General features: G+C 64.6%; 56 protein-coding genes (1 of these 56 only partly in view). 45 read left to right on the top strand and 11 right to left on the bottom strand.

What is annotated here, in order from left to right; genetic code table 11:
- The 5 genes from rho to L0B83_RS02580 form a co-directional block, all read left to right on the top strand.
- On the top strand, positions 1-1538 hold the 3' portion of the coding sequence (gene rho / locus L0B83_RS02600) for a transcription termination factor Rho (protein ID WP_234756705.1). It extends 553 nt beyond the left edge of the window; the window shows 1538 of its 2091 coding nt (coding positions 554-2091); its start codon lies off the left edge, out of view; the stop codon is at positions 1536-1538.
- A 180-nt stretch (positions 1539-1718) separates the two neighbouring features.
- Positions 1719-2792, top strand: coding sequence for a peptide chain release factor 1 (gene prfA, locus L0B83_RS02595; RefSeq protein ID WP_234756703.1), 1074 nt, complete (start codon positions 1719-1721; stop codon positions 2790-2792).
- A gap of 18 nt (positions 2793-2810) precedes the next feature.
- A complete protein-coding gene (gene prmC / locus L0B83_RS02590) occupies positions 2811-3683 on the top strand; it encodes a peptide chain release factor N(5)-glutamine methyltransferase (RefSeq protein ID WP_234756701.1) in 873 nt (290 codons plus the stop codon).
- A gap of 12 nt (positions 3684-3695) precedes the next feature.
- Positions 3696-4481, top strand: a complete 786-nt coding sequence (locus tag L0B83_RS02585) for an L-threonylcarbamoyladenylate synthase (protein WP_234756698.1) — start codon at positions 3696-3698, stop codon at positions 4479-4481.
- Positions 4478-5257, top strand: a complete 780-nt coding sequence (locus L0B83_RS02580; protein WP_234756697.1) for a WecB/TagA/CpsF family glycosyltransferase — start codon at positions 4478-4480, stop codon at positions 5255-5257. The genes L0B83_RS02585 and L0B83_RS02580 overlap by 4 nt, the downstream gene beginning before the upstream one ends.
- Before the next feature lie 25 nt (positions 5258-5282).
- Here L0B83_RS02580 and L0B83_RS02575 read toward each other — a convergent pair whose 3' ends face one another.
- On the bottom strand, positions 5283-6179 hold the full coding sequence (locus tag L0B83_RS02575) for a glycosyltransferase (RefSeq protein ID WP_234756695.1): 897 nt from the start codon (positions 6177-6179) through the stop codon (positions 5283-5285).
- Between the two features lie 212 nt (positions 6180-6391).
- Between L0B83_RS02575 and L0B83_RS02570 the strand changes: the two genes are divergently transcribed.
- The 14 genes from L0B83_RS02570 (at position 6392) to L0B83_RS02505 (ending at position 19878) form a co-directional block, all read left to right on the top strand.
- Positions 6392-7501, top strand: coding sequence for an MraY family glycosyltransferase (locus L0B83_RS02570; RefSeq protein ID WP_234756693.1), 1110 nt, complete (start codon positions 6392-6394; stop codon positions 7499-7501).
- 130 nt (positions 7502-7631) lie between these two features.
- Complete coding sequence (locus L0B83_RS02565; protein WP_234756691.1) at positions 7632-8120, top strand: Cg1360 family ATP-synthase-associated protein; 489 nt, start codon at positions 7632-7634, stop codon at positions 8118-8120.
- On the top strand, positions 8107-8445 hold the full coding sequence (locus tag L0B83_RS02560; RefSeq protein WP_234756689.1) for an AtpZ/AtpI family protein: 339 nt from the start codon (positions 8107-8109) through the stop codon (positions 8443-8445). Before L0B83_RS02565 ends, L0B83_RS02560 begins: the two co-directional genes overlap by 14 nt.
- Positions 8446-8526: 81 nt before the next feature.
- Positions 8527-9327 carry a F0F1 ATP synthase subunit A gene (gene atpB / locus L0B83_RS02555; protein WP_234756688.1) on the top strand — a complete coding sequence of 267 codons (801 nt, stop codon included), beginning with the start codon at positions 8527-8529 and terminating at the stop codon, positions 9325-9327.
- Positions 9328-9408: 81 nt separating this feature from the next.
- Entirely contained in the window at positions 9409-9627 is a 219-nt protein-coding gene (atpE, locus tag L0B83_RS02550; protein WP_028264751.1) for an ATP synthase F0 subunit C, read from the top strand.
- A 54-nt stretch (positions 9628-9681) separates the two neighbouring features.
- Positions 9682-10242, top strand: a complete 561-nt coding sequence (locus tag L0B83_RS02545) for a F0F1 ATP synthase subunit B (protein ID WP_234756686.1) — start codon at positions 9682-9684, stop codon at positions 10240-10242.
- Entirely contained in the window at positions 10242-11069 is an 828-nt protein-coding gene (locus tag L0B83_RS02540; RefSeq protein ID WP_234756685.1) for a F0F1 ATP synthase subunit delta, read from the top strand. Before L0B83_RS02545 ends, L0B83_RS02540 begins: the two co-directional genes overlap by 1 nt.
- A gap of 82 nt (positions 11070-11151) precedes the next feature.
- Positions 11152-12789 carry a F0F1 ATP synthase subunit alpha gene (gene atpA / locus L0B83_RS02535; RefSeq protein ID WP_234756981.1) on the top strand — a complete coding sequence of 546 codons (1638 nt, stop codon included), beginning with the start codon at positions 11152-11154 and terminating at the stop codon, positions 12787-12789.
- A gap of 93 nt (positions 12790-12882) precedes the next feature.
- A complete protein-coding gene (locus L0B83_RS02530; protein ID WP_234756684.1) occupies positions 12883-13770 on the top strand; it encodes a F0F1 ATP synthase subunit gamma in 888 nt (295 codons plus the stop codon).
- Positions 13771-13857: 87 nt separating this feature from the next.
- Positions 13858-15309 carry a F0F1 ATP synthase subunit beta gene (atpD, locus tag L0B83_RS02525; protein ID WP_234756683.1) on the top strand — a complete coding sequence of 484 codons (1452 nt, stop codon included), beginning with the start codon at positions 13858-13860 and terminating at the stop codon, positions 15307-15309.
- 1 nt (position 15310) lies between these two features.
- Positions 15311-15595 carry a F0F1 ATP synthase subunit epsilon gene (locus L0B83_RS02520; protein WP_059387616.1) on the top strand — a complete coding sequence of 95 codons (285 nt, stop codon included), beginning with the start codon at positions 15311-15313 and terminating at the stop codon, positions 15593-15595.
- Between the two features lie 10 nt (positions 15596-15605).
- The gene (locus tag L0B83_RS02515) at positions 15606-16037 is read left to right on the top strand and encodes a DUF2550 domain-containing protein (protein ID WP_234756682.1); all 432 of its coding nucleotides are present in this window, start codon (positions 15606-15608) and stop codon (positions 16035-16037) included.
- Positions 16038-16042: 5 nt separating this feature from the next.
- Positions 16043-17314 carry an alpha/beta hydrolase gene (locus L0B83_RS02510; protein WP_234756681.1) on the top strand — a complete coding sequence of 424 codons (1272 nt, stop codon included), beginning with the start codon at positions 16043-16045 and terminating at the stop codon, positions 17312-17314.
- A gap of 71 nt (positions 17315-17385) precedes the next feature.
- Positions 17386-19878 carry a bifunctional lysylphosphatidylglycerol flippase/synthetase MprF gene (locus L0B83_RS02505; RefSeq protein ID WP_234756979.1) on the top strand — a complete coding sequence of 831 codons (2493 nt, stop codon included), beginning with the start codon at positions 17386-17388 and terminating at the stop codon, positions 19876-19878.
- An 82-nt stretch (positions 19879-19960) separates the two neighbouring features.
- On the opposite strand, the gene L0B83_RS02500 is transcribed toward L0B83_RS02505, so the two are convergent.
- From L0B83_RS02500 to nucS, 3 genes are all read right to left on the bottom strand, one after another.
- Positions 19961-20164 carry a cold-shock protein gene (locus tag L0B83_RS02500; RefSeq protein WP_028264741.1) on the bottom strand — a complete coding sequence of 68 codons (204 nt, stop codon included), beginning with the start codon at positions 20162-20164 and terminating at the stop codon, positions 19961-19963.
- A gap of 303 nt (positions 20165-20467) precedes the next feature.
- Positions 20468-21715, bottom strand: a complete 1248-nt coding sequence (nagA, locus tag L0B83_RS02495) for an N-acetylglucosamine-6-phosphate deacetylase (RefSeq protein ID WP_234756680.1) — start codon at positions 21713-21715, stop codon at positions 20468-20470.
- Positions 21716-21780: 65 nt separating this feature from the next.
- Entirely contained in the window at positions 21781-22476 is a 696-nt protein-coding gene (gene nucS / locus L0B83_RS02490; RefSeq protein WP_234756679.1) for an endonuclease NucS, read from the bottom strand.
- A gap of 68 nt (positions 22477-22544) precedes the next feature.
- On the opposite strand from nucS, the gene L0B83_RS02485 reads away from it, so the two are divergent.
- Together L0B83_RS02485 and L0B83_RS02480 are read left to right on the top strand one after the other, a co-directional pair.
- Positions 22545-22877 carry an Rv1322 family protein gene (locus tag L0B83_RS02485; protein WP_234756678.1) on the top strand — a complete coding sequence of 111 codons (333 nt, stop codon included), beginning with the start codon at positions 22545-22547 and terminating at the stop codon, positions 22875-22877.
- Positions 22878-23018: 141 nt separating this feature from the next.
- Entirely contained in the window at positions 23019-23813 is a 795-nt protein-coding gene (locus L0B83_RS02480; RefSeq protein WP_234756676.1) for an alpha/beta hydrolase, read from the top strand.
- Positions 23814-23851: 38 nt separating this feature from the next.
- Here L0B83_RS02480 and L0B83_RS02475 read toward each other — a convergent pair whose 3' ends face one another.
- Positions 23852-25042 carry an AI-2E family transporter gene (locus L0B83_RS02475; protein WP_234756977.1) on the bottom strand — a complete coding sequence of 397 codons (1191 nt, stop codon included), beginning with the start codon at positions 25040-25042 and terminating at the stop codon, positions 23852-23854.
- 299 nt (positions 25043-25341) lie between these two features.
- On the opposite strand from L0B83_RS02475, the gene L0B83_RS02470 reads away from it, so the two are divergent.
- The 8 genes from L0B83_RS02470 (at position 25342) to L0B83_RS02435 (ending at position 34909) form a co-directional block, all read left to right on the top strand.
- Complete coding sequence (locus tag L0B83_RS02470; RefSeq protein ID WP_234756675.1) at positions 25342-27153, top strand: DUF8094 domain-containing protein; 1812 nt, start codon at positions 25342-25344, stop codon at positions 27151-27153.
- Between the two features lie 36 nt (positions 27154-27189).
- Positions 27190-28155: a tetratricopeptide repeat protein gene (locus L0B83_RS02465; RefSeq protein WP_234756673.1), complete on the top strand. Its 966-nt coding sequence runs from the start codon at positions 27190-27192 to the stop codon at positions 28153-28155.
- Complete coding sequence (locus L0B83_RS02460; RefSeq protein ID WP_234756670.1) at positions 28155-29258, top strand: NADH:flavin oxidoreductase/NADH oxidase; 1104 nt, start codon at positions 28155-28157, stop codon at positions 29256-29258. Before L0B83_RS02465 ends, L0B83_RS02460 begins: the two co-directional genes overlap by 1 nt.
- Positions 29259-29354: 96 nt before the next feature.
- Complete coding sequence (locus L0B83_RS02455; protein ID WP_234756668.1) at positions 29355-30146, top strand: ABC transporter ATP-binding protein; 792 nt, start codon at positions 29355-29357, stop codon at positions 30144-30146.
- Positions 30128-31699: a transporter gene (locus tag L0B83_RS02450; protein WP_234756666.1), complete on the top strand. Its 1572-nt coding sequence runs from the start codon at positions 30128-30130 to the stop codon at positions 31697-31699. The genes L0B83_RS02455 and L0B83_RS02450 overlap by 19 nt, the downstream gene beginning before the upstream one ends.
- Before the next feature lie 93 nt (positions 31700-31792).
- A complete protein-coding gene (gene nagB, locus L0B83_RS02445) occupies positions 31793-32575 on the top strand; it encodes a glucosamine-6-phosphate deaminase (RefSeq protein ID WP_234756663.1) in 783 nt (260 codons plus the stop codon).
- A 36-nt stretch (positions 32576-32611) separates the two neighbouring features.
- Positions 32612-32950: a DUF3039 domain-containing protein gene (locus tag L0B83_RS02440; protein ID WP_234756661.1), complete on the top strand. Its 339-nt coding sequence runs from the start codon at positions 32612-32614 to the stop codon at positions 32948-32950.
- A gap of 180 nt (positions 32951-33130) precedes the next feature.
- Entirely contained in the window at positions 33131-34909 is a 1779-nt protein-coding gene (locus L0B83_RS02435; RefSeq protein ID WP_234756660.1) for a DEAD/DEAH box helicase, read from the top strand.
- 24 nt (positions 34910-34933) lie between these two features.
- On the opposite strand, the gene L0B83_RS02430 is transcribed toward L0B83_RS02435, so the two are convergent.
- The gene (locus L0B83_RS02430) at positions 34934-35560 is read right to left on the bottom strand and encodes an isochorismatase family protein (RefSeq protein ID WP_234756658.1); all 627 of its coding nucleotides are present in this window, start codon (positions 35558-35560) and stop codon (positions 34934-34936) included.
- A complete protein-coding gene (locus L0B83_RS02425) occupies positions 35561-36889 on the bottom strand; it encodes a nicotinate phosphoribosyltransferase (RefSeq protein WP_234756655.1) in 1329 nt (442 codons plus the stop codon).
- A gap of 88 nt (positions 36890-36977) precedes the next feature.
- Between L0B83_RS02425 and clpS the strand changes: the two genes are divergently transcribed.
- The 6 genes from clpS (at position 36978) to rdgB (ending at position 41334) form a co-directional block, all read left to right on the top strand.
- Positions 36978-37376, top strand: coding sequence for an ATP-dependent Clp protease adapter ClpS (gene clpS, locus L0B83_RS02420; protein ID WP_234756653.1), 399 nt, complete (start codon positions 36978-36980; stop codon positions 37374-37376).
- A complete protein-coding gene (locus L0B83_RS02415; RefSeq protein ID WP_234756652.1) occupies positions 37369-37935 on the top strand; it encodes a DUF2017 domain-containing protein in 567 nt (188 codons plus the stop codon). The genes clpS and L0B83_RS02415 overlap by 8 nt, the downstream gene beginning before the upstream one ends.
- A gap of 95 nt (positions 37936-38030) precedes the next feature.
- Entirely contained in the window at positions 38031-39062 is a 1032-nt protein-coding gene (gene murI, locus L0B83_RS02410) for a glutamate racemase (protein ID WP_234756651.1), read from the top strand.
- Complete coding sequence (locus L0B83_RS02405) at positions 39059-39856, top strand: MBL fold metallo-hydrolase (protein WP_234756649.1); 798 nt, start codon at positions 39059-39061, stop codon at positions 39854-39856. Before murI ends, L0B83_RS02405 begins: the two co-directional genes overlap by 4 nt.
- 81 nt (positions 39857-39937) lie before the next feature.
- Positions 39938-40696, top strand: a complete 759-nt coding sequence (rph, locus tag L0B83_RS02400; RefSeq protein ID WP_268820535.1) for a ribonuclease PH — start codon at positions 39938-39940, stop codon at positions 40694-40696.
- Entirely contained in the window at positions 40693-41334 is a 642-nt protein-coding gene (rdgB, locus tag L0B83_RS02395; RefSeq protein WP_234756647.1) for an RdgB/HAM1 family non-canonical purine NTP pyrophosphatase, read from the top strand. The genes rph and rdgB overlap by 4 nt, the downstream gene beginning before the upstream one ends.
- 70 nt (positions 41335-41404) lie before the next feature.
- On the opposite strand, the gene L0B83_RS02390 is transcribed toward rdgB, so the two are convergent.
- Genes L0B83_RS02390 through L0B83_RS02380 form a run of 3 tightly spaced genes read right to left on the bottom strand, consistent with a single transcriptional unit; the run spans position 41405 to position 43881 of the window.
- A complete protein-coding gene (locus L0B83_RS02390; protein ID WP_234756973.1) occupies positions 41405-42169 on the bottom strand; it encodes a VTT domain-containing protein in 765 nt (254 codons plus the stop codon).
- A 55-nt stretch (positions 42170-42224) separates the two neighbouring features.
- Complete coding sequence (locus L0B83_RS02385; RefSeq protein ID WP_234756971.1) at positions 42225-43139, bottom strand: NAD(P)H-hydrate dehydratase; 915 nt, start codon at positions 43137-43139, stop codon at positions 42225-42227.
- On the bottom strand, positions 43123-43881 hold the full coding sequence (locus tag L0B83_RS02380; protein ID WP_234756969.1) for a histidine phosphatase family protein: 759 nt from the start codon (positions 43879-43881) through the stop codon (positions 43123-43125). The genes L0B83_RS02385 and L0B83_RS02380 overlap by 17 nt, the downstream gene beginning before the upstream one ends.
- A 195-nt stretch (positions 43882-44076) precedes the next feature.
- Here L0B83_RS02380 and L0B83_RS02375 point away from each other — a divergent pair, with 195 nt between their 5' ends.
- The 4 genes from L0B83_RS02375 to L0B83_RS02360 all read left to right on the top strand — a co-directional run bounded on the left by L0B83_RS02375 (position 44077) and on the right by L0B83_RS02360 (position 47038).
- On the top strand, positions 44077-44979 hold the full coding sequence (locus L0B83_RS02375; protein ID WP_372461117.1) for an SDR family oxidoreductase: 903 nt from the start codon (positions 44077-44079) through the stop codon (positions 44977-44979).
- Positions 44980-45066: 87 nt separating this feature from the next.
- Complete coding sequence (locus tag L0B83_RS02370; protein WP_234756645.1) at positions 45067-45327, top strand: DUF4235 domain-containing protein; 261 nt, start codon at positions 45067-45069, stop codon at positions 45325-45327.
- A 70-nt stretch (positions 45328-45397) separates the two neighbouring features.
- Positions 45398-46423: a 3'-5' exonuclease gene (locus L0B83_RS02365; protein ID WP_234756643.1), complete on the top strand. Its 1026-nt coding sequence runs from the start codon at positions 45398-45400 to the stop codon at positions 46421-46423.
- A 66-nt stretch (positions 46424-46489) separates the two neighbouring features.
- Positions 46490-47038 carry a DUF4395 domain-containing protein gene (locus tag L0B83_RS02360; RefSeq protein WP_234756641.1) on the top strand — a complete coding sequence of 183 codons (549 nt, stop codon included), beginning with the start codon at positions 46490-46492 and terminating at the stop codon, positions 47036-47038.
- A gap of 49 nt (positions 47039-47087) precedes the next feature.
- On the opposite strand, the gene L0B83_RS02355 is transcribed toward L0B83_RS02360, so the two are convergent.
- Positions 47088-48170, bottom strand: coding sequence for an ADP-ribosylglycohydrolase family protein (locus tag L0B83_RS02355; RefSeq protein WP_234756640.1), 1083 nt, complete (start codon positions 48168-48170; stop codon positions 47088-47090).
- Positions 48171-48229: 59 nt separating this feature from the next.
- On the opposite strand from L0B83_RS02355, the gene L0B83_RS02350 reads away from it, so the two are divergent.
- From L0B83_RS02350 to L0B83_RS02325, 6 genes are all read left to right on the top strand, one after another.
- Positions 48230-48604 carry a YidH family protein gene (locus L0B83_RS02350; RefSeq protein WP_234756638.1) on the top strand — a complete coding sequence of 125 codons (375 nt, stop codon included), beginning with the start codon at positions 48230-48232 and terminating at the stop codon, positions 48602-48604.
- Positions 48601-48951 carry a DUF202 domain-containing protein gene (locus L0B83_RS02345; RefSeq protein WP_234756636.1) on the top strand — a complete coding sequence of 117 codons (351 nt, stop codon included), beginning with the start codon at positions 48601-48603 and terminating at the stop codon, positions 48949-48951. The genes L0B83_RS02350 and L0B83_RS02345 overlap by 4 nt, the downstream gene beginning before the upstream one ends.
- A gap of 136 nt (positions 48952-49087) precedes the next feature.
- Entirely contained in the window at positions 49088-50014 is a 927-nt protein-coding gene (locus L0B83_RS02340) for an MIP/aquaporin family protein (RefSeq protein WP_234756634.1), read from the top strand.
- 91 nt (positions 50015-50105) lie between these two features.
- Positions 50106-51308 carry an exonuclease SbcCD subunit D gene (locus tag L0B83_RS02335; RefSeq protein ID WP_234756632.1) on the top strand — a complete coding sequence of 401 codons (1203 nt, stop codon included), beginning with the start codon at positions 50106-50108 and terminating at the stop codon, positions 51306-51308.
- Entirely contained in the window at positions 51305-54325 is a 3021-nt protein-coding gene (locus L0B83_RS02330; RefSeq protein WP_234756630.1) for an AAA family ATPase, read from the top strand. Before L0B83_RS02335 ends, L0B83_RS02330 begins: the two co-directional genes overlap by 4 nt.
- 135 nt (positions 54326-54460) lie before the next feature.
- Positions 54461-55873: an MFS transporter gene (locus L0B83_RS02325; RefSeq protein WP_234756628.1), complete on the top strand. Its 1413-nt coding sequence runs from the start codon at positions 54461-54463 to the stop codon at positions 55871-55873.
- Positions 55874-56406: the final 533 nt, after the last annotated feature.

Raw genomic sequence — 56406 nt, 5'->3', positions numbered from 1 at the left:
AAGCCCGCGCCGCAGAGCAGCCCCAGACTGAGCAACCCCGCGTAGAGCAGCGTCAGGCAGAACAGCGCCAGCCCGATCAGCGCCAGGCACAGCCGCGTCAGGGTGAGCAGTCAACGGTCGAGGCCGGCGAACCCGGCCAGCGTGAACGCCGCGACAACACCCGTACGCGTCGCGAGGACACGAACGAGGGCGAAGAGACCGGCAACCGCCGCAATCGTCGTAACCGCCGTGACCGCAACGATCGTCAGGGTTCGCAGGACAACCGTGACAACCGCGATGGAAACAGCCGAAGCGAGCGCTTCCGCGACCGCAACGAACGCCGCCGTGGCCGCGGCCAGGGCCCGGACGTCGACGACGTCGAGGTCACCGAGGACGACGTCCTGCTGCCGGTCGCCGGCATCCTGGACGTACTGGAGAACTACGCGTTCATTCGCACCTCGGGTTACCTGCCCGGCGCCAACGACGTGTACGTGTCCCTCGCCCAGGTCAAGAAGTACAACCTGCGCAAGGGCGACGCCGTCGTCGGCGCAATCCGTGCACCGCGCGACGGCGAGGACCGGGGACAGCAGAACGCCCGCCAGAAGTTCAACGCGCTCGTCCGCGTCACATCGGTCAACGGCAAGACGCCCGAAGAGCTCAAGGACCGCGTCGAATTCGCCAAGCTTGTCCCGCTGTACCCGTCCGAGCGCCTGCGCCTCGAAACGGACCCCAAGAAGATCGGCCCGCGCGTCATCGACCTCGTGGCCCCGATCGGCAAGGGCCAGCGCGGCCTGATCGTCTCCCCGCCCAAGGCCGGCAAGACGCTCATCCTGCAGTCCATCGCCAACGCGATCACCACCAACAACCCTGAGGTCCACCTCATGATGGTGCTGGTTGACGAACGTCCTGAAGAAGTCACGGACATGCAGCGCACCGTCAAGGGCGAAGTCATTGCCTCCACCTTCGACCGTCCCGCCGATGACCACACCACGGTTGCCGAGCTTTCGATCGAACGCGCCAAGCGCCTCGTGGAGATGGGCATGGACGTGGTGGTCCTCCTGGATTCGATGACCCGCCTGGGCCGCGCCTACAACCTGGCGGCACCGGCGTCCGGCCGTATCCTGTCCGGTGGTGTCGACTCCGCTGCGCTCTACCCGCCGAAGCGCTTCTTCGGTGCTGCGCGCAACATCGAAAACGGTGGATCGCTCACCATCCTGGCCACTGCTCTCGTGGAGACGGGTTCCAAGATGGACGAGGTCATCTTCGAAGAGTTCAAGGGCACGGGCAACATGGAGCTCCGCCTGTCCCGCCAGCTCGCGGACAAGCGCATCTTCCCTGCCGTGGACGTCAACGCTTCGGGTACGCGCCGCGAAGAGAACCTGCTTTCGGCCGAGGAAGTCAAGATCATGTGGAAGCTGCGCCGTGTCCTGTCCGGACTCGAGACCCAGCAGAGCCTTGAACTCCTGACCAACAAGATCCGGGAGACCGGGAGCAACGTCGAGTTCCTCATGCAGGTGCAGAAGACGACTCTTGGAGCCAAGTCGGATAACGACAAGTAGCTGTGCTCTAACCGCTCAAAATTTGCCGGCCCCGCCCCTTCGCCTGGCCGGCAAATTTTGAGCGGTCGTCGTTAAAGAGGCAAGGCGGGGTCACTTACGGCCCATCCGGGGGCGCGGCATGGGCCGTAAGTGACCCCGCGTTGGAGTTATTAGACTTGTAGAAGTCGAAAGAGGTTTGAAATGTTTGAGTCCGTTCAGGGACTGCTTGATGAGCATGCTGCTATCCAGGCGCAGTTGAGTGATCCCGCCGTTTATGCCGACCAGCCGTTGGCCCGCAAACTGGGGCGGCGTTCTGCCCAGTTGCAGGGCATCGTGGAGGCGTACAACCGTTGGCGCGGACTCATGGACGATCTTGACGCTGCCAAGGAAATGGCTGCCGAGGATCCTGATTTCGCCGCCGAAGTGGACGACATCGAGGAGCAGATCCCTGCCGCGCAGGAGAAGCTCCGCCGCTTGCTCATTCCGCGCGATCCTGATGACGCACGCAATGTCATCCTCGAGGTCAAGGGCGGCGAAGGCGGCGACGAAGCCGCGCTCTTCGCCGGCGACCTGCTGCGTATGTACATGCGTTATGCCGAGTCGCGCGGCTGGAAGACCGAAGTCATCTCCGCCACGGAATCGGACCTGGGCGGCTACAAGGATGTCCAGATGGCCGTCAAGGGCAACTCGAACGATCCCGCTGAAGGCGTCTACGCCCGGCTGAAGTTCGAAGGCGGCGTGCACCGCGTCCAGCGCGTACCCGTCACGGAGTCGCAAGGCCGCATCCACACGTCCGCCGCCGGCGTGCTGGTGCTTCCCGAAGTGGATGAACCCGAAGAGCTCGAAATCAACCAGAACGACCTCAAGATCGACGTCTACCGGTCCTCGGGTCCCGGTGGTCAGTCCGTCAACACCACGGACTCGGCCGTCCGCATCACCCACCTTCCCACGGGCATCGTGGTGGCCATGCAGAACGAAAAGTCCCAGCTCCAGAACCGCGAAGCCGGCATGCGCGTCCTCCGTGCCCGTATCCTGGCCCACCAGCAGGAGCAGATCGACGCCGAGAACTCGGCCCAGCGCAAGTCGCAGATCCGCACCATGGACCGTTCCGAGCGCATCAGGACGTACAACTTCCCGGAAAACCGGATCGCCGACCACCGCACCGGCTACAAGGCCTACAACCTCGACGCCGTCATGAACGGTGACTTGGAACCCGTCATCCAATCGGCCATCGAGATGGATGAACAATCACGCCTCGATGCTCTGGGCGAATAACAGCCTGCAAGGACCGTCATGACGCTCTCTCCGGGCCAAAGCCTCGCCGACGCGGTCCGCGAGGCGACAGCCATCCTGTCCGACGCCGGAGTTCCTACTCCGCGCGTGGACGCGGAACTCCTCGCGGAACATCTCATGGGTGTCGGCCTCGGACGCCTGCGCGCGATGCTTCTTGGGGACTCTGCCGCTCCGGAAGGCTATGCGGACCTGGTGGCGGAGCGGGCCCGGCGCGTTCCGCTCCAGCACATCACCGGCGTCGCGCACTTCCGGTACCTCACCCTCGCTGTAGGCCCGGGAGTGTTCATCCCGCGGCCGGAGACTGAGTCCGTGGTCCAGCTTGTCGTCGACCACCTCCAGGGGCTGGAGCACCCCAAGGTGGTTGACCTTGGCACAGGTTCCGGCGCCATCGCAGCCTCGATCGCCCACGAAGTGCCCGGGGCCGAGGTGCACGCCGTCGAATTCAGCACGTTCGCCCATGCCTGGGCTACCAAGAACCTGAAGCCGCTGGGTGTGAAGCTGGTCCAGGGCGACCTCCGCAATGCCTTGCCGGAACACGACGGAACGTTCGACGTCGTCGTATCCAACCCGCCCTATATCCCGGCCGAAGCAATCCCGAACGAACCGGAAGTGGCCCTGCACGATCCGCCCGAGGCCCTGTACGGCGGGGGAGCGGACGGAATGGAGCTTCCGACGGCGGCTGCGGCCTCCGCGGCCCGGCTCCTCAAGGAAGGCGGCTACTTCGTGATGGAGCACGCCGAGGTGCAGGCCGCCTGGATCTCCGAACACCTGAAGGCCTCCGGTTGCTGGACGGAAGTCACCACCCACCTCGATCTCAACGGCAAGGAACGTGCCACGAGCGCAGTGTTGGCAAGCGCTGCCTCCCGGAAATGAAAGAATAGCGGTGTGACCACAAGCTACAACTGCACGTCAGAGGAACAACGCGCCGAAGGCCTGGAGCATGCGCAGCGCGCCATCAACGAGAAAAAGTGCATCGTCATGCCGACGGACACCGTCTACGGCATTGCCGCAGACGCGTTCTCGCCGCAAGCCGTGACCATGCTGCTTGTCTCGAAAGGCCGCGGCCGCCACATGCCGCCCCCGGTGCTGATTCCGCGGCCCAATGCGCTCGACGGGCTGGCAACCGACGTATCGGAAGAAGCCCGCAAGCTTGCCGAAGCCTTCTGGCCCGGCGGCCTGACGCTGATCTTGCATGCCCAGCCGTCCTTGGATTGGGACCTGGGGGAGACCCGCGGAACCGTGGCCCTTCGGATGCCCGACGATGAAATTGCGCTTGAACTGCTGAACCGCACCGGTCCCTTGGCCGTGTCGTCTGCAAACCGGACCGGGCAGCCAGCCGCGCAGACCGCCGCCGAGGCCAGGACCCAGCTTGCCGAATCCGTCGAGGTGTACCTTGAGGGCGGGTTCCGGCCAGTCGCGGGAACCGAATCCGTACCATCCACGATTGTTGACGCCACCGCCCTGCCGCTTCGGGTGGTCCGCGATGGTGCAGTGACCCTGGAACGCCTTCGCGAGATTGTTCCCGAAGTGCTGGGCCTCGGCGAAACCGCGCCCGAAGCGGCAGCTGAAGCCGCCCCGGCGCCGGCGGCCGAAACCACACCAGAAGCCGCGGCTGAGCCCGCGCCGGCGCCGCCGGCTGAAGCAGTCCACACGGAGACCAGGGCCGAATGAGCCTGGTCCGGGATCGTGTTCCCCTTCTGGACGTAGACGTCACCGCCTTGTGCACCGGCGATCTTATCGAGGCCATCAGCGGGTACGTTTCGGACGGCAGCACCAGGGTTGTCCTCGGACACAATCTGCACAGCGTCACACTGTTCCATTCGAGCCCGGATTTCCGCAGCCTCTATGAACGCAGCGATGTGGTGCTCATGGACGGGGCTCCGGTCGCCATGCTCTGGGGACTCGGACGGCGCGGTGCTCCACGGCGCGACGCCGCGGGATTGATGCAATACCGCCTGGGGTCCACTGACTGGGTGCCGGCACTTGGCGGCGTCGATGGACTACGCCGGATCGCCGTCGTCGGTGCCGGTCCCGAAGCCAACAGCAAGACGGTGGAGCGGCTCCGCGGCATCGTTCCGGGCGCCGAGGTCGCAGGGCGGCCCGGCGAGAACTGGGACGATGCCAGCGAAGAGGCAGCAGTCGCCTGGCTCAGGGACTTCCGTCCGCAGCTCGTTCTTCTCGGTCTCGGCATGCCGCTGCAGGAATCGGTCCTGCACCGCCGCCTTCACGAGCTCCCGCCTGCCGTCTACTGCACTGTCGGCGGCGCGATCGAGCAGTTGGCAGGCCTCCAGAAGCTCGCCCCACGCTGGCTTGGCCGCCTCGGGCTCGAATGGGCCTGGCGGCTCGTGCTGCATCCGGGACGCGTCGCGTACCGGGTCTTCGGTGAGCCGTGGGTGCTCCTCGGCCTGCTGGTCCGCCGCCGGCTCGCCGGCAGGAAGAGCGCCTGAACCGGAGCGCGGTCCAGCCGGGCCGCTAGAACTTCTGGTCCTCCAGGGGGCCAAATCCCTTGGCCCGCAATCCGGCGGAGAATGCCCGGAACCATTCGGCGAGCCCGCGGAAGTCGCCGCGGGGGAGGAAGTAGCCCAAATAGCCTCCGACATCGGCCACCATCGACTTGCCACGGCGGTAGCGGCGGATCAAATAGCCCCGGTTGCGGTAGTAAAAATAGCGCTTGAAGGCCGAATCCGGCACGATCACGTGCCAGCGCGCGCCGAAGACGTGTTTTGTCTCGGAAAATGCGTGCGGGTGGCTGATCCAGGCCGTCGCGACCGTACCGAAGCGTATGCCCGCCTTCCTGAGGCGGATCATGAAGTCCACTTCGTCTCCGCGGATGAAAAGCCGGATATCCGGCACTCCCACTTTGAAGAAGACATTGGAACGGATGAGCGCGCCGTTGAAGAAGTGCCCGACGTCGGGCAGGAACCCCGCCTTCTCGACTTCGGCCCGTTCGTGGGTCACCTTGCCGTCAATCCGGAAGAAGAAGGAAAGCTTGTCCGGGTGGCCCGGGGCGACGACGAGCGGCACGACTGCGTCCAGTCCGCGGGCCTCCGCTTCGCGTACCAGGGTTTCGAGGCAGGCAGGGTCACCGGGCTCGGCGTCGTCGTCCATGATCCAGACCCATTCGGCTCCGCTGGCGACCGCCTTGAGGATCGCGAGCGCAAAACCGCCCGCTCCGCCCAGGTTAGCTTCGGAGCGGACGTAATCCACCTTCGGATGGCTTGACGCAAGCTCGCGGGAAGGCGTTTTTCCGCTGTCCACGAGGCAGATCGTGTCCACCGGCAGGGACTGCTTGTTGATGGAGTCGAGCAGGACTGCCAGCTCCCCGGGGCGGTCAAAGGTCACAGCCGCTACGGCAACGGAGACAGTCATGTAAGGTTCCTTCCGGGCGCTTGCGGGGAGGTGATCCCGGCTCGCCCTAGGGGCGCGTGAAACGGAGCAAAGCCGCCGTTGACGCTAGTATCTTGACAGAGTCCAACTGTAGTACAGCAATATTTGGCGGTGCGCAGAGGTGTTGCAGGTGTTGTGCCGGCAGCTAGTCGCCAGGGACAGAATCCACCACCACCGCCAACAGGAGCCGCCACGTGATCATGTATTCGCTCATGATGCTCACGGCTGCCGTCGTGTCTTACCTCGCTACGTGGGTAGCCCGCCGGATGGGTAACAAACTTCGGCTTTTTGCCCCGATCCGCAGCCGGGATATGCACTCGGTGCCGATTTCCAGGCTTGGCGGCCTGGGACTCTTCGCGGGCTTTGCCGTGGCCCTCGCGGTCGCCAGCAATTCGTTCTTCGTGAAGGACATCTTCCACGGGAACGGCGCGCCGTGGGGAATCCTGGCGGGTGCCCTGGTGATCGTCGCGGTCGGTGTTGCCGACGACGTGATGGACATCCGCTGGTGGGTCAAGCTGATCGGCCAATGCACGGCGGCGACGATCGTCGCGGTCTGGGGAGTGCAGATGTCCGTGCTCCCCTTTGTTCCGGAACCCATACGGATCGAGGCGGAACCGCTGCGGGTCGTCCTGACCGCCCTCGCCATTGTGACCACCATGAACGCGGTCAATTTCATCGATGGCCTCGATGGCCTCGCCGCAGGTGTTGCGGCCATCGGCGGGGCTGCCTTCTTCCTCACGGCCTATTGGGTCCACCGCAACGCAACGCTCACGGACCGCTCGGACCTCGCGGCGCTGTTGATGGCCATCACCGTGGGTTGCTGCATCGGATTCCTGCCGCATAACTGGTTCCCGGCCAAAATCTTCATGGGCGACTCCGGCGCCATGCTCCTCGGCCTCGTGATGGCCTCGGCGGGTGTGGTGTCGACCGGCCAAATCAGCTCTGGTTTGTACGACCGCGCGAACGGTATTCCGACCATCGTGCCCATCCTGCTGCCGTTCGCGATTTTGTCGCTGCCGCTGTTGGATCTCGGTTTGGCGGTGTTGCGACGGACAGCACGCGGCCAATCGCCATGGTCCGCTGACCGGGGGCACCTGCACCACAAGCTCATCGAACTCGGCCACACCCACCGCACGGCGGTGCTCATGATGTACGTCTGGACCTGCATCCTGGCGTTTGGAGGCCTGGCGTTTGCCATCTTCCCCTGGCAGATGGTGCTCACCGTTGACATCGTGGCAGCACTGATCATGGCAGGCGTGACGGCCTGGCCCTACTTTGTCCGAAAAGGGCGGGCCGCCCTGTAGGCGATGTGTGACGAAAGCGTTAACATCACAGTTCTATCTCATGTAGAATTCTAGGGCGGACAGTCACTCGCCCGCGCACCCACCCTTTTTGAGAATTTGGCATTTCTTGCCACGACGATTGGCATCTTCCATGACCTCCAACGCCGGCGGACAGCAGTCCGACTCGAGCGGCGTTGCTGACCCCCGCTCCACGTCTTCACTGTGGCTGCGGCTTCTTTTCCTCAGCTCGACGACGGCGGTAGCGGCCCTCGCGGCAACGTCGGCGGTAGCGGCGGTCATGAACGGTGGCGTGGGAGTGCTTTCCGCGGCCCTCGGAGGGGCGATTGTGATGGCATTTTTTGCCATCAGCCTCCTGATCGGCCATTTTGTCGGCCGGAACAACCCTTCCGGCGCGGTCGGCCTTTTCGTGGCCAGCTACTTCGTCAAGGTGGTTGGCTTCGCGGTGGTGCTGTTCGTCTTGGGAGCACCCGCCTGGCTGCACGGCCGCTGGTTCGTCATCGGCGCCGTCGTCACGGTTGTCTCGTGGCAAGCTGCCGAAATCTACGGCTTCAGCAAGGCCCGGCTCCAGATCTACAACGACCCCGCAGCAGGCAAAGGGGGCGGCGATGTTCACTCCTAGGAGCAAGCGAGACTCCGGGACGGGCAATGCCCCGAAATCCGGCAATTCCACCGAACAAGCGGGCGACGGAAACGACGGCGGATACAACGCCGGGATCGCCGTCTTCAGCTACATTGTTGGCGGAATCATAGTCTGGAGTTTGATAGGCTGGGGTCTGGATAATCTGTGGGGGACTCGCTGGATTGTGCTCCTTGGCGCTCTGCTTGGAGCCACGGGAGGGTTCTATCTTTCCCATATGCACGGCCTCACAAGTCATCGCTCGTCTTCCAGCGGAAGCAAAGCAGACAAGGGTCCGTCCCAGGACGGGAACAGTAATGCCAAATAATTTCACACGGGAAATGGCTGCACGAAACGCGGCCGGATCCTCAACAACGCCCAATGATGGACACTGCAGAGAGGAAACGCGTTGATCGCGCTTGCGCTCCCGGCCCAGGATTCAGGGACCTTCACTCCTCCCGGAATCGACCAAATGCACCTGCCGGCTATCCTGCCCTGGGGTGCGAGCGACGGATTCTCCAAGCAGATGCTGCTGGTAATCCTGTCGGTCGTCATTATCGCCAGCTTCTTCGTCGCTGCCGCCCGCAAGCAGCAGCTGGTTCCCGGCAAACTGCAGTTCGCGGGCGAGATGGCTTACGGCTTCGTACGCAACAGCATCGCCAAGGACATCATCGGCGGACGCGACTTCATGAAGTTCGTGCCCCTCCTGTTCTCCTTGTTCTTCTTCATCCTGGTGAACAACATCTACGGCGCCATTCCCGTAATCCAGCTTCCGAGCTTCTCGCACGTCGGCGGGGCCTATGTGCTGGCCGCGGTCGTGTACGTCACGTGGATCGGCATCGGCATCAAGAAGAACGGCCTGAAGTACTTCAAGCTCGCCACGGTTCCTTCCGGCGTTCCCTGGTACATCCTGCCGATCGTCGTGCCGATCGAAATCATCTCCAACTTCCTGGTCCGTCCGGTCACGCACAGCCTCCGTCTCTTCGCCACCATGATGGCAGGGCACCTCATCGTGATGATCGCCGGCTCCGGCATTGAGTTCCTCGTCATGCAGGAGAACGTCCTCCTCAAGGGTGCGTCCGTACTGGTACTCGTTGGCGCTGTCGCCATGTACATGCTCGAAGCCCTGATCATGGTGCTGCAGGCGTACGTCTTCACCCTTCTGACTGCGATCTACATCGAAGGCGCGCTCCACGCCGACAGCCACTAGGCACAACCCTCAATCTTCCCCTTCGGGGGTTGAAGCAAACCAAACAACCTGCCGCGACTGCGGCATCTTGAAAGGAAAACAATGAACGGCGACATCAACGGCTCCCTTAACCTCATTGGCTACGGTCTCTCCGCAATCGGCGGTGGTATCGGTGTGGGTCTCGTCTTTGCTGCTTACATCAACGGTGTTGCACGTCAGCCGGAAGCCCAGCGCGTGCTCCAGCCGATCGCGTTCCTTGGTCTGGCTCTGACGGAAGCCCTCGCCATCCTCGGCCTGGTCTTCGCTTTCGTTCTCAAGTAAACCGCTAAGAACCAAGCGAACATTCAGAACCGAGTAGATAAGGACGGGTGAAACATGAATCAGCAGATCATCTCAGCCGCCGCTCAAGGTGCCGCCGAGTCGGCTAGCCCGCTCGCTCCCAACCTTTGGGAAATGGGCGTCGTCCTCGCTGGCTTTGCGGTCCTCTTTTACATCGTGGTCAAGTTTGTTGTCCCGATGTTCGAGAAGACCTTCGCCGAGCGCGCCGAGGCGATTGAGGGCGGCATTGCCAAGGCTGAAAAGGCCCAGGCCGAAGCTTCTGCAGCTCTCGAAGAGTACAAGCAGCAGCTCCAGGATGCCCGCGCCGAAGCCAACCGCATCCGTGAAGAAGCTCGAGCCGAAGGTGCCCAGATCCTCGCGGAGCTGAAGGCCAAGGCAGCAGCCGAGTCGGCCCGCATCACCGAGCAGGCTTACGCCCAGATCGAAGCGGAGCGTCAGGCAGCTGTTGTCTCTCTCCGTTCCGAGGTGGGCACGCTGGCTACGACTTTGGCAGAGCGGGTCGTTGGCGAAGCACTCAGCGATGACGAGCGCGCCGCCCGCGTGGTGGACCGCTTCCTTGCAGATCTGGAGACCCAGAGCGCAGGTGCAGCTAAGTAATGGCAGGTGTATCGAGCGAATCGCTGACCAAGGCACTGGAGCAGTTGGAAGCCAAGCTTCCGACCGCCTCGCTGGAGTTGGCTAAGGACCTCTTCGGAATCCTGGGAACGGTGGACAGCTCGGCTGGCTTGCGCCGCGCCCTGACTGACCCCTCCCGCAGCGGAGAAGAAAAGTCGGCGCTGGTCAAGCAGTTGTTTGGCGGGAAAGTCTCCGCTGATGCTGCGGAAATCGCGAGTGGATTGGCCGGCTCGCGCTGGGCATCGGCACGCGATATCGGCGATGCACTCGAGACTCTTGCCGCCACGGTGGTCATCGCCGTGGCTGAAAACAAGTCGGCCGTTTCTGCCTCCGGAATCACGGGGCTGGAAGAGCTGGAAAACGATCTGTTTGCTTTCAACCAGGCCGTTGCTTCCAGCCACGAGGTACAACGTGCCCTGGGAGAGCCACAGGCAAGTGCCGCGGCCAAGATCAGCCTGGCGCAGAAGTTGGTTCCTGGCGCAAGCCCGGAAGCCCAACTCCTCATCGCCCAGGCCGTGTCGCAGCCGCGCGGCGTCAAGCCGAGCAAGCTCATCGACAATTTCGCCAAGCTTGCAGCCAAGCGCCAGCAGCGCTGGATCGCAACTGTCCGCGTTACCCGTCCGTTGACGGATGCGCAGGCCAGCCGTCTGCAGGCCGGGCTTGATGCCCTCTACGGCCGCGAGCTGAAGGTCAACGTCAGCGTTGATCCGACTCTGATCGGTGGAGTCCGGGTCCAGGTGGGTGACGAAGTGCTTGACGCTTCTGTCGTAGCCCGCCTGTCCGAGCTTCGCCGGCAACTCGCTGGCTAGCCAGACAAGCACAACTTAACTGATACAAACACCGGTCATCGTGAGCAACGATGATCACGAAACAGGAGAGCAGGGACTGCAGATGGCCGAATTGACCATCAACGCCGACGACGTCCGTAATGCGTTGAACGAGTTCGCGGCGTCCTACGAACCCGGAAACGCAGAGCGCGTAGAGGTCGGCCGCGTGACCGCCGCAAGTGACGGCATCGCCCGTGTTGAGGGCCTTCCCTCGGTCATGGCGAACGAGCTGCTTCGCTTCGAAGACGGCACCCTGGGCTTGGCCCAGAACCTCGACGTCCGCGAAATCGGCGTCATCATCCTCGGTGACTTCACCGGTATCGAAGAAGGCCAGGAAGTTCACCGCACCGGTGAGATCCTGTCCGTCCCGGTAGGCGACGCCTTCCTGGGCCGCGTAGTTGACCCGCTGGGCCAGCCGATCGACGACCTCGGCGAGATCAAGGCCGAGACCACCCGTGCCCTGGAACTCCAGGCTCCGGGCGTGACCCAGCGTAAGTCGGTTCACGAACCCATGCAGACCGGTCTCAAGGCTATCGACGCCATGATTCCGATCGGCCGTGGCCAGCGCCAGCTGATCATCGGTGACCGCCAGACCGGCAAGACCGCCATCGCCGTCGACACCATCATCAACCAGAAGGCCAACTGGGCTTCGGGCGATGTCAACAAGCAGGTTCGCTGCGTTTACGTCGGTGTCGGCCAGAAGGCTTCCACCATCGCCGCTGTCCGCCAGACCCTGGAAGACCACGGCGCGCTGGAATACACCACGATCGTGGCGTCCCCGGCATCCGACCCCGCAGGCTTCAAGTACCTGGCTCCGTACGCCGGCTCGGCCATCGGCCAGCACTGGATGTACGGCGGCAAGCACGTCCTGGTGATCTTCGACGACCTGTCGAAGCAGGCCGAAGCCTACCGTGCAGTGTCCCTGCTCCTCCGCCGCCCGCCGGGACGCGAAGCGTACCCGGGTGACGTTTTCTACTTGCACTCCCGTCTGCTGGAGCGTTGTGCCAAGCTCTCCGACGAACTGGGCGCAGGCTCGATGACCGGTCTTCCGATCGTCGAAACCAAGGCGAACGACGTCTCGGCCTACATTCCGACCAACGTCATCTCCATCACCGACGGCCAGATCTTCCTGCAGTCGGACCTCTTCAACGCCAACCAGCGCCCCGCTGTTGACGTCGGTGTGTCCGTGTCCCGTGTGGGTGGTTCCGCACAGGTCAAGTCCATGAAGAAGGTCTCCGGTACCTTGAAGCTGGACCTGGCGCAGTACCGCGACATGCAGGCGTTCGCGATGTTCGCGTCCGACCTCGACGCGGCTTCCCGCCAGCAGCTGACCCGTGGTGCCCGCCTGATGGAACTGCTCAAGCAGGGCCAGTACTCGCCGTTCCCGGTCGAGGACCAGGTTGTCTCCATCTGGGCCGGTACGAAGGGCTACCTGGACGACGTCCCGGTTGAGGATGTCAGCCGTTTCGAGGCCGAGTTCCTGGAGCACCTCAAGCACAAGTCCTCCATCCTGACCACGCTGGCGCAGACCAACGTCCTGGACGACGACACCGCTGAAGCGCTGAAGTCCGCGATCATCGACTTCAAGAAGGGCTTCTTCGGCGAAGGCGACAACCGTTTGGTTGGCGCCGGCCACGAAGAGCACGAAGCGATTTCCGGCGGCGAAGTCGACCAGGAAAAGATCGTCAAGCAGAAGCGCTAGAGCACTGGTCCCCGGGCCTGCGGAATCCGCAGGCCCGGGGCCTCCGCCAAAGCCCTAGCCGCTGATCCATCGGGATCTTAGGAAAGGATATGTATGGGAGCCCAGATCCGGGTCTACCGCCAGAAGATCAGCTCGACGACGTCGATGCGCAAGATCTTCAAGGCGATGGAACTGATCGCTACCTCGCGCATCGGTAAGGCCCGTGCCCGCGTTGCAGCTTCGACGCCCTACGCAAACGCGATTACCCGTGCTGTTTCTGCTGTCGCAAGCCAGAACGAAATCGATCACCCGCTAGTCACCGAGCCGGAGCAGATCCGCCGTGCCGCCGTCTTGGTCATCACATCGGACCGTGGCCTGGCTGGTTCCTACTCCGCGAGCGTGCTCAAGAAGGCTGAAGGCCTCAACGAGCTTCTCCGGGCAGAGGGCAAGGAAGTCAAGACCTACCTGGTTGGCCGCAAGGCACAGGCATACTTCGACTTCCGCAGCCGTTCGTACTCCCGCGTGTGGACCGGAGGCACGGACGCACCGGAATTCGAGACTGCCAAGGAAATCGGCGCTGCTCTTCTCGAAGAGTTCGCCAACGAGTTCGAAGAGGGTGGCGTGGACGAAATCCACGTCGTCTACACCCGCTTCAAGTCGATGGTGACGCAGGAGCCCACGGTTGTCCGTCTGCTGCCTCTCGAAGTTGAAGAGCAGGCAGTCAGCGAGTCCGAACTTCTGCCGCTGTACGAGTTCGAACCGGAGTCGGAGCAGGTGCTTGACGCTCTTCTTCCGCGTTACATCGAGTCCCGCATCTTCGCGGCAATGTTGCAGGCAGCGGCTTCCGAGCTCGCCGCCCGCCAGCGCGCCATGAAGTCGGCAGGTGACAACGCGACCGAGCTGATCAAGAAGTACACGCGTCTGCGCAACACGGCCCGCCAGGCTGAGATCACGCAGGAGCTCTCCGAGATCGTGGCCGGCGCCGACGCGCTTAGCGCGTAGTTGCCGGTGCCTGGTTCGGCGCGAGCTACAACCTGCACCAAATAGATAAACTTAACCCCACGCCATCTACTGAGTGAAGTGAGAGAGATGACTGCCACCGCTACCGAGCACGTAGCCACGGCCGGTGCCACCGGCCGCATTGCCCGTGTCATTGGCCCGGTTGTCGACGTCGAATTCCCGGCCGACGCAATCCCCGAGATCTACAACGCACTCACCACTGAGGTAACCCTCAACGGTGAGACCAAGACCATCACGTTCGAGACGTCGCAGCACCTTGGCGACAACCTCGTCCGCGCCATTTCCCTGCAGGCTACCGACGGTTTGGTCCGCGGTACGTCTGTCAAGGACACCGGCGCCCCCATCTCCGTTCCCGTGGGCGACGGCGTCAAGGGCCACATCTTCAACGTCCTCGGCAAGCCGCTGGACGTCGAAGAGTCGGAGATCCAAGCTGACGACCACTGGCCGATCCACCGCAAGGCCCCGTCCTTCGCGGCCCTCGAGGGCTCTACGGAGATGCTCGAAACCGGTATCAAGGTCATCGACCTCCTCACCCCGTACATCAAGGGTGGAAAGATCGGCCTGTTCGGCGGCGCCGGTGTCGGCAAGACCGTTCTGATCCAGGAAATGATCACCCGTGTTGCCCGTAACTTCGGTGGTACTTCGGTATTCGCCGGCGTCGGCGAGCGTACCCGCGAAGGCAACGACCTCTGGGTTGAAATGGAAGAGGCTGGCGTCCTCAAGGACACCGCCCTTGTATTCGGCCAGATGGACGAACCGCCGGGAACGCGTCTGCGTGTGGCACTGTCTGCCCTCACGATGGCGGAGTACTTCCGCGATGTGCAGAACCAGGACGTGCTGCTCTTCATCGACAACATCTTCCGCTTCACCCAAGCCGGCTCCGAGGTTTCCACGCTGCTCGGCCGCATGCCGTCCGCAGTTGGTTACCAGCCGAACCTCGCCGACGAGATGGGCCTCCTGCAGGAGCGCATCACCTCGACGAAGGGTCACTCGATCACGTCGATGCAGGCCATTTACGTGCCGGCTGATGACTACACCGACCCGGCTCCGGCGACCACCTTCGCACACCTCGACGCGACCACGGAACTTTCCCGTGAAATCGCCTCCCGAGGTCTGTACCCGGCCGTTGACCCGCTGACGTCGACCTCCCGTATCCTGGACCCGCAGTACATCGGCAAGGACCACTACAACACGGCTGTCCGTGTGAAGCAGATCCTGCAGAAGAACAAGGAACTCCAGGACATCATCGCCATCCTCGGCGTTGACGAACTGTCGGAAGAAGACAAGATCGTCGTGTCGCGTGCACGCCGCATCCAGCAGTTCCTGTCCCAGAACACCTACACCGCCAAGCAGTTCACCGGCGTCGAGGGCTCCACCGTGTCCATCAAGGACACCGTCGAAGGCTTCACGGCGATCTGCGACGGCGAGCTGGACCACATCGCAGAGCAGGCGTTCTTCAACGTCGGTGGCCTGGATGACGTCGAGCGCCAGTGGGCCAAGATCCAGGAACAGACCAAGTAGTATGGCTGAGCTCGAGGTTGAGATTGTCGCAGCGGACCACTTCGTGTGGTCCGGTGCGGCCAAGATGGTCAAGGCCCGCACCAGCGATGGTGAAATCGGGATCCTGCCGGGCCACTCGCCGCTCCTCGCCATTCTGGCCGCGGGCGAGCTGGCCATTGAGCCGGTTACCGGAGACCGCCTTGCAGTGGTTGTGGACGGCGGGTTCTTCTCCGTCGACAACAACCGCGTAGTGATTGTCGCTGACAACGCCCAGCTGGGCGATTCAGCTACTGCGGGGATCCGATAGCAAGACCTTGATGGACGATTCTGCTCTTCCGTTCATCGCCTTGGCAACGGCGTTTACGTTGCTCATCTTTACACTGTGCCTCGTCGGGGTGCGCCGCTTCAATCTGCGGCGCGCCCTGGGCACGGTCGACGCCTCCATTTGCATGGCTGGAAACAGCTGGCGGATGGGGGTTTGTCGTTATCAGGACTCGGAACTTGAGTGGTTCCGCCTGCTTTCCCTCAGCTTCCGTCCGAAACACAGCTTCCGCCGCAGCTCCTTGGAGCTCCTGGGCCGCCGGAAGCCAACGGAAGAAGAATTGACGAGGCTCCAGCCCGACGTCGTGGTGGTAGAACTCCAGCACGAAGGCCAGCTGTTCATGCTGGCGATGAGATTTGATGCCTACGCCGGGTTGTCGTCCTGGCTGGAGGCCGGACCCGTCGTGGGCGTCGGCACCTGGCGCTGAGGACGGTGGATTCCCTTCTCAGCCTGAGCCTTGTGGATGGTCCGTTATATTGGACCATCCTTTGCGCTGGAATTGCCGGGAGCGCGTTCCTCCTTATCCGACGGGACCGGCGCTGGCTGCTTGCCATAGGTGTGTCCCTCCTCGCCGCGATCGGAGTAGTCGCGGTCATCCATTGGCTGCTCGTCAGCGTCCTCACCGTTTTCCCGGAAGATCTTCCCTTCGATGTCCTTGTCTGGGCGACGGTAGCCTTTTCCGCGCTGGCCCTCCTGCTTTTCCGGCTTCTTGGTTCCGCTTGGCGCACCAGGAGCGCTGCAGGTGTGTCCTTTGTAGCGGTCCTGCTCCTTTCCGCGCTTCAAATCAACGGCTACTTCGGCCTGTACCACACGGCGGCTGACCTGTTCGGCCATAATGTCGGACGGATCCCGCAGCTTGATGAGGGCTTTAAAAAAGGCTCTCCCCGAAGCCGCGCATTGTGGCTGTCCAATAGTGGAACTGTCCACCGGGCATCGATCCCCGGCAAGGAGTCGGGGTTTAAGGCCCAAGAGGCTTTCATCTACCTCCCGCCGGCCTACCACTCCGGTGATCGCAGCCAACTCCCCGTCCTGGTCCTCTTTCCCGGCCAACCCGGGCACCCCGCGGATTGGCTGACCGGCGGCCGCGTCGAACAGGCAATGAATACGTTCGCCGCCCGGCACGCAGGCGTGGCGCCTGTCGTTGTCATGGTCGATCCAAACGGGTCCGATACGGCGAACACGATGTGCATGGACAGCCGGATCGGCCGTGCCGACACTTACCTCTCGATCGATGTTCCCCGTTGGATCAACTCGACCCTCGAGGTTTCCGCCGACCCGAAGAAATGGGCGGTCGGCGGATTCTCCTTCGGTGGAACGTGTGCCATGCAGATGACCACGCTTCACCCCGAAATCTATCCTTCATTCATCTCTTTCTCGGGAGAAAGGGAGCCTTCGCTTGGCCCCGACCGCCAGCGGACCGTCCAGATCGCGTTTGGCGGCAACGCGGCGGCCTTCGACGCCCTGACACCGCTGAACCTGATGAAGCAGCGAAGCTACGACGGACACGCAGGTTTTTTCGCGGTCGGAGCCGCGGACGGCGAATTCGTCAGCTACGCCGCCGAGCTTGCGGCGGCGGCACGGACTTCAGGGTTCGATGTCAGGCACGCTTCAGTTGCCGGAGCCGGCCACTCATGGGCCGTCGCTGTGCAAGAGCTTCCTTCCGCACTGGAATTCCTCGCCCCTCGGTGGGGGCTTGTCCGGTGAGCACCCAGGAAGCGCAATTGGCCACCAAAGACCAGGCGGCAGATCCCGAAGACGGCAAGCCTGCCCGGAAGATGGTGGCAACCCTTGCCCGCGCCGCCGTGAGCAACGTGGCTGCCCACATCGGGGCAATCCCGTTCACCGTGATTGTGCTCGCGCTGTACCTTCTCACCCCGGCGATCATCGACTCGGATCTTGGATTCGGTCCCGAGGTGTTGCGGCACCTTTCAAGCGTGAGCGGCGGAGGATTGAAGTCGGGGGACTGGTGGTCCATTTGGACCTCGATGTTTTTTGCAGCCAACCCGCTCGACTATGTCATGAGCTCGTTGCTTTTCGTCGTGCTGCTGGGCTCATCGGAGCGGAAACTCGGCTGGTTCCGCACAGCGGCCGGTTTCTTCGGCGGACAGTTTGCCACTGTCACCGCTTTTTTGTTGGTGGTCCAGTTGGCAGCCTACGCCGACGACGGCTGGCTGGGCCGGATGATGGACGCCGGGACATCCGGACCCCTCCCGGCAACGCTGTTCGTCTCGATGGCGGCCAGCGGCCTTCTGCCGACCCTGTGGCGCCGGCGGCTGAGGGCCACCGTTGTGTCCCTGGCGCTCCTCCTGGTCCTGTACATCGGCGACCCCTCGGCTGTCATGGCCCTGACCGGAGCAGTGCTTGGACTGGGGACAGGCTTGTGGCTGCAGCTGGACCACGGCATTCAACGCGGACACCGGGCGACCAGGCGTGAAACGCGCAACCTGCTGTCCCTCATGGTGGCGATTTTCGGCGTCGGGCCCTTGGTGGCCGGCGCCGTGCGGAGCCCGGCCGGGCCGCTCGCGCTGCTCCGCGAAATGGTCCTGAACCCGGTGCCGACGCTGAACCAGCTGCAGGCGAACTGCGGTGGCACCGTGAACATCAGCTGCCTTGAACTTGGACGACAGGGTTTTCCCGGGCCCGCGGGTGTAGCCCTCGCCGTGGTGCCCGCGCTGCTTCTCTTGATCTGTGCCGTGGGCATCCGCCAGGGAAGGCGCTTGGCCTTGAAAATCGCCATCGCCGTGCAACTCGGCGTGGTGGCCCTCTCCCTTGCCTACCTGGTGTTGTTTGCCAGCATCCCGCATTTTCCAGGACGGGGCCGTGCGGTGGTGATGGGCCCCGCGGTGTTCCACATTCTGACCCTCGCCTTGGTTCCCCTTGTCCTGGCGGTCCTGCTTTTCCTGTTCCGGGGCAACTTTGTGGTGGGCTCCCGGGCGCCGCTCCGGAGGAAGATGGCGTGGCTGGTTGGGGGGACGTTGCTCATCTTGGCCAGCGCCTACACCGGGGCATGGCTCGCCGCGGGCGGCATGGCGCGCGACGGCGGCATCCAGGGCCTCTTCGCGGAACTCGCCCGGCAGTATCTCCCCTTGCCCATACCTACCGCTTTCGGCCGCGTTTTCGCGGAGCGCAGCGCAGCAGAGTCGATATTGTTCGCGTGGTCCGGGATCATTTTCTGGCTCGTGGCCATGGCAGCGGTCTGGACCCTGCTCCTCAAACGGCAGCACGGGCCAGGGGGTGACGATCCGGCACGCCTCGCGGCGAGGGCCCTGGTCAAACGCGGCGGCGAGTCCCTTTCGTGGATGGCGTTATGGGAGCCGAATAAGTTCTGGTTCACTCCCGGAATGGACGCTGGAATTGCCTACCAGCTGCACGGAAACGTGGCACTGACGCTTGGCGGTCCCTTCGGTGATCCCGCGCAGGCCCAGGCCGCGGCCGAGGGGTTCCTGGACTACTGCGCGCACCATGCACTGGTGCCGTGCCTGTATTCCTGCACCGAGGAATTGTGGCCGATGCTGGAATCCGCGGGATTTCGCCGAATTGCGGTCGCCCAGGAAACCCGGCTCTCCATCCGGGACATTGAGTTCACGGGCAAGGCGTGGCAAAACGTGCGCACAGCCAAGAACCGCGCTTTGAAGGCCGGCGTTGAAGCCCGGTGGGGACGCTATTCGGAGTTCCCGCAACACATCCGCTCCCAACTCGGCGAAGTTTCGGAAGAATGGGCTGCCGGGAAAAAGGTGCCCGAAATGGGCTTTACCTTGGGGTCCCTTGACGAGTTGATGGATGATGAGGTCTTGTGCTGCATTGCCGTCGATGGCAAAGGGTTTGTTCATGGAGTCACAAGCTGGCTGCCGGTATTCCGTGACGGGCAGGTGGTCAGTTGGACCTTGGATTTCATGCGCCGGCGCAGCGAGGCCATCCCCGGACTCATGGAATTCATGATTGCCTCGGCAGTCCACGAGTTGCGGCAGGGAGTTGAGGTCATTTCCTTGTCGGGCTCGCCGCTGGCCGGCGAAACCGAGGAATTCACCGGCGGCGAAGCCGGCTTGGCGGGTATTCTCGAGCTCGTCGCAAAAACCCTCGAGCCTGTTTACGGATTCCGTTCACTGGCCCGCTTCAAATCGAGGTTCCAGCCGGAGTACAGGACTTTGTATATGTACTATCAGGACAGCCTGGAGATCCCAGCGATCGGTGCTGCGTTAAGCCGTGCATATTTGCCGGGGCTGTCGGTCGGGCACACTGCCAGGCTTCTGCGCACCCTCGTTGGCTGAAAACCGCTGTTAACGGAAAAGGGTCCCGCACCCTGTGCGGAACCCTTCCCTGAACCTGGCAAGCAGAATTCAAGCGGCCAAACTAGACGGCGGTCACGCCGGTGGCCTGCGGGCCCTTTGCGCCCTGGCCGATCTCGAACTGAACACGCTGGTTCTCGTCGAGGGTGCGGAATCCGCCGGTCTGGATCTCGGAGTAGTGGACAAAGACGTCGCCTTCAGCGTCGTCCGGGGTAATGAAGCCGAAGCCCTTTTCAGCGTTGAACCACTTGACGGTGCCCAGTGCCATTTTTGTTTCTCCTCATTGTGGAACTTTTAAGTCCGGCACACCGCGTGCCGGCCTTGGTTACTCCGCGAGAAGACCTGGTTTTCCGTCCAAGCTAGGCCTGGCTGGCTTCGCAGGAGCTTCACGCTCGCAACACGTCTTGCGAGCATGAATCACACCTACACAAAGACTGCTACAACACTTTCATGGCCGATAGTGGAGGTCAACGGTCTGCTGGGGAATTCCGACAAATTTTAAGTAAAAAGAAGGTAACGGGAGAAAGCGCGCCAGCGCCGGATGCGCCAAAAGGTACCCTGCAAATTCGAGCTAGGCGAGCCATTCTCCATTGCGCAATACACCCGCCAGTCGAAGTTCCTTGTCAGTCACGACGAGGTCGGCCCGCAGGCCCCTGCGAAGGCCGCCAAGTTCATCGGCGAGCCCCAGAACCGCGGCGGGCACCGCCGTCGCCGAGCAAACCGCGTCGGCAAGTTCGACGCCGGCCGCAACGGTGCGCCTGACGACGTCGAGCATGGTGGCGGTGCCGCCCGCGATGGACCCCGTGGCATCCAGGGTCGCGACGCCGTCGGTCACGGTCACCGGTGAGGGGCCAAGCATGTAGTTCCCGTCGGAGAGTCCGGCTGCAGCCATTGAATCGGTCACGAGGACAATGTTTGGTGCGCCCACCAGCTGAAAGACGGTTGCGACCGTGCTTGGGTCGAGGTGGGTGCCGTCGGCAATCAGTTCCACCACGGCCTTGCCCTCGTGGGCCGTGCGAAGGGACGCGGCGACGGGGCCGGGGGAGCGGTGGTGCATGGGAGGCATGCCGTTGAACAAATGCGTGACGGTCGGCAGGGAGCTGACGCCGTCGAAACCGGCGGATTCCAGGCCCTCACGCGCCGCGGTAAGTGAGGCAGCCGCCGTCGCGTCGTCGCAATCCGTGTGGCCAAGGGACGGCGTCACTCCGTGGAATGTCATCAGGTCCACAAGTGCCGCGGCGCCCGGGAGCTCGGGGGCGTAGGTCATGGTGGCGAGTTTGCCGGCCGCGGCTTCAACCAGCTCCGTCATGAGGTCAAGGTCCGGATCCAGCAGATAGGCAGGATTCTGGGCACCACAACGCGCATGGGAGAGGAAAGGCCCTTCCAAGTGGATTCCGGCGACGAGTCCTTCATCGGCCAGGCGCACGAAAAGCTCGATACCGCGAAGCAGGTCCTCCCGGGGTGCCGTGACCATGCTGGCGAGGAGGGTGGTGGTTCCCGAACGGTGCAGGAAATCTATGGCCTTGCGGGCCGAGGATTCATCGCCGCCAGGGAAGTCGCCTCCATTGCCGCCGTGGCAGTGCACGTCGACGAAGCCGGGAACGATGTACCGTTCCGCGGGCAGATCGGTTCGCGCCGCGTCCTCGTAACCCTCGAAGGCTGCTTCGTCGAATTCGGCGGCGGGTCCCGCGAAGGCGATGCGGTCGTCCTCCACCGCAACCAGGCCTTCCTCGATCACCGTGCCGTCGGTGACGATGGTTCCGGTGATCAGGTGGCGCGCAGGCACAGAAGAAGATACAGGCCGGTCTGGGGCAGTCATGTTTTGATTCTAGTTGCCCGTGCCGGCGCCGGACCCGGATTACCCGGGAATGAGGGCCGGGACGGCTAGAACAGGCGGGATTCGCTGTCGTCTACGCCGCGCATCGCGTCATAGTCCAGGGTGATGCAGTCGATTCCGCGGTCGGCGGCAAGCACCTTCGCCTGCGGCTTGATCTGCTGTGCGGCGAAAATGCCGCGGACCGGTGCCAGCAGCGGGTCGCGGTTGAGCAGCTCGAGATACCGGGTGAGCTGCTCAACGCCGTCGATGTCGCCGCGCCGTTTGAGCTCGATGGCGACAGTTCCGCCGTCGCCATCGCGGGCGAGGATGTCCACCGGGCCGATGGCCGTGAAGTACTCGCGTCGGATGAGCGAATAGCCGGCGCCCAGTGTTTCGATCTGCTCCGCGAGCAGTCTCTGCAGATCGGCCTCGACGCCGTCCTTGATGAGCCCGGGGTCCGTTCCGAGGTCATGGGAGGTGTCGTGGAGGTGTTCGTAGATGTTGATGATGAGCCGGTCATCGGTCTTGGCGGACTGGACGGTCCATTGCTCCACCACGCCCTCTTCGACGTCGGTCTCCTCCGCCGAGGTCACCCGGAGGGTTGCCGGCGGGCTCATCCAGTTCAGCGGCTTGTAGGAGCCGCCGTCGGAGTGGACCAGAACGGAACCGTCGGATTTGACGAGCAAAAGCCGGGTGGCAAGGGGGAGGTGGGCCTTGAGGCGGCCAACGTAGTCTACGGAACAACGGGCTATGACGAGTCGCACCGCTCCACTTTACTTCCTCTGCGGCTTTCGCTGGCGCGCGCGGGTATCGGCTGGGGCAGAATGGAGTCATGCCCCGCTCCAACCGACCCCGACGCACCGAATCAGCCAAGGCAAGCTGGAAACGGACAGGCGAGTCGCCGGAACTGGATCTGGAACGTGCCCGTTCCGGCATTGCACGCAGGGAAAGCGCCCCCGACGGCGACTGGATGGTCCGGACCATGACTGCACGCAACGCCGAGAAGACGTATACCTGTCCCGGTTGCTCGATGGCCATCATGCCGGGGGTGGCCCATTTGGTGGTGTGGTCCGAGACCCACCTCTTCGGCGATGCCGCAGGACTGGCGGAGCGCCGCCACTGGCACAACAACTGCTGGACTGGCCGGACCTACAAGTACCGGTGAGCGGCGGCGACCCGCTGAACTTCCCCACCTTTGCTTGGGCTACCGACTGCTACTACCTGGATATACGGGGATTACGGCCCGCTGTACCGGCCAAAAGCGGGGAAAACACAACGACGCCGCCGAGCACTTAAGCTTGGAAGCATGAGTTTCGATCCCGCTTCCCTCGTTTTCAGCCAGCCGGAGTCTCCCACGGACATCAGGGCGTCCACTGTCTTGCCGGCGCACCGTGAAAACGTGGAATTCCGCACCGAAGACGGCAAGTTGCTTGTGGGGGAGCTGGCGATGCCGGAGTCCGGCGAGATCTCGGCGACCCTCATTATGCTTCACCCCCTGCCTACGCACGGCGGGTTCATGGATTCGCACGTGTACCGGAAGGCGTCGTATCGGCTTCCGGCGCTGGCCGGCGTCGCAGTCCTGCGCTTCAACACGCGGGGAACGCATTCGCCCCGCGGTACCAGCGAGGGGCACTTCGACGAGGGCATCGGCGAGCGGTACGACGTCGAGGCTGCTGTTCGCTTCGCCGTGGAGCGCGGGCTTCCGAACCGCTGGTTGGTGGGCTGGTCCTTCGGCACCGAGCTGGCTTTGATGTACGGTGCGGTCGAGCCGGTGGCTTCCTGCGTGGAGGGCGCTGTCCTGCTGTCTCCGCCGCTGCACCGTGCCACGGACGTGCACTTGAAGGAGTGGGCGGCTTCGGGAAAGCCGCTGACCGTCCTGGTTCCGGAACACGACGACTATCTCCAGCCCGCCGAGGCTGCCGAACGATTCAGCTTGGTGCCCCAGGCCCGGGTCGTCGGGATCGACGGCGCAAAGCACCTGTGGGTCGGCGAGAAGTACGCGGCCCGTGTCCTGGACGAGATCGTGGACGACGTGACGGAAGCCGGTGCGGGGCCCGATGGCCTGGCTGGCCAGTGGGCCGGTCCGCTGGCCACGGCCTGAGGGTCACCGCTTGATGGTCACCGCTTGGCAAACCCCGCTCAATGCCGGTCTTGGCGGACGATGAAGACTTCCTTGATCAGCAGCATGACGGCTGCGGCCGTCGGGATGGCGATCAGCGCGCCCAGCACGCCCAGTAGGGTGCCGCCCGCGATCACCGAGATGACGGCGACAGCACCCGGAACGGCAACGGCCTTCTGCATGATGCGCGGCGAGATGAAGTAGGCCTCGAACTGGAGGTAGGCGAAGTAGCAGATTGCGTAGATCACGGCCGTCTGCCAGCCGGCGGTCAGGGCTACCAGGATGACCACCACGGCGGCGATCATGCCGCCCACCAAGGGGATGAACGCAAGCAAGGCAACCACGAAGGCCAGCAGGACGCTGAAGGGAATGTCCAGGATGGTCATAACGATGAACGCGAACAATGCGTTGAGCAACGCAACACAGGCCTGGCCGATCACGTAGTTGCCCACTGAGCGGGTGATTTCTTCGGACAGGGCCTCCACTCTGGGCCTGCGCGACCGTGGAGCGAGCCGGTATCCCCATCTCTTCATAGCCGGCAGGGCGCCGAGGAAGTACAGGCTGAGGACCAGGACGATCAGCGTGCCGAACAGCCCGTTTGCCACGGTGGACCCGAAACCGACGACGCCGCCGAAGATCCCGCCCATGGCGTCCGGGTTCTTGACGAACTTGTCGAGTTCCTGGCTGATTTTGTCGCGGACGCCGAATTGGCTGTCGACGGTGCGGAAAAAGTCCGAATCCACGAAGCTCCGGATCCAGTCCGGAGCCTGCCGCACGATCTGCGAGACCTGTTCCACGATCGTGGGGATCAGGGTGGCGAAAAACGCGGCCACTGCGGCAACGAGGGCTCCGACGGCGATAACGACGCCGGCAGGGCGCGGCACCTTGCGTTCCTCGAGCCCGCGGACCACCGGGTCAAGTCCCAAGGCAATGAACAGGGCCGTCACGATCCACAACAGCAGTTGGGCAGTATTGGTGCCGATGTAATACAGCATGAGGGCGACGCCGACGCCGGCCGTGCCCATGAACCCGACATACAGCGGATGTTGCGCGGACATCCTCGGGCCGGGGGAACCGAAGCGGGGGCGGTCGGATTCATCCGGGGCGGGTTCGGCTGCTGCATCTTCCTCAAGTTCGGGAGGCATTTCGAAACGGAGCCGCGGTTGGGCGCCCGGAATGGGCTGGCGCAGACGGCGCAGGAAGGAGGACATCAGGCCGTCGCCGCGGTCCCTGCCGTCCTGGGCGGCCCCATCATCCAAGCCGCCCGGGGTGGTTCCAGGTCCTTGTTCGGCGGGAGTGGGATCCTTGCGCTCTTTCACGTGCCTCAGCTGCCTTTTCGTTCCGCGGTCAGGCTCCAGGAGTGCCGGATGCCATGTTGTTCGCCACACTATCAGCAGGCCGGAATTGCCGAATTCTAGAGGGTAAGCGGTGCGGCGGGAAGCCTTTTGGGAGGACCCCGAACTGACTCATTGGTAACAAAACCGTTACCCTTGAAGTTCAACGACCGCTGATGATTGGTATTCCTGTGCGATTGAAGACTGCAGTTTCGCTGGTGCTGCTTGGCCTGCTGACACTGTTGGCCGGCATTGGCCAGCTGACCTTTTGGGCCCCGGCCGAGACCGTAACCGCGTCCGCCCCCGGCGACACCAAAGCCGCTCCGCTGACCGTGATCACCCAAGACGTTTTGACCCACAAGGGTGGTCCCAGACAAATCAGCATCAAGGGCGACGGCAAGTTCGTGTTGGCTGTTGGGCGTCCGGACGACGTTGATGCGTGGGTAGGCAAGACCGCGCACAACAACATCACCGGTGTCTCCGAGGACGGCAAGTCCCTCCAGCTGGCGCGCACCGACGGCGAAGCAAACGCGCCGTCGCCTGCCGGATCGGACCTGTGGGTTCAGACGGAAAATGCCGATGGGCAGCTGGAATACACCTTTACCCCTCCCGCGAGCGGCAACTGGTCCCTTCTTCTGGCCAGCGACGGAACCAAGCCGGCGCCGTCGTCGGTCTCCCTCACCTTTGCCAACGATGCGACCATGCCGTGGGCAGTGCCGCTCATTGTCATTGGGGCGATCCTCATCGTCGCGGGTGCGGCGCTGCCGTTCATCGGCAAGTTCACCAAGGGCGGGGGCGGCCGCTTCGGCGGTCCGCGGGGCGGCCGGCCTGCCCGAACCTCCCCGGAGGCCCGTACGGAGGGAACCGATCAGGAAGTCATCGGCAGGGACGCACCCGCCGGGGACACCGATAAGGGCACAAGCGGCAATCCCGCACTTCGAATTTCGCTCGTAGCGGCAGCTGTCGTGACGGCCCTCGTCGGGGGCACTGCTGCGGTTGCCCAAGCGGCAGAGACTCCTTCGCCCTCGGGATCCCCGGCGCCGGGTTCGGGATCGGCGACGCCGGGTTCAGGATCCGCGGCGCCGAGCCCCGCCGGTGCACAGAACGTCCCCGTCGTGGTTGACGCGCAGCTCAAGCGGATCCTGGACCAGGTCGCGGGCGCGGTCGCGGCCAGCGATGCCGCGCGCGATGCCTCGAAACTTGCTCCCAGGGTGGACGGCACGGAACTGCAGGTGCGGACGCAGAACTACAAGATCCGTTCCCAGGTTGCCACGCACGAGGCGCGGATGCCCGTCCGGTCCAGCAAGCTGCTGGGCAGCGTGATTTCCAACCAGCGGAACTGGCCACGCACGGTGATCGCCCTGACCCAGGGCGACGGCAATGTGGTTCCCCAGGTCCTCACCCTCGTGCAGGCCTCGCCGCGGGACAACTACAAGCTGCGGAGCACTTCCCCGCTTCAGCCCGGCACCTCCTTCCCGGCGATCCCCTTGGGCGGAACCGCGCAGCTGGCAGCCGGAGACAAGTCCGGCCTCCAGTACAGCGGGACTGAGGCGATGGCAGCCCTGGCGGATCGCTTGACCAAACCTGATTCGGCGTTCAAGGACAAGCTCGTGGAAGGCACTAATTCGCCCTACATCGCCGACGTCCTCGACTACCAGGCGAGCACCGTCAAGTCCGGCGCCAACGGCAATTTCACTTTCACGCACACGCCTTCTCCGGCGGATACGGCAGTGTTCCGGACGTCCGACGGCGGCGCCATAGTGGTCGGCAAGCTGAACTTCGACTTCACCAGCAAGCCCAAGTCCGACGGCGACACGCTGACCGTGGACAAAGCCGCGGCAGTGCTGGCGGGCGGCGATTCCACGAAGGTCGGACTCGTCCAGACCTTCTCGGAGTCGGTGGCCATTTACGTACCGCCGGCAGGCTCGACTGCGCCCATGAAGCTCGTTGCGGCGGTCCGCGGCCTGGTGGGGGCCAGCTTCCAGTAGGCAAATGCTGATGGAGCAGCGGCTAGAGTGGACGGTATGAGTTCGTCAGCATCCCGACCCGTCCCTCCGGCCGCTGCCAGTCAGCTCAACCTGCGCGGCGCCGTCGACCTCTCTGCATTGCGGCGGCCTGCGCCAGCAGCGCCGAACGGTGCCGCTAATGCCTCCGGCGGAAGCCCGGGAAGCGGCCAGCCCCTGCGCGTAGATGCCAACGAGGCCAATTTCCAGGACCTCGTCCAGCTCTCCGCGCGGATTCCCGTTCTTTTCCTTTTGTGGTCCAACCGCTCCTTGGAGGCGGCAACCCTGCTTCGCAGCCTCGAAGGCGTCGTCGAAGGCTACGCCGGCAAAGTGGTGCTGGCCGCGGCGGACGTTGACGCGTTCCCGCAGCTTGCGCAAGCGTTCCAGGTCCAGGCGGTCCCCACCGCCGTCGCGGTCTTGAAGGGCCAGCCTGTGCCGCTCTTCGAGGGGCCCGCCTCGGACCAGGAAATCCGCGCCCTCATTGATGAACTCCTCAAGGTGGCCGAAGCCAACGGTGTGACCGGCAGTATCGGCGCCGCTCCCGCTGGTACGGAGGCCCGTCCGTTGCCGCCGCTGCACCAGGCGGCCTTCGACGCCATTGAGGCGGGGGATTATGCTGCTGCCGCCGCTGCCTACCGCCAGGCGCTGGCCGAGAAACCGGCTGATGCCGAGGCGAAGGCGGGGCTGGCCCAAGTGGAACTGATGGGCCGGCTTGAGTCCCTGACAGCCACGGAAGCCGAAGCCATGCGTCAGCGGGCGGCGGAGGAACCGGACGACGTCGAAGTTCAGCTCACGGTGGCCGATCTCGACATTTCGGGCGGTCACATCGAGGACGCCTTCAACCGCATCATCGCGTTCATCGGCCGCAACTTCGGTCCCGAGCGCGAGACGGCACGGGTGCGCCTGCTGGAACTGTTCGACGTCGTAGGCACTTCGGACCCGCGGGTGGCCAAGGCCCGGCAAGGTCTGGCAAGGGTTCTGTTCTAATGAGTCAGCCGGCCTTGTTCACACCCCTCCAATTGCGCTCCTTGACGTTGCCGCACCGTGGTTGGGTCTCACCGATGTGCCAGTACAGTTGCTCGCCCGACGGCGGGGGCGGCGTGCTCAACGATTGGCACCTGGTGCATCTCGGAGCGTTTGCTACGGGCGGCGCGGCCCTGATCCTCACGGAGGCCGCGGCCGTCAGCCCGGAAGGACGGATCAGCCCGCGGGACGCCGGGCTTTACACGGATGAGCAGGCTGCTTCCTGGGAGCGGATCGTGGACTTCGTCCACCTCAACAGCGCCGTGGGCGGCAAGATCGGCGTCCAGCTGGCGCACGCCGGCCGCAAGGCTTCCACCTACTGGCCCTTCGCCGAAGCAAGCGGATCCGTACCGGAGTCCGACGGCGGCTGGGCCACCCGCGGGCCCGGCGTTGAGCCGTTTGACGGGCTGGCAAGCCCTCTCGCCATGACCGAATCGGACATCCGCGCCGTGATTTCGGATTTCGCGGCAGCAGCCTCACGCGCCGTGGACGCCGGGTTCGACACGGTGGAAATCCACGGCGCGCATGGGTACCTCCTGCACCAATTCCAAAGCCCGCTGATCAACAAGCGCGAGGACTCCTGGGGAGGCAGCGAGGCGGCGCGAAACCGCTTGATGCTCGAGGTCATTGACGCGGTCCGTGCCGTCATCCCGGATTCGATGCCGCTGTTGCTACGCATCTCGGCGACCGATTGGGCCGAGGGCGGCGTCGACATTGACGCGTCCGTCCGCCTCGCGCGTGCGGCGGCCGAGCACGGCGTGGACTTGGTGGACGTCTCCAGCGGCGGTGCAGTGGCCCACCAGCGGATCAAGGCCGGCCCCGGCTACCAGACCGGATTCTCCGAACAGATCCGGCGGGAAGCGGGAGTTCCCACCGGTGCCGTCGGATTCCTGACTTCGTCAGGCCAGGCCGAACACACTGTGGCTACGGGCCAAGCCGACGGCGTCTTCACGGCCCGCGCAGCCCTTCGTGATCCGCATTGGTGGCTCCGTGCGGCTTTTGAACTCGGATTCCCCTTGGAGTGGCCGCCGCAGTATCAGCGCGCAATGCCACGGCACAGCTTCTAGGAGCTAGTCCTTTGGGATGATGCAGTGCCGGAAGTCGTCCCGTAGTTCCGCCTCCGGGACGACTTCCGGGAGCGCCCCCACGGCTAGGCTGGCACCATGAGTGTCGTGCTTCCCGGTTCCCCTCCCGCTTACCCGGTGCCTGCCTTGGCCCTGCGCGGGCTGGCGAAACGCTTCGGCGGCAAAATCGCCGTCGATGGCATCAGCCTCGATGTCCCGGCGGGCTCCTTCTACGGCGTCGTCGGTCCCAACGGGGCGGGCAAGACCACCACGTTGTCCATGGCAACCGGGCTCTTGCGTCCGGATTTCGGGACGGCGTACATCCACGGCGTGGACGTGTGGGCGAAACCGCTCGAAGCCAAGAGGCTGATGGGCATCCTGCCCGACGGCGTCCGCCTCTTCGACCGCTTGACGGGTGAACAGCTCGTCACCTACGCCGGCTTGCTCCGTGGCATGGACAGGGGCGTCGTTGCCCAGAGGGTGGGAGAGCTATTGGCCGCGCTGGATCTCAGCGCCGACGCCGGTACCCTCGTGGTGGACTACTCGGCCGGCATGACGAAGAAAATCGCACTCGCGTCGGCGCTCATCCATGCGCCAAGGCTGCTGGTGCTGGACGAACCCTTTGAGTCGGTGGACCCCGTCTCGGCAGCCAACATCAGGGGAATTCTTGACAACTATGTAGCCTCGGGAGGGACGGTCATCGTCTCGAGCCACGTGATGGACCTCGTCCAGCGCATGTGCGACCACGTAGCCGTTGTGGCAGCAGGCAGGGTCCTCGCCGCCGGAACCGTCGACGAGGTCCGCGACGGCGCCACGCTCGAGGCACGTTTCGTGCAACTGGTGGGCGGCGGAAACCAGACAGGGGGCCTGGAGTGGTTGCGCACCTTCTGAGCTTGAAATGGCGGCTGTTGCTGAACGGCTTCCGGCGCAGCCCAGGCCAGCTTGTGGGAATCGCGATCGGCGGGCTCTATGCGCTCGGTGTCGTTGTGGCGCTCGTGGTGGCGCTCGTCGCCCTTCGGTGGGCCGACCCCCAGACGGCCCACACCGCCGTCGTCCTCGGCGGGGCCGCCGCGATCCTGGCCTGGGCGATCGTCCCCTTGGTGGCCTCTGCCGCCGACATGACGCTTGACCCTTCCCGCTTCACGACGTCGGTGATCCCCATGCGCCAGCTGTTGAGCGGGCTTGCCCTCGCCGGATTCATCGGATTGCCGGGCCTGTCGACCACTATTGTTGCCTTGTTCACGGCGGCAACGTGGTGGCGGAGCGTGCCGGCGGTGCTCGGCGCACTGCTGGGCGCCGTGCTGGGCGCGCTGACCTGCGTGGTCCTGTCGAGAGTCGTTACGACGGCGACTGCCAGCCTCGCGGCCTCCCGCCGTTTCAAGGACGTGAGCAGCATTGTGGTCTTTGTGCCACTCGTCCTGATGGGACCCATCGTGGCCGGCGTCTTCAGAGGAGTGTCAGGTTCCGCGGGCTATCTCCCCGAATTGGCCCGGACGGTCTCCTGGACTCCGCTCGGAGCATCCTGGTCGCTAGGAGGTGACCTGGCGTCCGGTGATGTTGCCGCCGCCGTCCTGAAGATGTTGATCGCCGTCGCAACCATCGTCGCGTTGTCCGCCGCCTGGAGTGCCCTGCTCAAGCGGGCGCTCGTCACTCCGCCATACTCCGGCGGATCGAGAAAGCGCAGCCGGAAACTCGGCTTGTTCGCACTTCTGCCGGCAACTCCCGCTGGTGCCGTTGCCGCGCGCTCCCTCAGCTACTGGATCCGCGATCCGAGGTATGCCGCCTCGTTGGTGGTTGTCCCGCTGTTGCCCGTGATTTTCCTGTTCCAATCCAGTACGGCCGGAAGCTACTTCATGCTGACGGTCCTGGGGCCGATTGCCGCCTTTGTCCTGGCATGGTCCATTGCCGCGGATGTTTCCTACGACAGCACCGCGTTCGCCTTGCACCTGGCCACGGGGGTCCGCGGCGTTGATGACCGGCTCGGCCGGTCACTGGCTTGCTTGGCGTTCGCGCTCCCGGTCGTATTGATTTTCGCCATCGGGCCATTTTTCCTGACCGGCGAATGGGCCTGGCTGCCCGGTCTCACCGGGCTGTCCCTCGGCGTGCTGTTCACGGGCCTGGGTTTGGCTTCCATCGTCTCGGCGCGGTACACCTCCGCCGTGCCGTTGCCCGGCGACAGCCCGTTCAAGAAGCCGCCGGGAAACGTTGCCCAGACCCTGGCGGTCCAGTTCGGAGGAATGGCAGTGCTGTTCCTCCTGGTCCTTCCGGAGCTTGTCCTGGTGATCGTCCAGTCGGTCACCGGCGATCCGCTGTGGGGCTGGATCAATCTGGCAATTGGTACGGTTCTTGGGGTGGCATTGTTTGTGGCGGGAGTACGGCTTGGCGGCAGGTGGCTTGACCGCCGCGGCCCGGAGCTCTTCGCGCAATTGAGCGTCAACCGCTGATTCCATGCACCGCAGTGCAATGTTGTGGGACATGGGATAACCTCGAGTTTGAACCAGTTGATCCGGGAAACACAGCTAGAAAGGTCGTGGACGATGGAAGTTGTCATCCTTCCGGGAAGCAAGCAGATCGGGGCGCTTGCCGCGGATGCCATCGAGGCACTGCTGCTCCGAAAGCCGAACGCCGTGCTGGGCCTTGCCACAGGGTCCTCTCCGCTCCCTGTCTATGACGAACTGGCGCGCCGCCATCAGGAAAAGGGCCTCGACTTCAGCCAGGCGCATGCTTTCGCCCTGGACGAATACGTGGGGCTCGAGCCCGGGCATCCCGAGTCGTACCGCGAAGTCATCCGCCGCGAATTCACCGACCGCGTCAATATCGAGCCGGCCAACGTCCACAGCCCTGACGGGACCGCGGCCGACCTTCCCGCCGCCTGCCTGGCGTACGAGGAGTCCATACGCGAACTGGGCGGGGTTGACCTGCAGCTCCTTGGCGTGGGCACCGACGGCCATATTGGATTCAACGAGCCCGGCTCCTCGCTCGCCTCCCGGACCCGGATCAAGACCCTGATCGAGCAGACACGCAAGGACAACGCGCGGTTCTTCAAGAGCATCGACGACGTGCCGCACCACGTGGTGACCCAGGGGCTGGGAACCATCATGGATGCCCGCCATGTTGTCCTGATAGCCACGGGGGCGCAGAAAGCCCAGGCCGTCAGGGACTTTGTCGAGGGCCCGGTGGCGGCCATCTGCGCGGCATCGATACTTCAGATGCACCAGCACGCCACCATCCTGGTCGATGAGGCCGCGGCGTCCTCGCTCAAGCTCGCTGACTACTACCGCCACACCTATGACAACAAGCCGAAATGGCAGGGCATCTGACACAGTGCATCGGATCGTTGGGCTGCAGCGGCTAAGATGGATGGCATGACGACGCTGCCTCCGGACCCATTCGAAAACGATCCCATGCGTGAGCTTTCCGGAGCCGGAGCTTCCACTGCAACCATTGAGCGCGAGGAATTGCGCCAGGAAGTGGAACCCGGCGACCGGGAGCGCTTCTCGCACTATGTCCGCAAGGAAAAGATCATGGAGTCCGCCATGACAGGCGAACCGGTGATCGCGCTGTGCGGCAAAGTGTGGACCCCTGGCCGGGACCCGCAGAAGTTTCCGGTCTGCCCCGAGTGCAAAGAAATCTATGAAGGGCTGCGCCCCGGTGACGACGGCGGAGACAAAGGCGGCTCGGGCGGTTCCAAGTAGCCTGTAAGCCCCAGTAGTCGGGTATTTCCTGATGGTAGGCGGGGGAGTGCTTTCCCCTGCCTGCTTGCTGCCCTGCGCGAACCGGCGCATCCGGAACAGATTGGTGTTTTTTGTGGTTATTTGGGTTTCGCTGGCTGCAGCGGGCTTGCTTGGAAACGTTGCTGGTCAGGGGGAAACCGCGTGACTGAAACGCTCTTCGGCGGCCCCGCGCTGCCTCCGGCCTATCCGGAACGCGCAGCCTGGGGAACCGCCCCGAAGTTGCGCGCCTGGCAGCAGGAAGCGCTGGACCTGTACTTGAACACGAGCCCGCGCGATTTTCTCGCGGTGGCAACGCCGGGCGCGGGTAAGACCACCTTCGCCCTGCGGATCGCGTCGATGCTCCTTGACAGCGGGACCGTGAACCGTGTGACGATCGTCGCCCCCACCGACCACCTGAAGAGACAGTGGGCGGACGCCGCAGCCAGGGTGGGCATTGCGATCGATCCGAACTTCAAGAATGCCGACGGGCAGCACGGCAGGGGCTTCGTCGGCGTCGCTGTGACCTATGCGCAGGTGGCCAGCAAGCCCATGCTCCACCGGGCCAAGACCGAGGCCGCCCGTACGCTCGTCATTCTCGACGAAATCCACCACGGCGGCGAAGCGTTGTCCTGGGGTGACGGATTGCGCGAGGCCTTCGATCCCGCTGCCCGGCGCCTGGCCCTCACAGGAACGCCTTTCCGCTCAGACACCTCGCCCATCCCTTTCGTCGAATACGCCGAAGACCGCGACGGCATCCGCCGCTCGAAAGCGGACTACACCTACGGTTACGGCAACGCGCTGAGGGACCACGTCGTCCGGCCGGTGCTGTTCATGGCGTATTCGGGCCAGATGCGTTGGCGCACCAGCGCGGGAGATGAAATGGCGGCTTCCCTCGGAGAGGCCGCCGTGACCAAGGACATCACTTCCCAAGCGTGGCGGACCGCGTTGAACCCCAACGGGGAATGGATTCCCGCCGTCCTTGCTGCCGCCGACAAGCGCCTCAGCGAAGTGCGGCGTACGGTTCCTGACGCAGGTGGCCTGGTGATTGCCACCGATCACGACGACGCCCGCGCCTACGCCGGCCAGCTCAAGAAGATCACGGGTCAGTCGCCCACGGTCATCTTGTCCGATGATTCGAAGGCTTCGCACAAGATCGAGGAGTTCAGCGCCGGCGACAAGCGCTGGATGGTGGCTGTCCGGATGGTGTCCGAAGGCGTCGACGTCCCCCGGCTTTCGGTCGGCGTCTACGCGACGTCCACCTCCACGCCGCTGTTCTTCGCCCAGGCCGTTGGCCGCTTCGTCCGCGCCCGCAAACGCGGCGAGACGGCGTCGGTCTTCTTGCCGTCCGTGCCGCCCCTCATGGCCTTGGCCAACTCTATGGAAGCCGAGCGCGACCACGCCCTGGACCGGCCCGAGAAGGAAGATGCGGACGGACTCTTCAACCCCGAAGAGAACCTGATGGCCGAGGCAAACCGGGAAGAGAAGGCCTCGGACTCCTTGGAGAAGGGCAAATTCGAGGCCCTCGATTCGCAGGCATCCTTTGACAGGGTGCTGTTCGACGGCGGCGAATTCGGCACGGGTGCCGATATCGGCTCCGAGGACGAACTTGATTTCCTCGGCATTCCCGGGCTGCTCGACGCCGAACAAGTGGGGACGTTGCTCCGGCAGCGGCAGCATGACCAGCAGTCCAGGAAGAAGCGCCAGTCTCCCTTGGCTGCCGCCGCGTCCCCCGCGGTTCCGGACCACCGCATGCTGATGGACCTGCGCAATGAGCTCGCGAAGAACGTCGCGGCCTGGTCGGCCCGGACCGGTACCCCGCACGGCGTCGTCCACAACAAGTTGCGCGAAATTTGCGGGGGACCGCCAGTCGCACAGGCGAACGAGGAGCAATTGCAGTCGCGGCTGCGCAAGCTCCAGGATTGGTTCATCGGACGGAAATAGAGGAGCCCTGGAGGGCTCCCGGCCTTAGGGCTGACCCAGTTCGACGCCGTTCTCTTCCAGTTCCGCGTAGGTCTCGTCGAGATTCTCCGCGATTCCGGCGGTGAGGTCGCCAATCACCGTCACGGAGTAGCCCGCCTGCACGGCGTCCAGCGCGGTGGCCTTGACGCAGTAGTCCGTCGCGATTCCCACCACCACGACTTCTTCGACTCCGTGGCTTTGCAGCCAGTCATCGAGGCCCAGGGCGTCCTCATCCAGTTCGACCGAGGGGGCGGTGCCGGGCGCGAGTTCGCCCGTGGGCACTTCGTCCTCGGGAGCCAGGACTCCTTCGAAGCCCGAGTACGCGGCGGTGTATTGTCCCTTGCGGAAGTACGCCTGGACGTATTCGGCGTCGAGATCCGGGTGGAGTTCGGCGCCCTTGCTTCCGGCGCGGCAATGCGGCGGCCAGCTGTCAACGAAATCCGGGGTCTCCGAAAAATGGCTGCCCGGGTCCACGTGCCAGTCCTGCGTGGCTACGACGTGGTCGAAGTGCTGGTGGTTCTCGTCCAGGTATTCGCTGATGGCGGCAGCCGTAGCGGCGCCACCTTCCACGGCTAGGGAGCCGCCCTCGCAGAAATCGTTCTGGACATCCACGATGATCAGGGCACGGGACATTCAGTCCTCCTCATAGACGGTGGGGATTGCCGGCTCGCCGCGCTGCAGCCTCCGCACTACCGGAGGCAGCTCAGCCATGGTGGCAGCGTGGCGTTCCCGGGCCTTGACCACGCCCTCGTGTCCGGTCCATCCCGGGAGCAGCTCACCGTTCTTGATGAACTGCTGCAGCAGCGGGCGGTCGTTGCCGTCGTCTTCCGGCCGGTGTCCGATGCCCACGATCTCCTGGGTGGCGATGCCGGCTTCGTCGAGCTTGCGCAGGGCGTATTTGCGGCCGCCCACGCTGGCCTTGTTTTTGGCAATCTTGGCCACGGAAACGAATTCGCCGTCATCGTTGGTCCGGCTGACAAGCTTGTAGACCATGCTGGCGGTGGGCGCTCCGGATCCTGTGACCAAGGAAGTTCCTACGCCATACCCATCCACGGGGGCCGATTGCAGGGCGGCGATCGCGTATTCGTCGAGATCCGAGGTGACGACGATCCGGGTGTTGACGTTGCCGAGGTTGTCCAGCAGTTCGCGGACCGATTGGGCTTGGGCGACGAGGTCACCCGAGTCGAGGCGGACCGCCCCGAGCTTGTCACCCGCGAGTTCCACAGCGGTCCGTACTCCGACCTCGACGTCGTATGTGTCCACCAGGAGCGTGGTTCCGGGCCCGAAGGCGGCGATTTGGGCTTCGAAAGCGTCGCGCTCGGTGTCGTGCAGGAGCGTGAAAGAGTGGGCGGCCGTGCCGACGGTCTTGATCCCGTAGCGCAGCCCTGCCTCAAGGTTGGACGTGCTGTCGAATCCGGCGATGACCGCGGCGCGGGCTGCCGCCGTCGCGGATTCCTCGTGGGTGCGCCGGGAGCCCATCTCGATGCACGGCCGGTTGCCGGCCGCGCTGGTCATCCGGGAAGCAGCCGAAGCAATCGCGGTGTCATGGTTCAGCACAGACAAGATGTACGTTTCCAGGATGCAGGCTTCGGCGAATGTGGATTCGACGATCAGGATGGGGGAGCCCGGGAAGTAGGCCTCGCCCTCCGGATAGCCCCAGATGTCGCCGGAGAACTTGTAGTCGGCGAGGAAGTCCAATGTTTGCCGGTCAACTACTTTGTGCTGATCGAGGAATGCGAGCTCGGTATCGCCGAAGCGGAAGTCCTTGATTCCCTCAAGCAACCGGCCTGTCCCGGCGACGATGCCGTAGCGGCGGCCGTCGGGCAGGCGGCGGGCGAAGGCCTCAAAGACCGAGCGCCGGTGCGCCGCGCCCGAATGGAGCGCAGCTTCCAGCATTGTCAGCTCGTAGTGATCGGTGTACAACGACGTGCGGGGGTGGTCCCAGGCGACGGATCTGCTCACGGATTCACTCTAGTCCCCTCGCCACTTTGGGCCCAGCCACTCGAGCCCGGCCACAGTCTCGCCTCTCCCTCCCCATTAGAATGGACAAATGACCACTACCGTCGCCCCCGGCACCAACGCAGCCACCTGCACAGTGACAGACGCAGGCCTAAAGGGAGAAGAACGGACGGACATCTCGGAGCAGTCGTCCACCGACCTCCTCGGCGCCGCTGACATCCCTTGGAACCTCGTGGTCTGGAACGACCCCGTCAACCTCATGAGCTACGTGAGCTACGTGTTCCAAAGCTATTTCGGGTATTCCGAGGCCAAATCCAACAAACTCATGCTCGAGGTCCACAAGAAGGGCCGCTCGATCGTGGCGCACGGAGGAAAGGAACAAGTGGAGCAACACGCAGTTGCCATGCATGGCTACGGTCTGTGGGCAACGGTTGAAAAGGCAAGCAGTGGCGGCGACGGCCGGGGACGCAAGGGCGGCGCACGTGGCTAAGGCTTTCAAATACGGACTCAAGGGCATCACCGGCTATCTTGAGCCCGCCGAGCGCGAACTCCTGCGCGGGCTCCTGGACGATGTCATTTCCATGCTGGAGCCGCAGCAGTCCAGCAACGAGGATCCCCTCACGGCCCTGATCGGCCTGGACATGAACGTCAAGGAACCGTCCGATCGCGCCCTTCTGCGGCTTTTGCCGAACGTCATGAAGAATGACGACGCCGCGTCCCTCGAGTTCCGCCAGCTGACCGAGCGCTCGCTGCGGGAAGGAAAAATCGGCGCACTTCGGGCCACCGCCATGGGCCTGGACCGAAACGAGCTCGTCCTCACTCTGGAAGAGGCGAAGTTCTGGTCCATGGCCCTCAACGATGTTCGTTTAGTGCTGGCGGAGCGCCTCGATATCCGCGACGAAGCGGATGCGGACCATGTCCATGCCATGCAGGACTGGTCCCAGGCCGAAGACGTGGAAAGCTACTTGGCCCTCGTCTACAACTTCACCACCTGGCTCCAGGAATCGTTGGTCCAGGCCATGATGGCCGCGATGGACCGGAAGCCCTGAGTGGGGCTTGAAACCTTCCGTGTGACAAAACCGACACGAGGCCCCCGCCACATGTCGTGGCCGCAGCACACACCTTGGCCTATTCTCTAAGAATCATGAACTCAGCATCGGACCCAGAGCGCACGCCGGAAATACGGAATAACCGCGCACAAGACCCCTTGCTGGGATCACGCCCCATCGGCGTCTTCGATTCCGGTGTCGGCGGGCTCACCGTGGCACGGTCCATCATCGACCAGTTGCCGCATGAGTCGATCATTTATGTGGGGGACACCGCCAATGGGCCCTACGGGCCGCTTCCCATCGCCGAAGTCCGGGCCAACGCCCTCGGGGTCATGGACGAGCTCGTGGACTCCGGCGTGAAACTTCTGACGATCGCCTGCAACTCTGCCTCGGCAGCAGTCTTGCGCGATGCCCGTGAACGCTACACGGCCCGTTACGGGATCCCCGTTATCGAGGTCATCCAGCCCGCAGTGCGCCGCGCGGTATCAGCGACAAGATCCGGCAGGATCGGCGTGATCGGCACCTCGGCCACGGTGGGTTCCCGTGCGTACGAGGACACCTTCGCCGCTGCCCCCGACCTGGCCATCACGTCGGTCGCCTGTCCGGAATTCGTGAGCTTCGTGGAAGCCGGCATCACCACGGGCCCCGAGCTGCTGGCCGTAGCCCACGAATACCTGGAGCCGCTGAGGGACGCAGGCGTGGATACGGTGGTGCTGGGCTGCACGCACTATCCGTTGCTCACAGGCGTGATCTCCTATGTCATGGGGGATGACGTCACCTTGGTGTCCAGCGCCGAGGAGACCGCCAAGGACGTTTACCGTGCTTTGGCCACCCACGGGATTCAACGGACCGATACCGGCTTGCCCCGGCACGATTTCATGGCGACCGGCGACGCCGCACAGTTTGAAATCCTGGCCCGCCGTTTCCTTGGCCCGGAGGTCCTGTCCGTACGACATGTGGACCATGTGGCCGCCCAGTACCCGACCGGAAGCCTCGCCCGCATCACTCCGGAAATGTTGGAGGCCGCCCGCGCCGGCGGCCACCATGCAAGGACCTCCAATTTCGTCGACCCCGCACCCTTCACGGCGAAGGAATTCGGCGCCGCCGGCGGGGGCCGCATCCAGTGAAACTGACCATTGTGGGCTGTACGGGTTCCTTCCCCGGTCCCGGCTCTCCGGCGTCGTGCTATCTCCTGACGGCACACGACGGTGAACGCCAATGGAAGATCGTCATGGACCTCGGCAGCGGCGCCCTCGGGGCCATCCAACGGTACACGGACCTCGAAGACATTGACGCCATTTTCCTCACCCACCTGCACCCGGATCACTGCATGGACCTCTGCGGCCTCCACGTGGCCGTCCGCTGGAAGCCGGGCGGCTGGGGACGGGACAGGATTCCGGTGTGGGGTCCCGCCGCGACGGCCGACCGCATGGCCACCGCCTACGGCCTGGAGCTGGACCCCGGGATGCACGAGGAGTTCGACTTCAGTAACTGGAGCGAACGCCAATCCGTGAAGCTCGGGCCGTTCACTGTGACCCCATATGCGGTGAACCACCCGGTTGAAGAGGCCTACGCCCTGCGCGTGGAGGTCACCGAGCCGGACAAAGAGGGTAAAGCCGTGCGCAGGATCCTCACGTACTCGGGAGACACCGACTCGTGCCAAGGCCTTGAGGACGCGGCGCGCGACGCCGATCTCTTCCTGTGCGAGGCCGCTTTTGAAGAAGGGCGCGACGACGCCATCAAGGATGTGCACTTGACCGGCAAGCGTGCGGGCCAGGCAGCGGCAGCCGCGGGAGCCCGGCGCCTCCTGCTGACCCACATTCCGGTCTGGACATCGCAGACCAAGGTCATGGCGGATGCGCGGCCGGAGTTCCCCGGCGATGTCGCCGTCGCGGTTGCCGGAGTCCACTACACGGTCTGAACCTGTCACCGTCGGAGGGATCCGGACGTGCAGTCCGGCCCCGCAGTCCGGCGAGGGCCAGCGGATCGCTAAGCTTGCAGTATGACTTCCGAAGCGACATCTGTCCCCGTCATCCGCGCCGACGGCCGCACGCCCGATCAACTCCGTCCAATCAGCATCACCCGCGGGTGGTCCAAGCAGGCCGAAGGTTCTGCCCTGATCGAATTCGGCAACACGCGGGTGCTGTGCACGGCTTCCTTGACGGAGGGCGTTCCACGCTGGCTCAAGGGCGAAGGGCGCGGCTGGGTCACGGCCGAATACGCCATGCTTCCGCGCGCCACGAACACCCGCTCCGACCGTGAGTCCGTCAAGGGCAGGATCGGCGGACGCACCCATGAAATTTCCCGCCTGATCGGCCGCTCGTTGCGTTCGATCATCGACACCAAGGCCCTGGGCGAAAACACGATCGTCCTGGACTGCGATGTCCTCCAGGCCGACGGCGGCACCCGGACCGCCGCGATCACAGGCGCCTACGTGGCGCTCGCCGAGGCGATCCGCTTCGCCCGCGAGAACAAGATGATCGCCAAGAACGCACAGCCGCTGATTGACACCATCGCAGCCGTCTCCGTGGGAATCATCGACGGTATCCCGATGCTGGACCTGCCCTACATCGAGGACGTGCGGGCCGAGACCGACATGAACGTGGTAGTCACGGGCTCCGGAAAGTTCGTCGAAGTGCAGGGCACCGCCGAGGGAGCCCCGTTCGACCGCGATGAACTGAATGCGTTGCTGGACCTCGCCCTCATCGGTACGGGCGAGCTGGCGGCCATCCAGCGCGAGACCTTGGCCGAGGCCCCGTGAGCGTCGACACCGCCCCGCGGCTAGTCCTCGCCACCCACAACAAGGGAAAACTGCGCGAACTCAGGGAACTCCTCCGGGGGCAGGTGCCGGGACTCGACGTCGATACCCAAGTGATTGACGCCGCGGCGGCCGGCGCCCCCGATGTTGCCGAAACCGGCGTCACGTTTGCCGAAAATTCCCTTCTCAAGGCACGGGCGGTGGCCGAAGCCACGGGTATGGTGGCGATCGCTGATGACTCAGGATTGGCAGTGGACGTCCTGGGTGGAGCGCCCGGGATCTTTTCGGCCCGCTGGTCCGGGCGCCACGGTGACGATGCGGCCAACCTCCAGCTCTTGCTGGCGCAACTCTCGGATGTACCCGACGCGCACCGGGGAGCCGCCTTCGTCTGCGCCGCGGCGCTCGCTGTACCGGCCGCCGTTGACGGCGGGGCGCGCGAAGTGGTCGAGTACGGCCAGCTGGAAGGGACTCTCCTGCGCGAACCCCGCGGCGCGGGTGGATTCGGCTACGACCCCGTGCTCTTGCCCCAGGGGCTGGACCGCAGCTGCGCGGAGCTGAGTTCGGAAGAAAAGAATGCCATCAGCCACCGGGGAAAGGCCTTCAGGGCCCTGCTCCCGGCCATTGTGGAAGCCTTGCGCTGAAACCTGCTGAGGCAATCAACGAAAGAGGCACCCCGCAGACGCGGGGTGCCTCTTCTCTAAGCCAGTGGCCTCAGCGCTCGCCGTGCTTGCCGGCTTCGCGTCCGTCGATGAATTCTCCGGCGGGTTCCGCTCCGCGGTTCGTGGCCTGGCGCTTGGCCAGCAGGCCGCGGAGGACTTCCACGGCCACGGGTACCACCGAGATCAGGACGATGACCACGAAGATGATGTCCAGGTTGTCCCGGACCCACGGAACCTTGTCGCCGAGCAGGTAGCCGAGCAGCGTCACGCCGCCGCCCCAGAGCGCCGCGCCGATGACGTTGAAGATGAAGAACCTGCGCTTGTCCATCTGCGCGACGCCGACAATCACCGGAACGAAAGTGCGGATGATCGGCACGAAGCGGGCCAGGATCAGGGCCTTGCCGCCGTGCTTTTCAAAAAATGCGTGCGCGCTTTCAACGTTTTCCCGCTTGAACAGCTTCGAATCAGGCTTGTTGAAGATGGCCGGTCCGGCTTTGGACCCGATGAGGTAGCCGCTTTGGTTGCCGATGATCGCGGAAACGACAATGAGGGCGGCGAGTGCCCAGATGTTGAACTTGATGGTGTCCGTGGCGACGAGCAGCCCTGCGGTGAAGAGCATCGAGTCGCCCGGCAGGAAGAAGCCCACCAGGAGTCCCGTCTCCGCGAACACAATCCCGCACACGAGCAGGACCACCCATGGCGCCAAAGCGGGGTCGGCCAGGAAAACTTGGGGGTTCAACCAGTCGGGGAGGAGCGCGGACATATGCGGCTGCACCTGTCCAGCACCCCCGAAAGCGGATACGGCAAAGTCGTTCATCGCAGAAAGGGTCACCCTTCAAGGGTACGGGACAACCGCCGTCGGGCCCGTTCCTTCACGTGTTCAGTTCCATCATGAGCGGCGGTAGTTCGTCGGTAAGTTCCCTGGCGAGGTAGCCGGGGCTCCCTTTCCGGCTCGCCAGCCTGTCCCCGGCCGCGGCGTGGAGGTGGGATCCCCAGCAGGCCGCCTGCGCATCCGTCGTTCCGCGGGCGCGGAGGCCGGCGATGGTACCGGCCAGGACGTCTCCGCTCCCGGACGTTCCGAGCCCCCCGGAACCGGTAGTGATTTCCCAACAGGCCGTGGACCCGTCCGTATCCGCCGGGTCCGTGTTCCGGGGCCGGGCAATGATGCCCTGGCAGCTGACCACCGCCTGGTAGGTGTCGGAGACCTCGGCGGCATCGTTGCGGATGTCCGTCGGCTCCCGCCCGAGCAGCCTGCCCAACTCTTGAGCGTTCGGCGTCAGGATGAGCTGCCCGGCCCAAGGCTGGATATCGGGCAGGAGCCGACTCAGGATCCCCAGCGCGTAGGCATCGAGGATGACGGTCTGGTGCTCCTGGATCAGGCCGTTGCCCAGGAGGTTTCGCAGCAGCTGCTCGGTCTCGTCCGGGTCATCCAGCCCGGGGCCGATCAGTACCGCGTCGGCTGTCTGCAAGTCCGGGATTATTACCTCGTGTGCTGTCGAGCGGACGGAACCGGAGGAGGTTTCGGGCAAGCCGATCACGCCGGCCTCAGGCATGGCCACGGCCAAGGCGACGGCGGCGGATCCGGCAACGCCCAAGGTCAGGCGACCGGCGCCGGCACGGAGCGCGGCGGTGCCGGCGAGCAGGGCGGCGCCGGGGGTCTTGCGGCTCCCGCCGACGATCAACACCGAGCCCCGATCGAGCTTGCCCGAACCCAGTGCCGGCAGCGGCCAGTTCCGCAGAAGGGTAGGGGTGACCGGGACAGGCGTAAGGTCACCGCGGATGGACATCGGCGTCGCTTCCGTGCTCGGTGAGGGTGACACCTTGCTCCTCGAGATGGTCTGCCATGTTGAAGCTCTCCAGCGTCCAGGGGCCGTGGCCTTTGGCGCGGACATACCGCGTGAGGGAGGCGTTCAGAATGGTGGTTGTCATCGCTATGTCCAGGATTTCCTGTTCGGACATCCCCTCCAGGAGGTACCTGAAAAGCAGGATGATGGCGTCATGGCCCACAACGAGGAGCCGCTCCCGATCAGAGAATTGTTCAAGATCGGCGAGGAAGGTCCGCAGCCTCAGGGCGACGTCGGTCCAGGATTCGCCGCCCGGGGGCCGGTAGTAGAACTTCCCCAGCCATCGGCGGCGCCGGGCCTCATCGGGCAGCCTCAGTTCCACGCCCTTGGCGGTCAGCATGTCGAGGACGCCAAGCTCGCGGTCCCGGAGGCGCTCATCCACAAGGAGCGGCACCTCCCAACCGGCTGTCCCGATGATAAGTTCGGCGGTGCGGCGGGCCCGGGCATAGGGGGAACACCAGACCACGTCGGGGCGCCGCGATGGTGCGAGTCCGCTAAGCGAACGGCCCAGCGCCGCGGCCTGCTCGAGACCGAGCGGGGACAGGTCGACGTCGGCATCCCGCGCTGGGACGTCGATGACTTCCGCGCCGGATAGCCCCGCCCTCGAGGCTGCCACGTTTCCCAGGCTCTCACCGTGACGGACCAGCATCAGCTCGACGGCTCCATGGCCGGATGCGGCCTTCATGCGTTCGCTCACAAGAATCTCCTTCGTCCCGACTGGCAACAAGCCTAGCTATTCACGCGACCAAAGATAAGCATGCTGATGATCTTGTGTCTCCGGGGCGCTGGTTTTAGGTTTGAAGACGTAACGCACTTCAACTCTCCGGATTATGCGCAGGGAATCGGGTGATTCTCCTGGCCAACAGATGGAGGAATAGTGATGGCAGGTAGCATCGTTCCCGGGGATGACCAAGAGGCGGAACAGCACCCAGGGGGCGGCTCATTCGAGCCCCAGCCGCAGGATTACCCGGGTTGGACCGACGCGATGCATCCCCGCCCGGACCATGGCGAAAGCAGCTACGTCGGCCACCATCGAATGGAAGGGTTCCGGACCCTGATCACGGGCGCGGATTCAGGCATCGGGCGGGCTGCCGCGATTGCCTATGCCAGGGAGGGAGCGGACGTCGCCTTCACGTACTTGCCCGAAGAAGAGCAGGACGCCGTGCACACGGTCCAGTTGATCGAAGACGCCGGACGGAGCGCCTTGGCGTTGCCCGGCGACCTGTGCGACGAGGCCTTCTGCCAGGAAGTCGTGGCCCAGGTCATTGCCGAATTCGGGGGCCTCGATGTCCTCGTGAACAACGCCGGCTATCAAATGACCACCAACGAAGGAATCGCAGATCTCACGAGTGAACAGTTCGACCGGACTTTCAAGTCCAACGTCTATGCGCTCTTCTGGCTGACGAAAGCCGCGCTGCCACATTTGAAGCCGGGCTCAGCGATCATCAACGTCTCGTCGATCCAGGGGTACCACCCGAGTCCAAGCCTTATTGATTACGCTGCGACCAAGGCCGCCATCATCAACATGACCTTTTCCCTCGCGGAGTTGTTGGGTCCGCGGGGAATCCGCGTCAACGCGGTGGCTCCCGGACCGATCTGGACGCCGCTTCAGCCCGCGACCCAGCCGAGCGAAAAACTGGTGCACTTCGGTGAGGACACGCCCTTGGGGAGGGCCGGGCAACCTGCCGAACTGGCGGCGACCTTCGTCCTGCTGGCCACTCCGGAGTCGAGCTTCATGTCCGGGTCGGTCGTCGGCATCACGGGAGGGCGGCATTTAGCCTAGTTCTGCGTCGCGGGTGCCCTTGGCCTATGCTGATGCTAAGCATGCTTATCATGGTGGTGGCGCTGAGCTGACATATGGAGGAACGAGATGAACGTCCTGATCAAGCTACTTGGCCTCGTTGTCGGGATGGTCGCAGGGGTTGCGGCCAACAAGGCCCTGGAGGCCATCTGGAGCAAGTCCACCGGAAAGCCGGCACCCAAGGATGCGACCAATCTGGAACACTCCTTGCCGGGAGTGCTGCTGTTCGCCTTCTCCGGGGGCGCCATAGGCGCGGTCATCCACGTGCTGACCCAGAGGACAACCAAGAAAGCCCTGAACAACCTGCAGGAGACGGCAGACGAAGTCTGAAAGACGTCCCTGGCGCGTGGCGGCCATCACCACCGGCGGCGGGACCCCTTTCCACCTGTAACCTTGTCCAGTGGCATTGGACTTTACGGCGATCGACTTTGAAACTGCGAACGGCTTCAGGGGTTCTCCGTGCTCGGTCGGGCTGACCAAGGTCCGCGGCGGCGTCGTGGTGGAAGAAGCGTCGTGGCTCATGCGGCCGCCGGAAAATCACGACCATTTCGAGTACCACAACACCCGGATCCACGGCATCCGCGCCGAGGACGTCGCCGGGGCTCCGCGCTTTGGCGAACTCTTCCCTGAAATCGGGGCTTTCATCGGCGGGGACATCCTTGCCGCCCACAATGCGGCGTTCGATCTGGGCGTCATCCGTTCCGGACTCGAAGTTTCCGGCCTGCCCGGCCCGGCCTACGAGTACGTCTGCACGGTGATGTTGTCACGGCGCTGCTATTCCTTGGTCTCCAATTCCTTGCCCTACGCCGCGGAAGAGGCGGGCGTGCCCCTCGTGAACCATCACGACGCCGCGGAGGACGCCCGGGCATGCGCCGGGATCCTGGTGGACATCGCGCGCAGGAACAACGCCAACAGCATCGCCGAGCTGTACTTGTCCCTCGGCTTGGCGATTCCCAAGCAGCAGGCCTTCGAGCCAGGGGACGGACTGTCCAAGCAAACGCTCGCGGCGCTCGCCGGCGCCGGCCGAGGGGGCGCCGCGTTCGGCGGCCGACCCGGCGTCGGGAATGGCGCCGGCCAGCTTGGGCGCGCCTGGAGCGGTTGGCCTGAAGAAGGCGACAATCCAGCGCCCAACCCCGCGGCGGAACCGGGCCACCCCCTCTTCGGGCAGACGGTCGTTTTCACGGGTAAGCTTGCGATGGCCCGCCCGGAAGCCAAACAGCGGGCCGCGGACCTGGGGGCGAAGCCGGAGAGCCGCGTGACCGGAAGGACAACTGTCCTGGTGGTGGGCGACGGTTTTGTGGCCGGCGATCTCCGGAACGGCCGCCTCACCGGCAAAGCCAAAAGGGTCCTGGAGTTGCACAGCCGCGGCCAGCAGATCGAGGTGCTGTCCGAGGGCGAGTTCCTGCAAATGGTCGGCGGACGCTAGCCCGGCACATTTCACATGGAGCAACAAAGCTTTCCGTTTGTGTCGCGGCGCTCCTAGCCTTGAGCCATGACACAGGGACAACAGGCTGAGGTTGCAGAGTTCACCACAGGAGCGCCGGCTTCGGCAACTACCGGATGGCGGGCCGTCTTTGCTTTCCCCAATCCGGTCAACGAGTACGCCGCGAGGATCACGGCCGGGCTGGTGGTTGTTGCCGCGGTGGCCACCCTCGTGGGTGGCTTCGGTTGGGGGCTCGTGCTGATCGCCGTCGGTTTCTGGCTGCGGGTGTTGTTCGGGCCGAGGATCTCGCCGTTTGCCTTGCTGTCCGTCAAGGTCCTGGCTCCCCGGGTTGGTCCGGCCAAACTTGTCCCCGGGCCGCCCAAGCGTTTCGCCCAGGGAATCGGCGCGGCGCTCAGTACAGCGGCCGTAATCCTTTACTTTGCCGGTTTCGCCGTGGGTGCCTGGATCCTGCTCGCCCTGCTGATCGTCGCTGCGTCCCTTGAATCGTTCCTCGGCTTCTGCCTGGGCTGCGCCATTTTCGGCCTCCTGCAAAAGCGCGGCCTCATTCCCGAGGACGTCTGCGAAGCGTGCAACAACATCGCGCTTCGCGCGCGCTGAACCGCGGGCCGCGCGCTGAACTTCGGGCTGGGCGCTGAGCCGCCGGCTGTCAGCCGACGGTGACGGCGATGAGCCGCTGTGCCATCCCGCGGATGACCTCAGGAGCTTCGAGGGCTTCGAGCCAGTCCGGGGGTAGTGCCTCTTCGCCGTGGAGCGCGCCGAGAATATTGCCCGCGATCGAGGCGGTGGAGTCACTGTCACCGCTATGGTTCAACGCCACGGCAATGGCCCGGCGGAAATGGGCCGCCGGATCATGCCGGTCTTCGGTCTCCGCGGCGGTCGCCAGCACAGCATAGAGCCCGACGGCGAGTGCCTCCTCCGCCACCCAGCCTTCGCCCAGGTGCGCCGTGAGTTCCTCGGGGCTGAGCAGCGGCCCCGAAGACAGTTCCAGCGCTTGGCGCAGGCGGTCCAGGACTTCGGGGGCTGGGTCCGGCAGCGCCGCCACCACGCCCAGTGCGTGCTCAGCCGCCGTGCGTACGTCCGAGCCCGCGGTCAGTTGGTGCACCAACACGCTGAGGGCGCCCGCACTCTGCCGCGCCGAAGGGTGTCCGTGGGTCAAGGAAGCGGCATCGGTGCTCAGCTTGTAGACCGCTGCCTCGGAAATGTGGGGGACCAGGCCGAAGGGAGCGGACCGCATGACCGTGCCGCAGCCCTTCGAATCCGGATTCACCGGGCGCGACGGTGTCCCCATTTCGCCCGTGGCGAGCCCGCTCAGGCACGCCTTGCCAGGATGCCGGCGATGCCGCAGTACCTCTTGGCTGTCGATCCAGCGGGGCTGGGGAACGGGAGCCGAGGCGGGCGCGGCCACGCCCTGCGTGGCGAGCCATCGCAGGTAGGCGAGCCAGAGGCACGCCGTTTCATCGGCGGCCACGCCGTCGTTGGCCCACTCGAGGGCTTCCACCAGGCCGTCGACGGTGTACAGCGTCATCTGGGTGTCGTCCGAGAAGTGGCTCCCGCCGTCGAGCTGCCCGAAAGATGTGAGGCCCGCGGCGCCGAAGCGCGAACGGATCGTGGCGATGTCGTCGAACTCGACGGCGTAGCCGAGCGAATCGCCCAGGGCGCCTCCCAGCAGGCAACCGTGAACCCTTGACTCGAAGGATGGCACGGAAGAGGGGGACGGTTCAGCACTCATAGTGGTAATTTACCGTGGCTGCCAGACCCGCCCCCAACTGCCCGCTGATACGGTGGCTCGTGAACCAGGAGGCAATGATGCGCGAACCCGTGTGGCGGAAAACCGGAAAGACTCCGGACTACAGATTCTCCCTGGCCAATGAGCGGACTTTCCTTGCGTGGATCCGGACGTCGTTGGCGCTGCTTGCCGGTGCCGTCGCCATCGATCAACTTGCTCCGAACATCGCACCGCAGCCGGTGCGCATCGTCCTGTGCGTTGTGCTGTCCATCATCGGTGCTGGCCTGGCATGGCTTGCCTACCGCCGTTGGGGGCAGATGGAGGCGGCCATGCGCAACGACCAGGCCTTGCCGTTTTCACGGGTCATGCTGCTCATGACCATCGTGGTGGCGGCGGCGGCCTTTACTTTTGCCGTGCTGATCCTGGTCGCGCGTTGACCGTTGAATCCAGTGACCGGGGGCTGCAACCGGAGCGGACCGCGCTCGCTTGGCGCCGGACCCTGATGTCGCTTTTGGTGGTGGATCTCTTCATCTGGCGCAGGTGGTTGACGGCTGGAGCCGGTGCGGGCCAACTGCCCACAGGGATACCGGGCCTCGACTTCCAGGGAATCTGCGCCTTGACGGCCGCCGCCGCGACGATCGTGCTGGGCTGCGTCCTGTGGCTCAGGTCCCATCAACTGCACCACGGCGCCGAGGAAGCCTCCGCTGTCTTGATCCTTGCAAGCGCCTTGTCCATTATGGTGCTCGCCTGCGCTGCGGTCGCAGCAATCGCGTTCGGCGGCTAGGCTCGAATTCAGGAATCATCCAGACTCGGCTGACACGATGCTGCGGGGCAAGAGCGCGGACCTCTGCACGGCTTCTTGCCCGGAGCGTTCGCCCACGCGCCTGACTGCCGAACTTCGAACAAAGGAATCCCCAGACATGACCACGACCGTGTCCACTCCCTCCTCCCGCGGATCCCGGCTCCTTGCCCGGGCGTCCGCTGAAGCTCTGGGGACGCTGTTCCTTGTGGTTATAGGCCTGGGCGTGCTGATCTTCATCAACCCCCAGGCGGTTCCGATGCCGGCGTCGCTGGCCAGCGGCCTCACCGTCACTGCTGCCATGCTGGCCTTCGGTTACCTGTCGGGCGGCCACTTCAACCCGGCCATCACCGTTGGCCATCTGGTTGCGGGACGCATGAAGCTCGTGGATGGAGCCGCGTACGTTGTGGCCCAGATTGTCGGCGGTTTGCTGGGCGCGCTGGCGATTTTCGGCGTCGTGCGGACCGTTCCCGGGATTACGGACAGCCGCACGGTCTTTGACACGGCAACCTCGGGCTTTGGCACGCACTCCAGCTTCCAGGTTCCCGTGACCGGCGTCATGCTCATTGAGGTCCTCGGCGCCGCGCTCCTGGTGGGGGTCTTCCTGGGGGTCACCGCCCGCCGCAATCCCAGCAAGCTTGCGGCACCGTTCGCCGTCGGCCTGACGGTCGCTGTCCTGCTGCAACTGGGTCAGTCCACCGGAAACCTTGCCTTCAACCCGGCCCGGGCCACTGCATCCGCCATCTTCAGCTCCAGCTGGGCAGTGGAGCAGCTCTGGCTTTTCTGGGCCGCACCGCTGGTGGGCGCGGCGATCGCGGGCCTTATCTTCCGCGGCTTCGGCGAGGCCACTCCGGCCGCCGTCCCCGAGGTCCAGGAGCCGTTGCCGGCCGATGTCCGGGACGAAAAGTCCGCCGAGGATGCTGAAGCGGCTGCCCCGGAAGGTGCGGCCGAGGTTTCCGCGCCTGCTGTGGAGCCCGCCGCGGCGCCCGTCGAAGCGAAGCCCGACGTCGACCCGGCCCGCGAATTCTTCGACGGGAAGCGGGACTGACGCAGGAACTTCGGCTGCCAGGGAGGCCATGTTAAGGGTGGTGCCGCCGCGCCGCGCCAATAATGTCCGTGCCTCCGGTTAGCTTGAAAACATGAGGCTTTTGCACACGTCGGACTGGCATCTGGGACGTTCCTTCCATGGCGTCGGGATGCTTGACGCCCAGCGCAATTTCATCGAGCAACTGCTGGCAGTCATCCGGGAACAGTCGGTGGACGTCGTCCTCATTGCGGGCGACGTGTACGACCGTGCCCTGCCGGGACTGGACGTTGTGAAGCTCCTCGACGAGGCCCTCGTGCGGATCACGGATGCCGGCGCCAAGGTGGTGTTGACCAGCGGCAACCATGATTCCGCGATCCGCCTTGGTTTCGCGTCACGCCTGCTCGAGCGCGGGGGAGTCCATTTGCGGACCCGGTTGGAGGATCTCGATTCCCCTGTCGTGTTTCCCCTGGACGGCATTCCCTTGGACGGCGGCGACAGCGGCGTCCGGCCGGGAGCCCCGGTGCTTGCCGTCTACGGGATCCCCTACCTTGAACCCCGGCTTGTCGCCGAACGGCTCAACACGCAAACCGCGAGCCACTTTGACGTCACCCAGGCCGCGGTGCAGCGCATCCACCAGGACATTGCGCGGAGAAGCGAAGCAGGGCCGGTGCACTCGGTTGTCCTGGCACACACCTTCGCGAGCGGAGGCATCACCTCGGACAGCGAACGCGATTTGAGCATCGGCGGCTTGGGGGCAGTGCCGCTGGATCTCTTCGATGGCTTTGGGTACACGGCCCTCGGGCATCTGCACGGGCGCCAGGAACTTTCGGCGCACGTCCGGTATTCGGGTTCGCCGCTGGCCTACTCATTCTCCGAGGCCAAGCACCGGAAGGGCGCATGGCTGATCGATGTCGGCGTCGACGGTGTTGAGAGCGTGGAGGAAGTTCTGTGGGAAGCTCCACGGGAGTTGGCGGTTCTCCGCGGGAAGCTCGCCGGCCTTTTGGAATCGGAGGAATATTCCTGGGCCGAGACTGCGTATTGCCAGATCACCCTCACGGACGCTTCGCGCCCGGCCCAGGCTATGGAACAGCTGCGGACCCGGTTCCCGGACACGTTGGTGCTGGGCTTTGACCCCGAAGAGTCCGCGGGCAAGGCCAAAGCCAGCTACAGCAGCAGGCTCGCAGAGGCCGAGGATGATCTTGGTGTTTGCTGCGGCTTCCTCGACCATGTGCGCGGGAGGCCTGCTGACGACACTGAACTCGCCGCCCTCCGTGAGGCTTTGGAAGCGGTCCGGCTGGAAGGAGCAGAGCTGTGAGGATCCATCGCCTTGAAATCGAAGCTTTCGGCCCGTTTGCCGGGGTACAGTCGATCGATTTCGACCAGCTGGGGGCCCAGGGCCTGTTCCTCTTGAACGGCGCCACCGGCGCCGGCAAGACAAGCGTGCTCGACGCCATTTGCTTTGCGTTGTACGGCTCGGTGCCGGGCGCCCGCCAAGACGGCAAACGCTTGCGGAGCGACCACGCGGAACCGGCTGCGGAGCCGAGGGTCCTGTGCGAATTCTCGGCGCGCGGCAGGCGCTTTGAGGTCACGCGCTCCCCGGCATGGGACAGGCCAAGTGCCAGGGGACGCAAGGGCTTCACTACCCAGCAGGCTAAAACCCTCCTGCGCGAATGGGTTGCTGGCGCCTGGGAAGAAAAGACGTCCCGCAACGATGAAGCGGGCATGGAGATCGGTGACGTCCTGGGAATGGACCGGGAACAGTTCACCAGGGTGGTCATGCTGCCGCAGGGAGACTTCGCGGCTTTCTTGCGCTCCAAGGCGTCCGACCGGCTGGATCTTCTGCAGAAGCTTTTCGGAACCCAGCGATTTGAAGCAATCGAGCAGCAGTTGGCGCTCCAAGCGACCGCCGCACGCGCAAAAGTAGAGGAGAACCGGAACGAGCTTCACGTACTCGTTCAGCGCGCAGAGGCGGAGTATGCGCAACTTGGCATAGAGCCCGCGGTCGACCCGGATCCCGATGTCCCTGAGTCCAACGAGTCCACGCCTGAACTCCGGCTCGGGGACCTTGAGGCCCGTGCCGGGGACGAGGCTCTCCGACGGCGGCAAGCCGCGGCCTCTGCCGACGTCGTCCGGCTTCAGTTGACGGACAAGCTCAACTCCGCGCGGGAACGTGTTCAACGGCATGCCAAGCTCGACGCCGCCACTCGCCGGCGCGAAGCCCTTGCCGCAGGGGCGGCTGAAGTTCAGGAATTCCGCGAGCGTCTTGGCCGTCACCGGAAAGCCGCCGTGCTGGGCGGACAGCTCGACGCCGTGGACCGCGCCGCGAAGGTCCTCGAACTGGCGAGCTCGAAGGCGGAGTCGGCAACGATGAAGCTTCGTGCCGCCTCTTTGGACGCAAGCGACCCGGGAACCTCGCTGGCGAGGATTCAAGAAACCATCGCCGTCCTGGAGGCGAGGACCGCGGATGAACAAAAACTCGAGGACATCACTGCCAGGCTCGATGCGCTCGGGCTGGCGGCGAAGCGGCGGGAGGAGGCCAACGCGGCGCGGTCCCTTTCCTTGGCCGGGCTTCGCTCGGACGCAGCTGCTTTGGAAAGCGAGCTGGGCCCGCTGGAGGAGGCCGCCTTGGAACTGCCCCTGCGCGAAAGCGAAGCGGCGGCAGCGCAGAACACCGTGCAGACAGTGGCCCGCTATAAAGGTGCCCTCGATGCCCTGTCCGCGGCAGGGAAGCGCCACGCGTTTGCCCGGGCGCTTTCCCAGGACCTCCGCCAACTCTGGCTGGACCTCCGCGAATCCCGGCTCGCAAACGCCGCGGCCGAGCTCGCCGCGAAGCTGCATGACGGTGAAGCATGCCCTGTCTGCGGAAGCGCCGAGCACCCTTCCCCGGCAGCTGCCGGGCATACTGCCCTGGCCCTTGCCGAGGAAGAGCAATCTGCCCACGAACGGTATGACGAGAGCGAGCACGAACTTCTCCAAGCAGCAGGTGAGCTGGCGTCTGCCGAGCAGGAAGTTGCCGTGCTCGCCGCCCAGGGCGGAGACGTCGATCCAAAGGAAGCCGATTCGGCGGCGGCCCGGGCCAGAGACGCCCTGGCGTCGGCACGTTCCGCGGTGGAAAGGCTCGAGCAGAGCAAGCGGGCGCTCGGGGACGTGCTGGCGCGCATTGCCGGCTTGGAACAGGAGCAAAGCAAGGAAGACACCGCTGCCGCCCAGGACGAGTCCACCATCGCCCTGCTGAAGGAACAGCGTGCGTCACTGGACGGATTGCTTTCAGGCCTTCGTGACGGCTTCGACTCCCTGCGGGACAGGATGGAAGCACTGGCCGGCCAACGCGAGCTCTTGGAGTCCGCCGTCGCCGCGGGCCGTCAGCTGGACAGCGCCCGGAACGCCCTCGACGAGGCATCGGCAGCTTTGGACCGCGCCCTTTCGGCCACCGGATTCGACACCGCGGAGGCTGCCCGGAGTGAAATGCTCGACGAGCATCAGGCCGCGGGGCTGGATGAAACCGTCAGGGCCGCAGAGACCGAGGCCGCCCGCCTTGCGGAGCTCTTCGAGTCCGAGGATCTCGTGCTTGCGGCCAAGGAAGTCCGGGCCGGGGACGTGCCGCTCACCGCCGTCGAACTCGCCGCCCTTGAACAGGAAGCCGGCGAAGCGGAAGAAACTGCCCGCCTGTGTGCCGTCGCTGCGGGACTTGCCGCCCGTACAGTGACGAGCCTGGCCACGATCCGTGCCCGGTACGAAGAGGTCTCCGCCGCCGGCCGGGAGCCGCGCGAACGCGCCAGGGTGCTCACCGAACTCGCGGAAACTGCCCGGGGAGGCGGCGACAACAGCTACAAGATGAGCCTCAACAGCTATGTGCTGGCCGCGCGCCTCGAACAGGTCGCGGCGGCGGCGTCGGAGCGGCTTATCGCCATGAGCGACGGCCGCTACACCCTGCAGCACACGGATGCCAAAGCAGCCCGGGGCGCGAAATCAGGCTTGGGACTGGAAGTCGTGGATGAGTGGACCGGCCAGCGGAGGGACACCGGCACCCTGTCGGGAGGGGAGTCGTTCATGGCTTCGCTCGCGTTGGCCCTGGGGCTTGCGGATGTGGTCCAGCACGAGGCCGGGGGTGTAGACATCGAAACGCTGTTCGTGGATGAGGGCTTCGGGAGCCTTGATGACCAGTCGCTTGAGCAGGTCATGGATGCACTGGAAGGCTTGCGCGACGGCGGCAGGGTAGTTGGGCTGGTGAGCCACGTTGCCGAGATGAAGCAGAGGATCAGCAGCCAGTTGCAGGTAATCAAAAACAGGAACGGCTCAACTGTGCGAATTGTGGACGCCTCGGCAGCTTAGACCCCTCTTCAGGGCACTCCGCCAGGGACGGGGTCGCCGCTGACGGGCACAGCCTTCCGGTAGGATTGGAGGGTTACACCGGGTCGCGCGCATCGGGAGGAGGGACGATGCGCACCCTTGAGCGAACCCGGAACAATGAACCCCTCCTCACAGAACTCCGCGTCGAACACCGCACTCCAGGCCGCCCCTGCACTTCCACCGGCGGGCCCGTCGGCTGGGTCCCGCCCGTCGCGTCTACCCGGGCGCTTTGCGCGCTTGCCCGAACTCGCAGGCCGGAACTTCCTGCCGCTTGGACTCTTCGCGAGGCTTCCCCTCGCCATGCTGACCGTCGGTACCCTCACTCTTGTTACGGCTGTCAGCCATTCTTACGCGATCGGCGGCCTGGCTGCTGGAGCCGTCGGCATCGGATCGGCCCTGGGCGCGCCGGTACTCGGCTTGCTCGCTGACCGCTCCGGCCAGCGCCCCGTCCTGCTCGTAGCGGCCGCTGTCAACGCAATGATGGTGATCGCCTTGATCGTTGCCGCGTACCTGACGCCAGATTTCGACGCCCCTTCGGACTCGATTGCCGTCTTGGCGGCGGCTTTCCTTGCTGGAGCGAGTTGCCCGCAGGTAGGGCCCATGGCCCGTGTCCGGTGGATGGCCCTGACAACGCAGAACCTCGGCATCCGGAAGCCCGCGGCCGGGAACAGTGCCGCCGGCCCTGGAAGTGTTGTGTCCAGCCGCGCAGACCTGGACACCGCGTTGTCCTACGAGGGAACCGCGGACGAGATCACTTTCGTGCTGGGTCCGGCGCTGGTCGGTATCCTGGCCAGCCTTGTTGCTCCGTGGCTCCCGCTCGCGGTGGCGGCTGTACTCACGGCCACCCTCGTTCCGGCTTTCGCCGTCCACCCAACAGAGTTGGCAGTGGTTCCGGCAAAGCGCAGGCCGCGAACCGGCGTCGGGAGCGGCTCGGCGGACCAGAAACCGGGCGTCGGTGCCGCGGCCTGGCTGAAGGTCGCCGTTCCAGTGCTGGCCATGGTCTGCATGGGAACGTTCTTCGGTGCCACCCAAAATGCGCTGAGTGCGTTTTCCGCCCAGTTCGCCACGGCGGAAATTGCGGGACTGATGTATTCCGTCGTGGGCCTCAGCTCCGCCGTCGCAGCGTTGTCCGTTGCGTATTGGCCGCAGCGTTTCGGGCTGGCCCTCCGCTGGGTGCTCGCCGCGGCCGCGATGGCTGCTTTCTCTCTTCTGTTGTTCCTTCCCGCCGGGATCTGGCCGATGGTCATCGTTCTGTTGGTGCTCGGAATTCCCGTGGGACCCGTCATGGTGACGGTCTTCAGCATCGGGGGAGTGGTGGCACCCGCCGGCCGCATGGCAACGGTGATGACCGTCCTGGCGAGCGGGATCGTGGCGGGTACGGCAATCGGTGCCTACCTTGCCGGCCAGTTGGCCCAGGCTCAGGGTGCGGGCGCCGCCTTCGTGGTCTCGACGGCCGCGGCTGGCGCGCTCCTGCTGCTCGGCATGGTTGCGGGCCTGGTCCTCAGGCGCAGGCCAAGCCCCCAACCCTAACGACGCCCGGTCACTTGTCGCCCGTTTTTGGGGGATGCCGGGTCACTTATCGCCGGGTTTTGGGGGATGCCGGGTCACTTGTCGGCCGTTTTTGGGGGACGCCGGGTCGTTTGTGGCCGGTTTTTGGGGGAGGCCCGGTCGTTTGTGGCCGGTTTTTGGGGGACGCCCGGTCACTTATCGCCCGGTTTTGGGGGACGCCCGGTCACTTATCGCCCGGTTTTGGGGCTTTCAGATCACCTGCAAGGGGGTCCCCGGTCTTGGGTGCCATATGTGGACGGGGGTTGCCGGGTTTGGCCCCGTATGTGGACGGGGGTTGCCGGGTTTGGCCCCGTATGTGGACGGGGGTTGCCGGGTTTGGCCCCGTATGTGGACGGGGGTTGCCGGGTTTGGTGCCGTATGTGGACGGGGGTTGCCGGGTTTGGTGCCGTAGGTGGACGGGGGTTCCCGGTTTTGGTGCCGTAGGTGGACGGGGGTTCCCGGTTTTGGCGCCGTAGGTGGACGGGGGTTCCCGGGTTTGGCCCCGAAGGTGGACG

Source organism: Arthrobacter alkaliphilus (genome assembly GCF_021483235.1).
Lineage (GTDB): Bacteria > Actinomycetota > Actinomycetes > Actinomycetales > Micrococcaceae > Arthrobacter > Arthrobacter alkaliphilus.
This window is presented reverse-complemented; position numbering and strand designations above follow the sequence as displayed.

Excerpts from the sequence above, each read along its gene's own strand:
- prmC (WP_234756701.1), top strand. The coding sequence starts at position 2,811 with ATGACGCTCTCTCCGGGCCAAAGCCTCGCCGACGCGGTCCGCGAGGCG.
- L0B83_RS02380 (WP_234756969.1), bottom strand. The coding sequence starts at position 43,881 with ATGAAGGCCGCATCCGGCCATGGAGCCGTCGAGCTGATGCTGGTCCGT.
- L0B83_RS02465 (WP_234756673.1), top strand. The coding sequence starts at position 27,190 with ATGAGTTCGTCAGCATCCCGACCCGTCCCTCCGGCCGCTGCCAGTCAG.
- atpD (WP_234756683.1), top strand. The coding sequence starts at position 13,858 with ATGACTGCCACCGCTACCGAGCACGTAGCCACGGCCGGTGCCACCGGC.
- L0B83_RS02460 (WP_234756670.1), top strand. The coding sequence starts at position 28,155 with ATGAGTCAGCCGGCCTTGTTCACACCCCTCCAATTGCGCTCCTTGACG.
- L0B83_RS02505 (WP_234756979.1), top strand. The coding sequence starts at position 17,386 with ATGGTGGCAACCCTTGCCCGCGCCGCCGTGAGCAACGTGGCTGCCCAC.
- prfA (WP_234756703.1), top strand. The coding sequence starts at position 1,719 with ATGTTTGAGTCCGTTCAGGGACTGCTTGATGAGCATGCTGCTATCCAG.
- atpE (WP_028264751.1), top strand. The coding sequence starts at position 9,409 with ATGAACGGCGACATCAACGGCTCCCTTAACCTCATTGGCTACGGTCTC.
- L0B83_RS02520 (WP_059387616.1), top strand. The coding sequence starts at position 15,311 with ATGGCTGAGCTCGAGGTTGAGATTGTCGCAGCGGACCACTTCGTGTGG.
- L0B83_RS02560 (WP_234756689.1), top strand. The coding sequence starts at position 8,107 with ATGTTCACTCCTAGGAGCAAGCGAGACTCCGGGACGGGCAATGCCCCG.
- L0B83_RS02475 (WP_234756977.1), bottom strand. The coding sequence starts at position 25,042 with ATGTCCTCCTTCCTGCGCCGTCTGCGCCAGCCCATTCCGGGCGCCCAA.
- L0B83_RS02515 (WP_234756682.1), top strand. The coding sequence starts at position 15,606 with ATGGACGATTCTGCTCTTCCGTTCATCGCCTTGGCAACGGCGTTTACG.
- L0B83_RS02430 (WP_234756658.1), bottom strand. The coding sequence starts at position 35,560 with ATGTCCCGTGCCCTGATCATCGTGGATGTCCAGAACGATTTCTGCGAG.
- L0B83_RS02545 (WP_234756686.1), top strand. The coding sequence starts at position 9,682 with ATGAATCAGCAGATCATCTCAGCCGCCGCTCAAGGTGCCGCCGAGTCG.
- L0B83_RS02540 (WP_234756685.1), top strand. The coding sequence starts at position 10,242 with ATGGCAGGTGTATCGAGCGAATCGCTGACCAAGGCACTGGAGCAGTTG.
- L0B83_RS02340 (WP_234756634.1), top strand. The coding sequence starts at position 49,088 with ATGACCACGACCGTGTCCACTCCCTCCTCCCGCGGATCCCGGCTCCTT.
- L0B83_RS02390 (WP_234756973.1), bottom strand. The coding sequence starts at position 42,169 with ATGAACGACTTTGCCGTATCCGCTTTCGGGGGTGCTGGACAGGTGCAG.
- atpA (WP_234756981.1), top strand. The coding sequence starts at position 11,152 with ATGGCCGAATTGACCATCAACGCCGACGACGTCCGTAATGCGTTGAAC.
- L0B83_RS02580 (WP_234756697.1), top strand. The coding sequence starts at position 4,478 with ATGAGCCTGGTCCGGGATCGTGTTCCCCTTCTGGACGTAGACGTCACC.
- L0B83_RS02565 (WP_234756691.1), top strand. The coding sequence starts at position 7,632 with ATGACCTCCAACGCCGGCGGACAGCAGTCCGACTCGAGCGGCGTTGCT.
- L0B83_RS02530 (WP_234756684.1), top strand. The coding sequence starts at position 12,883 with ATGGGAGCCCAGATCCGGGTCTACCGCCAGAAGATCAGCTCGACGACG.
- L0B83_RS02360 (WP_234756641.1), top strand. The coding sequence starts at position 46,490 with ATGACACAGGGACAACAGGCTGAGGTTGCAGAGTTCACCACAGGAGCG.
- nagB (WP_234756663.1), top strand. The coding sequence starts at position 31,793 with ATGGAAGTTGTCATCCTTCCGGGAAGCAAGCAGATCGGGGCGCTTGCC.
- rph (WP_268820535.1), top strand. The coding sequence starts at position 39,938 with ATGACTTCCGAAGCGACATCTGTCCCCGTCATCCGCGCCGACGGCCGC.
- L0B83_RS02470 (WP_234756675.1), top strand. The coding sequence starts at position 25,342 with ATGATTGGTATTCCTGTGCGATTGAAGACTGCAGTTTCGCTGGTGCTG.
- L0B83_RS02575 (WP_234756695.1), bottom strand. The coding sequence starts at position 6,179 with ATGACTGTCTCCGTTGCCGTAGCGGCTGTGACCTTTGACCGCCCCGGG.
- clpS (WP_234756653.1), top strand. The coding sequence starts at position 36,978 with ATGACCACTACCGTCGCCCCCGGCACCAACGCAGCCACCTGCACAGTG.
- nagA (WP_234756680.1), bottom strand. The coding sequence starts at position 21,715 with ATGACTGCCCCAGACCGGCCTGTATCTTCTTCTGTGCCTGCGCGCCAC.
- L0B83_RS02385 (WP_234756971.1), bottom strand. The coding sequence starts at position 43,139 with ATGTCCATCCGCGGTGACCTTACGCCTGTCCCGGTCACCCCTACCCTT.
- L0B83_RS02455 (WP_234756668.1), top strand. The coding sequence starts at position 29,355 with ATGAGTGTCGTGCTTCCCGGTTCCCCTCCCGCTTACCCGGTGCCTGCC.
- L0B83_RS02480 (WP_234756676.1), top strand. The coding sequence starts at position 23,019 with ATGAGTTTCGATCCCGCTTCCCTCGTTTTCAGCCAGCCGGAGTCTCCC.
- murI (WP_234756651.1), top strand. The coding sequence starts at position 38,031 with ATGAACTCAGCATCGGACCCAGAGCGCACGCCGGAAATACGGAATAAC.
- L0B83_RS02325 (WP_234756628.1), top strand. The coding sequence starts at position 54,461 with ATGAACCCCTCCTCACAGAACTCCGCGTCGAACACCGCACTCCAGGCC.
- L0B83_RS02485 (WP_234756678.1), top strand. The coding sequence starts at position 22,545 with ATGCCCCGCTCCAACCGACCCCGACGCACCGAATCAGCCAAGGCAAGC.
- L0B83_RS02375 (WP_372461117.1), top strand. The coding sequence starts at position 44,077 with ATGGCAGGTAGCATCGTTCCCGGGGATGACCAAGAGGCGGAACAGCAC.
- L0B83_RS02355 (WP_234756640.1), bottom strand. The coding sequence starts at position 48,170 with ATGAGTGCTGAACCGTCCCCCTCTTCCGTGCCATCCTTCGAGTCAAGG.
- L0B83_RS02500 (WP_028264741.1), bottom strand. The coding sequence starts at position 20,164 with ATGGCACTGGGCACCGTCAAGTGGTTCAACGCTGAAAAGGGCTTCGGC.
- L0B83_RS02370 (WP_234756645.1), top strand. The coding sequence starts at position 45,067 with ATGAACGTCCTGATCAAGCTACTTGGCCTCGTTGTCGGGATGGTCGCA.
- L0B83_RS02440 (WP_234756661.1), top strand. The coding sequence starts at position 32,612 with ATGGATGGCATGACGACGCTGCCTCCGGACCCATTCGAAAACGATCCC.
- L0B83_RS02335 (WP_234756632.1), top strand. The coding sequence starts at position 50,106 with ATGAGGCTTTTGCACACGTCGGACTGGCATCTGGGACGTTCCTTCCAT.